This window comes from Flavobacterium sp. 2755, from assembly GCF_031455715.1.
Lineage (GTDB): Bacteria > Bacteroidota > Bacteroidia > Flavobacteriales > Flavobacteriaceae > Flavobacterium.
Genome location: NZ_JAVDTG010000004.1, coordinates 288,358 through 346,028 on the forward strand (window position 1 = coordinate 288,358; position 57,671 = coordinate 346,028).

54 protein-coding genes (2 of these 54 only partly in view) are annotated in these 57,671 nt (G+C 34.2%); 23 read left to right on the plus strand and 31 right to left on the minus strand.

Translation table 11 applies throughout. The features are described from left to right. The 3 genes in view from J2Y38_RS11505 to J2Y38_RS11515 are tightly spaced (at most 43 nt apart) and all read left to right on the plus strand, a layout consistent with a single transcriptional unit that may run on beyond the window. Nucleotides 1-589 carry the 3' portion of an acyltransferase gene (locus J2Y38_RS11505; protein ID WP_309842520.1) on the plus strand. The gene continues 506 nt to the left of window position 1, outside the view, so only the last 589 of its 1,095 coding nucleotides appear in the window; the start codon falls outside the window, past its left edge; it ends in the stop codon at nt 587-589. A 40-nt stretch (nt 590-629) separates the two neighbouring features. Next, nucleotides 630-1,280 (plus strand): hypothetical protein, encoded by a 651-nt coding sequence (locus J2Y38_RS11510; RefSeq protein WP_309842522.1) that lies wholly within the window; start codon nt 630-632, stop codon nt 1,278-1,280. Between the two features lie 43 nt (nt 1,281-1,323). Continuing rightward, a complete protein-coding gene (locus tag J2Y38_RS11515) occupies nt 1,324-2,160 on the plus strand; it encodes a hypothetical protein (RefSeq protein WP_309842524.1) in 837 nt (278 codons plus the stop codon). Between the two features lie 8 nt (nt 2,161-2,168). On the opposite strand, the gene J2Y38_RS11520 is transcribed toward J2Y38_RS11515, so the two are convergent. Genes J2Y38_RS11520 through J2Y38_RS11540 form a run of 5 tightly spaced genes read right to left on the minus strand, consistent with a single transcriptional unit; the run spans nt 2,169 to nt 5,592 of the window. Beyond that, the gene (locus J2Y38_RS11520; RefSeq protein ID WP_309842527.1) at nt 2,169-2,684 is read right to left on the minus strand and encodes a hypothetical protein; all 516 of its coding nucleotides are present in this window, start codon (nt 2,682-2,684) and stop codon (nt 2,169-2,171) included. After that, nucleotides 2,677-3,123 (minus strand): hypothetical protein, encoded by a 447-nt coding sequence (locus J2Y38_RS11525; protein ID WP_309842530.1) that lies wholly within the window; start codon nt 3,121-3,123, stop codon nt 2,677-2,679. The genes J2Y38_RS11520 and J2Y38_RS11525 overlap by 8 nt, the downstream gene beginning before the upstream one ends. A 21-nt stretch (nt 3,124-3,144) precedes the next feature. Then, a complete protein-coding gene (locus J2Y38_RS11530) occupies nt 3,145-3,975 on the minus strand; it encodes a Sir2 family NAD-dependent protein deacetylase (protein ID WP_309842533.1) in 831 nt (276 codons plus the stop codon). Between the two features lie 19 nt (nt 3,976-3,994). Next, entirely contained in the window at nt 3,995-4,627 is a 633-nt protein-coding gene (locus J2Y38_RS11535) for a hypothetical protein (protein WP_309842535.1), read from the minus strand. Then, complete coding sequence (locus J2Y38_RS11540; RefSeq protein ID WP_309842537.1) at nt 4,624-5,592, minus strand: hypothetical protein; 969 nt, start codon at nt 5,590-5,592, stop codon at nt 4,624-4,626. Before J2Y38_RS11540 ends, J2Y38_RS11535 begins: the two co-directional genes overlap by 4 nt. A gap of 119 nt (nt 5,593-5,711) precedes the next feature. Between J2Y38_RS11540 and J2Y38_RS11545 the strand changes: the two genes are divergently transcribed. Further along, nucleotides 5,712-6,740, plus strand: coding sequence for a hypothetical protein (locus J2Y38_RS11545; RefSeq protein WP_309842540.1), 1,029 nt, complete (start codon nt 5,712-5,714; stop codon nt 6,738-6,740). Nucleotides 6,741-6,849: 109 nt separating this feature from the next. Here J2Y38_RS11545 and J2Y38_RS11550 read toward each other — a convergent pair whose 3' ends face one another. The 5 genes from J2Y38_RS11550 to J2Y38_RS11570 form a co-directional block, all read right to left on the minus strand. Then, the gene (locus J2Y38_RS11550; RefSeq protein WP_309842542.1) at nt 6,850-7,689 is read right to left on the minus strand and encodes a DUF4249 domain-containing protein; all 840 of its coding nucleotides are present in this window, start codon (nt 7,687-7,689) and stop codon (nt 6,850-6,852) included. Between the two features lie 5 nt (nt 7,690-7,694). Continuing rightward, nucleotides 7,695-10,307, minus strand: coding sequence for a carboxypeptidase-like regulatory domain-containing protein (locus tag J2Y38_RS11555; protein WP_309842544.1), 2,613 nt, complete (start codon nt 10,305-10,307; stop codon nt 7,695-7,697). A gap of 102 nt (nt 10,308-10,409) precedes the next feature. Next, nucleotides 10,410-11,258 (minus strand): FecR family protein, encoded by an 849-nt coding sequence (locus J2Y38_RS11560; protein ID WP_309842547.1) that lies wholly within the window; start codon nt 11,256-11,258, stop codon nt 10,410-10,412. 12 nt (nt 11,259-11,270) lie between these two features. Beyond that, nucleotides 11,271-11,480: a hypothetical protein gene (locus J2Y38_RS11565; RefSeq protein ID WP_053470363.1), complete on the minus strand. Its 210-nt coding sequence runs from the start codon at nt 11,478-11,480 to the stop codon at nt 11,271-11,273. A gap of 45 nt (nt 11,481-11,525) precedes the next feature. Continuing rightward, entirely contained in the window at nt 11,526-12,047 is a 522-nt protein-coding gene (locus J2Y38_RS11570) for a sigma-70 family RNA polymerase sigma factor (protein ID WP_309842548.1), read from the minus strand. 281 nt (nt 12,048-12,328) lie between these two features. Here J2Y38_RS11570 and J2Y38_RS11575 point away from each other — a divergent pair, with 281 nt between their 5' ends. After that, on the plus strand, nt 12,329-14,758 hold the full coding sequence (locus J2Y38_RS11575) for a histidine kinase dimerization/phosphoacceptor domain -containing protein (RefSeq protein ID WP_309842551.1): 2,430 nt from the start codon (nt 12,329-12,331) through the stop codon (nt 14,756-14,758). Nucleotides 14,759-14,990: 232 nt separating this feature from the next. Here the strand turns inward: J2Y38_RS11575 and J2Y38_RS11580 are convergent, their stop codons facing one another. The 7 genes from J2Y38_RS11580 to J2Y38_RS11610 all read right to left on the minus strand — a co-directional run bounded on the left by J2Y38_RS11580 (nt 14,991) and on the right by J2Y38_RS11610 (nt 21,823). Then, on the minus strand, nt 14,991-16,097 hold the full coding sequence (locus tag J2Y38_RS11580; protein ID WP_309842553.1) for an alkene reductase: 1,107 nt from the start codon (nt 16,095-16,097) through the stop codon (nt 14,991-14,993). A 76-nt stretch (nt 16,098-16,173) separates the two neighbouring features. Further along, a complete protein-coding gene (locus J2Y38_RS11585; RefSeq protein WP_309842555.1) occupies nt 16,174-17,547 on the minus strand; it encodes an alginate export family protein in 1,374 nt (457 codons plus the stop codon). Between the two features lie 38 nt (nt 17,548-17,585). Further along, nucleotides 17,586-18,605 (minus strand): MBL fold metallo-hydrolase, encoded by a 1,020-nt coding sequence (locus tag J2Y38_RS11590; protein ID WP_309842556.1) that lies wholly within the window; start codon nt 18,603-18,605, stop codon nt 17,586-17,588. A 51-nt stretch (nt 18,606-18,656) separates the two neighbouring features. Beyond that, nucleotides 18,657-19,661 (minus strand): alpha/beta hydrolase, encoded by a 1,005-nt coding sequence (locus tag J2Y38_RS11595; protein WP_309842558.1) that lies wholly within the window; start codon nt 19,659-19,661, stop codon nt 18,657-18,659. Nucleotides 19,662-19,941: 280 nt separating this feature from the next. Further along, entirely contained in the window at nt 19,942-20,244 is a 303-nt protein-coding gene (locus J2Y38_RS11600; protein ID WP_309842560.1) for a putative quinol monooxygenase, read from the minus strand. An 85-nt stretch (nt 20,245-20,329) separates the two neighbouring features. After that, a complete protein-coding gene (locus J2Y38_RS11605; RefSeq protein WP_309842562.1) occupies nt 20,330-21,124 on the minus strand; it encodes a type 1 glutamine amidotransferase domain-containing protein in 795 nt (264 codons plus the stop codon). 129 nt (nt 21,125-21,253) lie between these two features. Continuing rightward, on the minus strand, nt 21,254-21,823 hold the full coding sequence (locus J2Y38_RS11610) for a Crp/Fnr family transcriptional regulator (RefSeq protein WP_309842565.1): 570 nt from the start codon (nt 21,821-21,823) through the stop codon (nt 21,254-21,256). A 193-nt stretch (nt 21,824-22,016) separates the two neighbouring features. Between J2Y38_RS11610 and J2Y38_RS11615 the strand changes: the two genes are divergently transcribed. From J2Y38_RS11615 to J2Y38_RS11625, 3 genes are all read left to right on the plus strand, one after another. Then, complete coding sequence (locus J2Y38_RS11615) at nt 22,017-22,373, plus strand: hypothetical protein (protein WP_309842566.1); 357 nt, start codon at nt 22,017-22,019, stop codon at nt 22,371-22,373. Between the two features lie 170 nt (nt 22,374-22,543). Continuing rightward, nucleotides 22,544-23,095: a hypothetical protein gene (locus J2Y38_RS11620; RefSeq protein ID WP_309842567.1), complete on the plus strand. Its 552-nt coding sequence runs from the start codon at nt 22,544-22,546 to the stop codon at nt 23,093-23,095. Between the two features lie 3 nt (nt 23,096-23,098). Continuing rightward, entirely contained in the window at nt 23,099-24,007 is a 909-nt protein-coding gene (locus J2Y38_RS11625) for a phytanoyl-CoA dioxygenase family protein (protein WP_309842569.1), read from the plus strand. Between the two features lie 4 nt (nt 24,008-24,011). On the opposite strand, the gene J2Y38_RS11630 is transcribed toward J2Y38_RS11625, so the two are convergent. Beyond that, the gene (locus J2Y38_RS11630; protein ID WP_309842571.1) at nt 24,012-24,650 is read right to left on the minus strand and encodes an NAD(P)H-binding protein; all 639 of its coding nucleotides are present in this window, start codon (nt 24,648-24,650) and stop codon (nt 24,012-24,014) included. 156 nt (nt 24,651-24,806) lie between these two features. Here J2Y38_RS11630 and J2Y38_RS11635 point away from each other — a divergent pair, with 156 nt between their 5' ends. Both J2Y38_RS11635 and J2Y38_RS11640 read left to right on the plus strand, forming a co-directional pair. After that, complete coding sequence (locus J2Y38_RS11635; RefSeq protein ID WP_309842574.1) at nt 24,807-25,826, plus strand: SDR family NAD(P)-dependent oxidoreductase; 1,020 nt, start codon at nt 24,807-24,809, stop codon at nt 25,824-25,826. A gap of 83 nt (nt 25,827-25,909) precedes the next feature. After that, nucleotides 25,910-26,722: an AraC family transcriptional regulator gene (locus J2Y38_RS11640; protein WP_309842576.1), complete on the plus strand. Its 813-nt coding sequence runs from the start codon at nt 25,910-25,912 to the stop codon at nt 26,720-26,722. A gap of 1 nt (nt 26,723) precedes the next feature. Here J2Y38_RS11640 and J2Y38_RS11645 read toward each other — a convergent pair whose 3' ends face one another. Genes J2Y38_RS11645 through J2Y38_RS11650 form a run of 3 tightly spaced genes read right to left on the minus strand, consistent with a single transcriptional unit; the run spans nt 26,724 to nt 27,643 of the window. Next, the gene (locus tag J2Y38_RS11645) at nt 26,724-27,092 is read right to left on the minus strand and encodes a hypothetical protein (RefSeq protein ID WP_309842579.1); all 369 of its coding nucleotides are present in this window, start codon (nt 27,090-27,092) and stop codon (nt 26,724-26,726) included. 30 nt (nt 27,093-27,122) lie between these two features. Further along, entirely contained in the window at nt 27,123-27,329 is a 207-nt protein-coding gene (locus J2Y38_RS24580; RefSeq protein ID WP_409025143.1) for a hypothetical protein, read from the minus strand. 8 nt (nt 27,330-27,337) lie between these two features. After that, nucleotides 27,338-27,643: a DNA-binding protein gene (locus J2Y38_RS11650; RefSeq protein WP_309842581.1), complete on the minus strand. Its 306-nt coding sequence runs from the start codon at nt 27,641-27,643 to the stop codon at nt 27,338-27,340. A gap of 204 nt (nt 27,644-27,847) precedes the next feature. Here J2Y38_RS11650 and J2Y38_RS11655 point away from each other — a divergent pair, with 204 nt between their 5' ends. Further along, on the plus strand, nt 27,848-28,438 hold the full coding sequence (locus J2Y38_RS11655; protein WP_309842584.1) for a hypothetical protein: 591 nt from the start codon (nt 27,848-27,850) through the stop codon (nt 28,436-28,438). 98 nt (nt 28,439-28,536) lie between these two features. On the opposite strand, the gene J2Y38_RS11660 is transcribed toward J2Y38_RS11655, so the two are convergent. After that, on the minus strand, nt 28,537-29,307 hold the full coding sequence (locus J2Y38_RS11660) for a methyltransferase domain-containing protein (RefSeq protein WP_309842586.1): 771 nt from the start codon (nt 29,305-29,307) through the stop codon (nt 28,537-28,539). 186 nt (nt 29,308-29,493) lie between these two features. Here J2Y38_RS11660 and J2Y38_RS11665 point away from each other — a divergent pair, with 186 nt between their 5' ends. The 4 genes from J2Y38_RS11665 (at nt 29,494) to J2Y38_RS11680 (ending at nt 34,297) form a co-directional block, all read left to right on the plus strand. Then, on the plus strand, nt 29,494-30,084 hold the full coding sequence (locus tag J2Y38_RS11665) for a TetR/AcrR family transcriptional regulator (RefSeq protein ID WP_309842588.1): 591 nt from the start codon (nt 29,494-29,496) through the stop codon (nt 30,082-30,084). Between the two features lie 76 nt (nt 30,085-30,160). Further along, nucleotides 30,161-30,610: a PaaI family thioesterase gene (locus J2Y38_RS11670; RefSeq protein WP_309842589.1), complete on the plus strand. Its 450-nt coding sequence runs from the start codon at nt 30,161-30,163 to the stop codon at nt 30,608-30,610. Nucleotides 30,611-30,950: 340 nt separating this feature from the next. Beyond that, entirely contained in the window at nt 30,951-32,768 is a 1,818-nt protein-coding gene (locus J2Y38_RS11675; protein WP_309842591.1) for a T9SS type A sorting domain-containing protein, read from the plus strand. A 41-nt stretch (nt 32,769-32,809) separates the two neighbouring features. Continuing rightward, nucleotides 32,810-34,297, plus strand: coding sequence for a hypothetical protein (locus tag J2Y38_RS11680; protein WP_309842593.1), 1,488 nt, complete (start codon nt 32,810-32,812; stop codon nt 34,295-34,297). A 106-nt stretch (nt 34,298-34,403) separates the two neighbouring features. Here the strand turns inward: J2Y38_RS11680 and J2Y38_RS11685 are convergent, their stop codons facing one another. The 3 genes from J2Y38_RS11685 to J2Y38_RS11695 all read right to left on the minus strand — a co-directional run bounded on the left by J2Y38_RS11685 (nt 34,404) and on the right by J2Y38_RS11695 (nt 40,646). Then, nucleotides 34,404-35,888: a DUF1254 domain-containing protein gene (locus J2Y38_RS11685; RefSeq protein WP_309842594.1), complete on the minus strand. Its 1,485-nt coding sequence runs from the start codon at nt 35,886-35,888 to the stop codon at nt 34,404-34,406. A 17-nt stretch (nt 35,889-35,905) separates the two neighbouring features. Then, the gene (locus tag J2Y38_RS11690; RefSeq protein WP_309842597.1) at nt 35,906-38,341 is read right to left on the minus strand and encodes an arylsulfatase; all 2,436 of its coding nucleotides are present in this window, start codon (nt 38,339-38,341) and stop codon (nt 35,906-35,908) included. A 160-nt stretch (nt 38,342-38,501) separates the two neighbouring features. Further along, nucleotides 38,502-40,646 (minus strand): catalase, encoded by a 2,145-nt coding sequence (locus tag J2Y38_RS11695; RefSeq protein ID WP_309842600.1) that lies wholly within the window; start codon nt 40,644-40,646, stop codon nt 38,502-38,504. A gap of 311 nt (nt 40,647-40,957) precedes the next feature. Between J2Y38_RS11695 and J2Y38_RS11700 the strand changes: the two genes are divergently transcribed. Together J2Y38_RS11700 and ligD are read left to right on the plus strand one after the other, a co-directional pair. Then, a complete protein-coding gene (locus J2Y38_RS11700) occupies nt 40,958-41,398 on the plus strand; it encodes a hypothetical protein (RefSeq protein WP_309842603.1) in 441 nt (146 codons plus the stop codon). After that, nucleotides 41,385-43,949, plus strand: coding sequence for a DNA ligase D (ligD, locus tag J2Y38_RS11705; RefSeq protein ID WP_309842605.1), 2,565 nt, complete (start codon nt 41,385-41,387; stop codon nt 43,947-43,949). Before J2Y38_RS11700 ends, ligD begins: the two co-directional genes overlap by 14 nt. On the opposite strand, the gene J2Y38_RS11710 is transcribed toward ligD, so the two are convergent. The 4 genes from J2Y38_RS11710 to J2Y38_RS11725 form a co-directional block, all read right to left on the minus strand. Then, nucleotides 43,946-44,722: a Ku protein gene (locus J2Y38_RS11710; RefSeq protein ID WP_309842608.1), complete on the minus strand. Its 777-nt coding sequence runs from the start codon at nt 44,720-44,722 to the stop codon at nt 43,946-43,948. The genes ligD and J2Y38_RS11710 overlap by 4 nt on opposite strands. 145 nt (nt 44,723-44,867) lie before the next feature. Beyond that, nucleotides 44,868-46,097 carry a PQQ-dependent sugar dehydrogenase gene (locus J2Y38_RS11715; protein WP_309842610.1) on the minus strand — a complete coding sequence of 410 codons (1,230 nt, stop codon included), beginning with the start codon at nt 46,095-46,097 and terminating at the stop codon, nt 44,868-44,870. A gap of 335 nt (nt 46,098-46,432) precedes the next feature. Then, nucleotides 46,433-48,637: a TonB-dependent receptor plug domain-containing protein gene (locus J2Y38_RS11720; RefSeq protein ID WP_309842612.1), complete on the minus strand. Its 2,205-nt coding sequence runs from the start codon at nt 48,635-48,637 to the stop codon at nt 46,433-46,435. 270 nt (nt 48,638-48,907) lie between these two features. Further along, nucleotides 48,908-49,921 (minus strand): zinc-binding alcohol dehydrogenase family protein, encoded by a 1,014-nt coding sequence (locus J2Y38_RS11725; RefSeq protein ID WP_309842615.1) that lies wholly within the window; start codon nt 49,919-49,921, stop codon nt 48,908-48,910. Nucleotides 49,922-50,192: 271 nt separating this feature from the next. Here J2Y38_RS11725 and J2Y38_RS11730 point away from each other — a divergent pair, with 271 nt between their 5' ends. The 4 genes from J2Y38_RS11730 (at nt 50,193) to J2Y38_RS11745 (ending at nt 53,609) form a co-directional block, all read left to right on the plus strand. Beyond that, nucleotides 50,193-50,753: a GNAT family N-acetyltransferase gene (locus J2Y38_RS11730; protein ID WP_309842616.1), complete on the plus strand. Its 561-nt coding sequence runs from the start codon at nt 50,193-50,195 to the stop codon at nt 50,751-50,753. Between the two features lie 51 nt (nt 50,754-50,804). Further along, a complete protein-coding gene (locus J2Y38_RS11735) occupies nt 50,805-51,674 on the plus strand; it encodes an AraC family transcriptional regulator (protein WP_073481847.1) in 870 nt (289 codons plus the stop codon). A 79-nt stretch (nt 51,675-51,753) separates the two neighbouring features. Beyond that, nucleotides 51,754-52,803 (plus strand): alpha/beta hydrolase, encoded by a 1,050-nt coding sequence (locus J2Y38_RS11740; protein ID WP_309842619.1) that lies wholly within the window; start codon nt 51,754-51,756, stop codon nt 52,801-52,803. 371 nt (nt 52,804-53,174) lie between these two features. Further along, nucleotides 53,175-53,609, plus strand: coding sequence for a DoxX family protein (locus J2Y38_RS11745; protein WP_309842621.1), 435 nt, complete (start codon nt 53,175-53,177; stop codon nt 53,607-53,609). A 354-nt stretch (nt 53,610-53,963) separates the two neighbouring features. Here the strand turns inward: J2Y38_RS11745 and J2Y38_RS11750 are convergent, their stop codons facing one another. Further along, the gene (locus J2Y38_RS11750; RefSeq protein WP_309842622.1) at nt 53,964-54,356 is read right to left on the minus strand and encodes a hypothetical protein; all 393 of its coding nucleotides are present in this window, start codon (nt 54,354-54,356) and stop codon (nt 53,964-53,966) included. 83 nt (nt 54,357-54,439) lie between these two features. Continuing rightward, entirely contained in the window at nt 54,440-56,368 is a 1,929-nt protein-coding gene (locus J2Y38_RS11755; RefSeq protein ID WP_309842623.1) for a tetratricopeptide repeat protein, read from the minus strand. A gap of 242 nt (nt 56,369-56,610) precedes the next feature. Between J2Y38_RS11755 and J2Y38_RS11760 the strand changes: the two genes are divergently transcribed. Together J2Y38_RS11760 and J2Y38_RS11765 are read left to right on the plus strand one after the other, a co-directional pair. Then, nucleotides 56,611-57,447, plus strand: a complete 837-nt coding sequence (locus J2Y38_RS11760) for a sulfite exporter TauE/SafE family protein (RefSeq protein ID WP_073481851.1) — start codon at nt 56,611-56,613, stop codon at nt 57,445-57,447. Beyond that, on the plus strand, nt 57,434-57,671 hold the 5' portion of the coding sequence (locus tag J2Y38_RS11765; RefSeq protein WP_309842626.1) for a DUF1634 domain-containing protein. The gene runs 170 nt beyond the window's last position; the window shows 238 of its 408 coding nt (coding positions 1-238); the start codon lies at nt 57,434-57,436; its stop codon lies off the right edge, out of view. Before J2Y38_RS11760 ends, J2Y38_RS11765 begins: the two co-directional genes overlap by 14 nt.

A 57,671-nucleotide genomic window follows, 5' to 3' on the forward strand; every position in this document is an offset into this window, starting at 1 on the left:
ACTGTGTCGTATTAATCGATTTTACCTTCAAATTCTAACGATTCTGGCTGCTGCGGCGATTTGTTATGTGGCTTATAATTCAGAAAATTTACTGGGAGGCTGGAGCGGTCCGACATTTTGGGATGGCTGCGCTCGAATTTCTTATTCTTTTTTAGCGGGTTTGCTTATTTATCGCTGCAACTGGGTTATTAAAAACAAACTTGGATTTATTAGTCTGACTATATTATTGCTTATGGCTTTTGTAATGCCATCTTCAGAGTGGAACTGGCTGTCTGAACCTTTGGTAGTTTTATTTTATTTTCCTTTGTTAATTGCTTTGGGAGCCGGCGCAGAATTGACTCCAAACCTTAAAAAGATCTGCATATTTTCCGGAAAGATTTCTTATCCGTTGTACATGACGCATTATGCCGCATTGTGGATGTTTGGTAATTATTATACTTCGCATAAACCAGATACTTTACAGCTGACTATTATTACTATTTTGGGAACAATTTTGTTGATTGCATTTGCGTATTTGGTAATGGTATTTTATGATATTCCGCTTCGAAAATATTTGAGTGAAAAATGGAATGGTAAAGCTGTTAAATAAGTTATTTTAAATATTAAAATTCAATTCAAATAATCAAAATATGTATAAAAATACTCTAGTTGTTTTCTTATCCATTTTACTATTTTATGCCTGCAATAAAGTTGAAAAAAAGCCAATCAAAAAAACTGCAATTGTAAGCGATACTTTATCCCAAAAAGATACTTCAACCGTTGCACACCCGCCGGCAGAAGTATATTTCGATCCTGTTAATACAGTAATCAAAGAAGAATTTAAAGACTCTTTGTCTGCAAAATTCTCAGATTTGTCAACTGAGGATAAATTTATTATTACCGTTCCAAAGGGAAATATTAATGAAACAACATCAGTATTTCAAATTTTTAACAGCGTTGGTGAATTGATCTATGAAAAGTCTTTTAAAACAAGATATATGGCAAATGGTTATCATTTGATACATATTAAAAATGATGAAGAAATGGAAAAGTACATCTTAACCGAAGCTAAAGAAATGGTTGATCCAAATTCTTTTACTGATATATCTGATAAAAATGAAATAGAAAAGGATGGTGTTCTCGGTCAGTCAAAGGACGACTTTATGAACTATGATGCCTTTATAGAATGTCAAAATGATAAAAGGCCTTTGTTCTCCATCTCACTTGCAGAAGAAGATATGACTTATATTGGTTATTCTAAAAAGCTGAAAAAAGTAGTTGATATAATAGGCTGTTGTTAGTCATCTTTATAAAAACATTTCGAAATCTATTTAAAAATATCCAATGCAAAAAACAACTTTTATTCTCTTTATCATTTCATTTTACCTGTTTCTCTCATGTCAGGAAAAAAAGAAAGAACACAAGAATATTCCATTAAAAGAAATAGCAGAAGATAACTCAAAATTAGAATCAGAAATTAAAGAAGATAGTATCTATCCCGTTTATGATCTGGCAGATAATACAGTAGCTATTGTTATGACCATGTTTGAATCTGACACCATATCCAAATACGAGAAAATTTACAGCCAAATAAATGAAACCGATTCATTAGAGGCTGGTTTTTATAATCCTAAAGCTGTAAAAAATAAGAAATTTGAATATTATGATACTTTAGGGATTGTCAAGCTCGTTAAAAGTAAAAACTTAGAAAAGGAGATTAAAAAAATCATCGAACCAAAATATTATGTTTACGGAACTAAAGGTTTTGCAGAAATGAAAGTTGATGAAGTCATCTGCAGAATTGATGATTGCAGAGAATCTTTTATTGGCTTGACCATCAAAAATTTTGATACTGCTAAAAACGGAAAACCACTTTTATGTTCTAAAAAACCATTAAATCTAAATTACGGAAAAGGCTATTTTCCCATTCAAAGAAAAATTCAAAAAATGGACGACAGCATCGTTTATAGATATAGCGATGTAGACAGCACCAAAGTAAAAGTGTTTGCTAATATTGGTCCTGCCTATTTTGTTTATAATGATGATTTTTTATGGGGAAAAACTTCCGCTAAATCGAAAACTAAATTTCCCGAAAGAAGAATTCTTATCCAGCAAAAAAATGATAAATTTAAAACAATTTATGTTGAAGGATTAGATTTGCATGGTTATCGCTGTGATTAAACCTAAAGCTACGGCAGCGATACATATTGTTTGTATTCTATTTTATTATCGCTGTTTTTATAAAAAACATAAGTGTCTTCGCCGCCTTGATAAAACAAGTTTATTTTTAATGTATCCTGCTCAACCCATGTGTAGGTAACCTCCGCATCAGGAGCTTTCCATTCCTTATTTTTCTGTGGTAATTTTTTCAATAAATTCTTTTGTTCGTAATCTGGTGACTCCTTATAAAATATTTCATAAGCGCCGTCAAATGTAGTTTCATTGCATACACAGGTTTTATTTAAAGGATCATCATATCTCGACATACCGTTGTCGTTTTCTTTGCATTTAAAAAGAAGTTCTGTAAGTTTTTCAGTCTCCTCAACCTGAATAATACTGTCAGTATCTTTATTCTTTTTTAAAAGATCTTCTAAATTGCTGCTATTCTCTTTTTTTATATTTAAAGATTTATTCTCCTCATTTTGATGTTTGCAGCTTATTAATGTAAGTACAGTTATTAGCAGAAATAGTGTTTTTTTAATCATTTTTATTTTCAGTTTTATCTTCTAAAGTTACTTTTCCAAAATTTATTTTCTCCATCTCGTACATAAAAGGCATATGAGAACCTGCTACCCATTCTCCATTTCGAAAAATAAAAGATAAATGTCTTCTAATAGAGCTTTCAGGAGTGAAAATTTGAAGATTATCTTTTTCATTAGGCTCATAATCGAAATCGAAACAATTTTTACTGTTAAGATCAACAAGCATTCTTTCATTTGTCAAATCTTCCGTTAAAGCTTTCTCTGGCATATACCCCATTCCATCCATTGTAGTTTTACTCCAGCCCAAACATTTTTCTAACGTCCAGGTAAAATCGACACGTCTTTTTTGTCTGTTTTTTCGGGAATTCTTGTGGTGAATAATAGTATCCATTCCATTGGGAACGCAGGTACAAAGTTTGATTTCTTTTCCGCTTTGGCACATAGATTTTGATATTAAAAATCGTTATTCCTCTGATATATTTTGCAATATTTCTCGTATTGTTTTTAATGTTTCTGTTGAAGTTTCACGAATGATAATTTTATTTTTCTTGTCTTTAATAAGTTCTGTAAATAAATTGTCTTCGGTATTAATATCAACGATTGTTCCGCCATATTTCAATGTGGTTTCTGCAATTGCCATTGGCAGATTTGTTGCTCCAGAAGTGCCAACAATAAATAGAATTCCTGAGTTTTTAGCGATTTTTAAAGAGCTGAATTTTTTATTTGTTTTTTCATCATAATATTCATCAAACCATAAAATGTTTGGTCGCATCCAGCTGCCGCATTCTTTGCATTTCAATAATTCGATATCTTTTTCTGTCAGGTCTTCATCTATATCTTTACCTTCAATTTCAGCAGGTAAATTTTCTATCTCTTTACATCCGTTAGAACATTTGATTTCTCTGGTTTTTCCGTGTATTTCATAGATTCTTTCCGTACCGGCACGTCGGTGTAAATTGTCTATATTTTGAGTTATTAAATGAAATCTGTCTTGCAAAAGGTTTTCAATTGCTGTTATTTCATGGTGACTTTGATTTGTCTGGGCATTTTCAAACATCTTTTTTCTAAACAGGGAATACTGCCAGACTTCTTCGGGATTTTCCTTGAAATATTTAAACGTACCAAATTCTTCCGGTTTATGAAATTTTGTTCCTTTTATCCATATTCCGTCTACTCCTCTGTAAGTTGGTATACCGCTTTCTGCGGAAATTCCTGCCCCAGTTAAAAATGTAAATAGATTTCTGTTCTTTTTATGATAAACCTGCCTTATAATTTCGGTAAGCTGTTCTTTCATTTTTTAATTCTCTAAGTAATTATTTTACCTTTTTAAATGTTTTATCCTCCAAACCTAAATCTGACTTGAGTATTAATTTCTTAGGATTTTTAATTTCAAAAATTAACTCTCTGAAAATATCAATTTCTGTTATCTCCCATTTTTTATTACCTTTTTCCAAAGCTTCTTTGGTTGATTTAATTGTCGGCGGAACAGGATTTTCTAAAATATCCGAAGCTGCTGCCCGAATATTTACTTGCAATGAATTCTCTCCAGCAGGTTCAATTTGTACATTTGCAACAAAAAAACCAGGTTCATAGCCTTCCCTCGCTTGATCAAATAAATCTGTATTACCGTAAAATAATCCGACTAGTGTTTTCTCTGCAACTTCTCCTTTTTCATTTTTCTCTTCCCAAGCATATCCTTCAAAATCAGCTATGCTTTTGATATCTGCTGTTTTCAAAACTAAAAGAAGGTTTTCCTCTGGATTATCCGGATCTTTAAATTCATACTCTCCAACGAAATCACTTAATTGATCATTACTGGCAGATTGAACTTTATCTTCAACTCCTTTTGGAGTTATTTCTTTTGTTTCTTTTATTTCTTTCTTTGCCTCTTTACAGGCACATAATGAAAGAATCAGAAAGCAAATCATTATTCTAACTTTTATCATTCTTTATCCATTTTTATCCATTCATTAATAGTTCCCTCGCCGCCAATTCCTTTTATAAAAAAATCATCATCTTCTCTTTTTATTAAATAAGTAGGATCTAATTTTAAACAGCGATCGTCTTCTCTATCATAATACAATTCTAAAATAGTACCATTCTGTATTCCTTTATATTCGCCTTCACAAACAAAATCCCCCATAAAAGATTCATACTTTAAATCAATTTTATTTTTTGTAATCGTAAAATAATAAGTAGTATGACCAGTTCCTTCCGAAGTATATTCTCCGTCGGCTTCAGCAGTAAATTTACCTTGAAATTCTTCTGCAATTGGTTTAATGTCTTTTAATTTATGAGGTAATAGTAATTCTGTGAAAAGCTCTATTCCTTCTTTTTGAATATCACTGGTAAAAAGCCTTTTCAAAAAAATCCATTTATTATTTTCATAAACATAAAAATAAGTATAGGCATCTTTTTTTGATTGAAGAAATCCGTCTTTACTGCGGGTTAATGCTTCTTTAGGCGAAAATTCAACAACAAAGTAATAATCGTTTAAGCTCCTTTTTATAATATCATTTGCCTGTTTTTTCATTAGTTTTGGGTCTTCTTCAGCCGGATTTTCAGGTCTAAAGTGAGCAAAAAAACCATCTGAATTATCAGTATCCCAATAATAACGGATTAACCTTGACTTTCCGACATAGTTGACATTAAACTGTCCTAAATTTTCATCATAAAAATGATAGGCAGGATAAGGTGGTGAAATACCTGGAAAGTCTAAACCATCAATTTTATATTTTTCATCCAAAAAATCGACAGGAGCTGTTGTATAATCTTTATATACCGTTTCTGTAGTTTCATCTTCACTAATTTGATGAGTTTTTACCGCTGTTTTATTGAGAGTTTCTTTTTCCTTTTTACACGAAATCACAGCAATTGAAACAAGAAACAGGCAGAGTATTTTTTTTATCACGTTTTGTTTTTCAGTAAATCTAACAAATTTTATTTATCAATGAAAAGACATTTCATAGGATATTTTTTAATTCTGAAATAATTTTTATCTTGCCAATAACCTAAAACCTGATAACTAAATTGAGCACCATTAAAACCAAACTAGCCATAATTCTTTTATCTTCTATTATGCTGCATTCTTGCAAGAAAGAAGAAAAAATTTCGAATCAAAAAGTACACGAGGAAAACACATTACCAAAGATTAAAGAAGATAACGACGAAACAGTAAGAACGGTAACTTTATTTTCTTTTAACAATGAGGATAATACTGAAGTAATTAAAATATCTGGCAGCGATGCTGGCGACGAGGATGATTTTTATCTTGGCGGTGCAAAAAATATAATAATAGCTTCAAAGTATAAAAAAAATCTTGAGTTGCTTAAAAGTGACACTTTGGTAATAAGTGACTATAATCATATCGTAATCGACCCAAAACATACTTTAAGAAAAAAAAATCAAGGTGTAGATTATTTTCTATTTTCGATAAAAGAATCTCCTTTAGGCAACGGTGATCCTGGAATATACCTAAGTTTTATTATGCTAAATATAAATAATCTAAAGTTTTATACTTTAAAATATGATGGTGAATATAGTTTGAGATCCGGTGAATTTGTTGATGGTGAATTTACAAAAGATAAAACTCTGGAAGCTAATACTGCAATCTACAACGAATTATATCAATTTGGTGCTAAAAGTAAATGGATTTATAAACCAACTGAGGAAGAAAAAGACATCAATTATTATAAGAATTTTGAACAAAAATGGGATGAAGACAATTATCCTGAAGGAAAAGAAAGTTCTTACCCAACTATTGTAAAAAGTACTTATTATAGCGAAAATTTATTTGAATTTAATGGAGAATACGATAAAGATCGAGTAATTGAAAATGACGATTTTAAGATTGTTTCTTATTTTCGAAACAACATTATAGGTTATGATAAAAACAAAAAATTATATTTTCCAATTACTGTAGAATCTTGTCATGTAGGATGTGATAAGGAAATAAAATTTATATCTGAAAATGAGATTGAAATTTCACACGAAACGGATTCAGAACGACCTGATATTATTAATTTAAGTAAAATTGAATTCACAAACGAAGAGCTTTAATAGTATTTCAAATACTGCTTATTGATTGAAATAGTACCATAAAAAAACATCTGACACTAAATTACTTTAATGCCAGATGTTCGCGTACAAATCAACCTAATTAAAATCTTTATTTTACCAAATAGGAAACTTTATCGGCTTCGCAAAGCCTGAAATAACCAAAGGCATAATTATTAGCATCGGTAGTGTTTACAATGTTTCCGCGGATATTTCCGGGAGGAATTGAAAACGGACTTCCGCCATATATTTCTAAAAGTAAGTTCATATAGTTATAAAAGTTTTTTGAAATACCGCGATGTGTAATATCAACTGTATTTCCTGCTTTCATATCTTCATGATTGAACCTATTACTTACTTCATTTCCGTTAAAGAAATCATCATCTGTAAGATCATATTCCGGATAAATCAGGAATTCACTTTTATAATCTGAAAGGTAATAGTTCACCTGATCAGCAGGATCTTTATAATAAAAAGTCAGTTCTATAACATCCTCTCCTCCAAAATCAGGAACAATTGCCTGCTCTACTCTTTCAATAGGTGTTACAGAAGTCAGCTTTTCTGTAGCGGTAAGACTCTGGCCTTCTGCTTGCACATAAAGCGTATAATCTGCATTTAGAACAGGAACAAAATTAGTACAGACATAAATACCCGGTTCTGTTTCATTAAAAGTAAAAACAGTTCCGGTACTGTTTTCAACTCTTACCTGCGCTCCCGAAACTTTTGGCGTTGTGTTATTATAATACGGGGCTGTTTTACTGATTTTTATAGTTTGTTCGTTACCAGTTGTTCCTTTAAACCATAGAATTTCAGCATCGACTACTATTCTTGTCTGTCCAGTTTCTAAATCAAGATTGACTACATCTTCACAAGATGATAAAAACAGCACACAAAATAAGCTGAATAAAACTAGTACTTTACTTTTAAAATTATATTTATTAATCCTTTGCATACTCATTAAAATTTAAAATTATAAGAAATTCCAGGTACTACTCCAAAAATTGAAAGTCTTCTGGTTTCATTCGCTCCCGTGTCTTCATTTGTTGCAAACGTCATAGAAGCTGCATTTTTTCTGTTGTAAACATTATAAAGGCTGAATACCCAATAGCTCTGCCATCCTTTCTTTTTATCCGGTTTTGGCGTGTATGTTGCTGCTAAATCTAAATGGTGAAAAAGCGGCAGTCTGTTTTCATTTCGAAGTGAAAAGTTTGGAATGTTGATTCCGCCAAATTCATAATAACTATTTGCATACGTTACCGGCTGGCCCGATTGTAAGGTGAAATTAGCATTAAATGACCATTTAGGGTTATACTCATAACTTCCTACAATGTTCAAATTATGCAGTTTATCATATCCTGATAAATACCAGTCACCATTTGCAATTCCCGGTTCATCAGGAGTTCTTCCCGGTGTTTTTTGTTCTGCTCTTGATAAAGTGTATGAAACCCATCCTGTAAAATTTCCGGTATTTTTTCTAAAAGATAATTCCATACCATACGATCTGGCTTTACCATTTAAGATAACCTGTTCGATATTGTTATTGGCCAATATATCGGCACCATCAATGTAATCAATACGGTTTTGTATCTTTTTATAAAATAATTCTCCTTCAAAAGAATAATCGCCGTCTTTAAAATTCCTGAAATATCCGGCCGCATATTGATCCAGCAACTGCGGTTTTGTAAACGGTCCGCTTGGCGTCCAGACACTTGTAGGCAATGGCGATTGTGTATTAGATAAAATATGAATGTACTGCGCCATTCTGTTGTAACTTGCTTTTACAGAAGCATCATCACTAAAAGCATACGATAATGCCACACGAGGTTCAAGATTATCAAAACTGCTTATTTTATCTCCTTTTCCATAAGATATACTTCCGGTTGGAGTACCTTCTTCATAAATATGATATAACGGATTAAATACTACTGCTTTTCCATCTTGATACGTGTTAATCGTTTCATTACCTAAACGATAAAACAAACTATAACGAAGTCCGTAACGAAGGTTTAATTTTGGCGTGATTTGATTCTCAAAATCAATATAAGCTGATGTTTCTAACGAATATTTCTTATCCAGCTGTTTGTAATTAAAATCCGAATCTAAACTTGTAGGCTGTACTGTTCCGGGGTTGAAATTATAATACTGACCGTCGATTCCGTAGTTTAATTTAAACTTATCTGTTACAATATGGTTCCAGCCATACTTCAATCCGTATGTTCGAATATTATTGTTCCAGTCAAAACTTTCCTGCTGTAAACCAAGGTTAAATTTATAATCACTGTAAAAAACAGCTAAATTAGTATTCAGGTTATTTGAAAATTTATGTTTCCAGCTTAAAATTCCCATTGTGTTTCCGTAAGTACTAGAAAAACGGTCATTTATGTCAAAAACATCATTTCCAAGATATCCAGAAAAAGCAAGTGAATTATTAGCGCCCAATCTATAATTGAACTTAGCATTAATATCATAAAACATAGCCGAATTATTATTATCAGCCAGTTTTAAAAATAAATGTGCATAAGAGGCACGACCTGCAATAAGAAACGAACCAACATCCTTTTTTATTGGCCCTTGCACTAAAAGACGGCTTGAGATTAAACCAATTCCTCCGTTAACTTTGTAATTTTCAAAATCTCCGGTTTGCTGTGTTACATCCAAAACAGAAGATACGCGTCCGCCAAATTTAGACGGAATTCCACCTTTATATAAATCTAATCCGTTTACAACATCAGCATTAAAAATAGAGAAAAATCCAAACATGTGGGAGTCACCATAAACAGGCGCTCCATCCAGCAGAATTAAATTTTGATCTGCTGCACCTCCACGAACGTTAAAACCAGAAGAAGCTTCTCCTGCGTTTGTTACTCCCGGCAATGTTAATAGTGATTTTAAAGGATCAGGCTCACCCATTGCAACAGGAATTCGCTTGATTTCTGCCATCGAAAGTTTGCTCACACTCATTTGAGTATTTCTCACATCAACAGCTTTACTATTGGTTACAATTACCTGCTCTAGCTGCTGACTGTCAGATTCCATGTTGAATTTTATTCTTTCATCGCCATCAACTGCAATCTGTCTTTCTTTGTTTTTTAAACCCACATAACTTACGACCAGATTGTAAATACCTCTGTCCACATCTATGCTAAAGTTTCCATTAATATCTGTTGTAACACCGGTAGAAAGTTCTATGATGAAAACATTCGCTCCTATTACGGGTTCCTTGTTTTCATCAAGAACCTGTCCTGTCAGTTTATTTTTTTTTTTAGCCGTTTTTACAGCTTTTTGTTTTACAAAAATATTACTGCCTACAATCGAAAATTGAATCGATGTGTTTTTATTTAATTCATTAATAAGCTGTTTGATATCGATATTAGTATACACGCTTTTTTGCGTAAAATATCTTTGGCTGGTATTAATTTGATCTGTAAAGGCAAATTTAAAATCAGATTGATTTTCAATTTGTTTAAAGAATTCCTTTAATGTTACCGTTTGATCTACAGTTACCGTGACGTTTTGAGAAAAAACTCCCCAACTGAATAAAAAAAAGCACGCTGAAATTATATGCTTCATGAAATTTTGTATTTTTGAATATTATTAAATGGAATAGTTTTATACTATCCTGACTATAGGAAGGATGTTTTTAGTTTCGCGGCTAGTGCATCCTTTTCTTTTCTATTGAAAAGTAACTTGTTTTAATTTTTCATTTACTTCATAGTTTAGGTTATACATTTCTGATATTAATTGGATAATCGTATTTAAATCTTCTTTTTTATTGATGCGTATCGTGATTCGCTGGTTCTCGTATTCCTGCGGCATAATTACTTTATAACCGTAATTTGTTTCGATATAAGTGCTTACATCTGTTAGCTTTTGATTATCAAAATCTATAAATCGGTTGAATTCTGTAACCGATGTAGTTTGGTTTCCGTATGTAAATTTTTCGCCCGGTTTTAAAATCCATTTTTCATTGCGGTCTTTTACATTCATTTGAACACTTCCTTCATAAAGTTCAACCGTTACTCCTTTTTGAGTATATCCTTTTACTGTAAAAGAAGTTCCTAAAACTGTAGTGGTTGTTTCGTTGCAAAATACCTGAAACGGATGTTTTTTATCTTTTGTTACTTTAAAATAAACTTCTCCGGAAACTTCAAGTTTTCTATTTGATGCAAAATTACTGGCATACGAAATTTTAGAATTCGGGCTCAATTCTACTCTTGAACTATCTGGTAAAACAGCCGTTTTTATTATCGAAGTTGTATTTTCAATTACATTTTCGGTAAGTTGAATATTATTCCTTACAGGATCACTTCCGTTAAAATAAAGTCCGGTTCCTATAAGAACAAAAATCAAAACAGCCGCCGCTGCCGCAAAATAACGCCAAGAGTTATTTTTTTTCTTTTTTGGAGAAAATGCCTTTGCCTGGAATTGTTCCCAAGACATCTCTTTTTCATTATCAGAATGTGAAACAGGGATTTCGTCCCATATTTTTTTCAATTCCTCTTCTATTTTCTTTTCGTCCATGTCTTTAGTGCGTTAAAGTTTTTGACAATAAAATCCTTGTTTATTAAAAACACCATACACCATTTCTTTAATCTCTCTGTTCGTTTCGATTTTTAGAATATGATTACTATCATCTACCACAAAATCCATCGAACAATCAGAAATGATAAACCTAAGAAGCACTACAATAAAGCTTGCATCTTCCTTGGTTTTAACATCAGTTTTATAAGATTCAATATGCATTTTTGTTTCTGTTTATTAGTATAACAAACGAGAACAAAAAAGTTCCTAATCGTTTTCGATTTTTTTTCGAATAAATTTACTGGCGAGGTAAATATGATTGGCAATTGTTTTTTCAGAAAGGTCTGTCATTGCCGCAATCTCCTTATAGCTAAGGTTTTCCAGTTTGTGTAAAGTAAATATTTTTTGCTGCTGCTCCGGAAGTAAATTTATAAAAGCATACAGTTTTTCTTTTCTTTCTTCAAAAATCACATCATCATAATCTTCATTTTCGATTTCAAAATTTGAAGTATCGAGCTGAATTATTTTATTTTCCCTGTTAACGTGATTGATGATAATGTTTTTGCAGATAACAAAGAGCTGTTTATCGAATAAAACATCTTCGTTAAGTAATTCTCTTTTATTATAAAGTCTTAAAAAAGTTTCCTGAACAAAATCCTGCGGAGTAAGAACTGTAAAATTAAATCGTCTGGCAATACCAATAAGTTTATCGTAGTAATTTAGGTAAGCTTCTTTAAAAGAAGCTTCATTACCATTTTTTAAACTTAATATAAACTTTTTATTGTCCATAACGTAAATATGATCCTTAGTCTTAACTCAATGTTCAAAATAATATTGTACACCAATTTTTTCAGCAAAGACTGTATTCCTTATTTTATTACTGCAAAGAACAGAAATTTATTCTAAAATTATTTAACAGAAAAAATATAGTTTTAAACAAGAGGTTATGAAAATCAATATTAACTGTTAAATTATGATAGCAGATACAAGCCGGAGAACTCTAAAGACTTGATTTATATCCCTATATTTGTTCATTAACGATCAATTAAGTCGTTATTTATTAAATACTTATGAAACAAATTTATGCTTTTATTCTGCTTTTTATTTCGTTTCATAGTATTTCTCAAACAACATCTTCTACTGCAGATTATGATTTAAAGAAAAAACGATTACTGATCCAGTTTGGTTCAATGTTTTTATATGCTAAAAATCAGGGAAAAATTGATGAAGACAGTTCGGTTGTATTAACCTGTAAAGCTTACAAATTACCTGTTTATTTAAGTTATAATGAAGGTTATGACAGTAATGCAAGTTTAATAGGCAATGAACTTATCGAAAAAGGAAATATCAGCGCCTATAAAAAGCTTTTATCCAAATCAAAAAATGATACTCAAATTAAAATGCTTTTGCAGCTGGGCTCTTTCTATCTTTTTAAAACCGGAACAAAAGCAAATGACCTTCAAAATGCTTTTACTTCTATAAATGAAGCTTTAACAGAAAGTAATAAGCTGAAAGATAAAAAACTACAGCAGCAGAGTTTATTATTGCTTGGAAAATATTATGCACAGGCATCTCGTTTTGCAGAAAGTAAAAATTGTTTCATCAAAGTTATAAAGGAATGCCGAAAGCAAAATGATTTAAAATCACTTGCAGATGCTTTAGCAAGCGAGGCGCTATGTCTTTCAAATTCAGATCCTGAAAAAGAAATCATTTTAAATGAAGCTATAAAACTTTATACGCAGTTAAATCTGCCAGAAAAGAAAATAGAAAACCATATGAGGCTGATAACCGTTCATTACGGGAAAGGAAATGTAAAACTTGCCTTAAAAGAATTTTATCAAAGTTTATACGATCAGAGAAAAATAGGTTTTAAGCATACTCATTTTACCGAAGCTACTATTTCATATATAGAACTCTTTCTTTACAATACAAAAAGTGCCTTGCATTATGCTTTAAAAAGTATAAAAACAATGGAAACTATTCAGGATTATAACTTTGCAGACATTTTTTACCTGCGTTTTGGAAACGTGTATTTGACACTTGGACATTATGAAGAAGCCCTCGATATTTACAAAAAAAGTGTCGAAATGGGACATCAAAATATGAACAGCGGAGGCTTTTACAGAAGTTACGTTAGTCTGGTTTTGGCCATGTCATCTAAAGGAAAAAATCAGGAAGCCATTAATTATTTGAATTCCATGACGGCAGATTATCCGCCTGTTGATCTTTTTGATAAAATGATTGTGAATAGTACGAAAGCAAATTGTTATGCGCAGATAAATAATTTTGTTTTAGCAGAAAAATACTTTAAGGAAATGGACCGTTATGCCAGTCAATTGTCTGGTCCCGAAACATTAATGGATGTTTTAAATGCTTATTCTTCAATGGCTTCTTTTTATGCCCGCAGACATCAAACTGAAAAAGCAAAGTTATATACAGATAAAATTTTAGCATTGTCAAAGAAATATAAAAGAAATTATAATTCTGAAAATCTCGAAATCTCGCTGTCTATAATCGATTCTGCGCAAGGAAATTATCAATCTGCTTTAAACCATTATAAAAATTATAAAAAGATAAATGATTCTGTCGTTAATTTTTCAAAAAACAAACAAATAGAAGAACTTATAATTCAGTATCAAACCAAAAATAAAGAACACGAAATAAAGCTTTTAGGTAAACAATCCATATTACAAAAAAGTGAGCTGAAAAAATCAAAACTCTTAAATACATTATCTATTTGGAGTCTTATTTTGCTTTTAATTATTATTGGTTTACTATTTAACAGATACCGACTGAAACAGCGAAATAATGTTAAACTTGAATTGAAAGAAAAAGAAATAAACCAAAAAAATAAAAACCTGCGGCATTTGCTTGATGAAAAAGAATGGCTTTTAAAAGAAATACATCATCGGGTAAAAAACAATCTGCAAACCGTTATTAGCCTGCTCAATTCACAATCGGCTTATTTAGATAATGAAATGGCATTGTCGGCAATAAAAAACAGCCAGCACAGAATTCATTCAATGTCTTTAATCCATCAAAAATTATATAATTCTGAAAATATTTCGACAATTAATATGCCGAAATACATTAAAGAATTAGCTGAATATTTAAAGGAATCTTTCAATTTGGGACAAAGAATTCGGTTTGAAATAAAAGCAGAACCATTAGAGTTAGATGTGGCACAGGCCGTTCCGCTTGGGCTTATTTTAAATGAAGCTATTACAAATTCGATAAAATATGCGTTTCCAAATTATGCTGTGGGAATGATTTATGTTTCGGTAGAAAAAACAACCGGAAATTATTATCTGCTGACTATCGCTGATAACGGAATTGGTTTTGATGCTGCAATTTCTTCAAAAAGAAAAAACTCATTTGGAATGAGTTTGATAAAAGGTTTAAGTGATGATCTGGATGCTAAACTTTTAATTGAAAATCAAAATGGAACTACTATAAAAATTGAATTTTTGTCTGAATTTTTAATTGATAAAAAGTTATAGCTTTTTAAATTTAAATCCAGAAATGTCAGACTGAGCGAAGTCGAAGTTCTTTTACGTAAACCCAGCCTTCGACTTCGCTCAGGATGACAATTATTTTCATAATTTACTTTCAGGCTGAGCGAAGTCGAAGCCCCGCCCTGCTAAAACCTAAAACCCGACAGGTTTTATCCCGAGGCTTCGGGACTGTTGGGTTTATTTGAAATTAATAATTTATTGATTTAGTGATAAATATTTACCTCATAAAAGGATAATCTGTATAACCTCTTGCTGTGCCGCCGCCAAATAAAGTATGAGTGTCTGAAATTTCATTTAATCTGAAGTTTTCTTTTACTTTAGCAGGATAATCGGGATTGGTTAAAAATTTTCTGCCAAAACCCACTAAATCCACCAAATTTTCCTGAAGCAATTTCTCCGCTTCATCTGGAGTTTTATTTCCAGTCGCAATAATGGTCTTTTTAAATGTGTCTCTGAGCTCTCTTCTAAAATCAAGCGGAATTTGAGGTGCATCATCCCAGTCGGCCTCGCAAAGGTGAATATAAGCAACGTCGAGTTTGTTTAATTCAGCCGCCGCAATCATTATGGTTTGCAGAATTTCAGGATCGTTCATATCCTTAAAACTGATAAAGGGAGATAATCGTATTCCTGTTTTTTCTTTACCGATGACATTTGCTACTTCTTTTGAAATTTCAATCAGTAACCGAATTCTGTTTTCTTTTGTTCCGCCATATTCATCAGTTCTTTTATTGCTGTTGCTTCGCAAAAACTGATCGATCAAATAACCATTTGCACCGTGAATTTCAACTCCGTCAAAACCGGCTTCAATTGCATTTTTAGCTCCTTGTACAAATTCTTGAATTACAGTATCGATATCGGTTTTAGTCATTTCTCTGGGCTCTTCTACCGGAACAAAAGTTGCATCTCCGTTCACAGCGCCATCAAATACATAAACACTGGTGTTTTGAGCTATTAATGCCGAAGGCGCAATAGGCTGTAATCCGTTAACTTTTGAACTGCTGACTCTTCCCACATGCCATAACTGAAGAAATATTTTACTTCCGTTTTGATGTACCGCATCTGTTATTAATTTCCAGCCTTCAATTTGCTGTTTGCTGTAAATACCGGGCGTGTTCGCATAGCCTTTTCCCTGCAATGAAACCTGAGTGGCTTCTGTAATTATGATACCTGCCGTACTTCGCTGAGCATAATATTCGGCCATTAAAGCATTTGGAATGTCGCCTGGCTGTGAAGCTCTTGAACGCGTCATGGGAGCCATTAAAAAACGATTTTCTAATTGATTTCCGCTTAATTCGTACGGTTCAAATAATTTATGATAATTCATAGCTTTTCATGATTTATAAACCGAATTGAAATTGGCATTTTCAATCCGGTTCATTTTAATTACAATTTTTTAAAATCTAAAAATTAAGCTGCATCGTAATTCCGGCGAAAAAAATATCTTTTCCCGTTCCCGAAGCTTTTATATAATCTCCCGCATTAAACCATGTGGATTCAAAACGAAAATAAAGATACGAATTTGGCTGCCAGATTACCTCAGTTTCAAGCTGGTTTCCAATTTTCTTGCTTGATGTTGTATCTCCCGGATAGATCAAAAAAGTATTTGGTCCATAAATTCCGTCATTGCTGCTGTATCTCCAAAACATATCATAATCGATAACCCAGTCAATATTTTTACTCAGTTGTAAACTTATTCCGGGATGAAAATCCAGAAGATTTGACGGGCCAATTATAGAGGCTAAACCAAAATATCCTCCACGTGGAAACAACGGATTAAAAGTCTGCAATTGATTATCTCCCATTTGTTTATCACCGCTTATGGCTTCGGCTTTAAAGCTCAGTTCAGGACGAAATTTTATTTCATTAAAACGATATCCCAAATTGATCGAAGCTGTCCACGCGCTGATATCTTTTGAAGCAAAATCACCAAACTGATACAAAGCCTCTCCGTCGTAACGCCAGTTTTCGGTTTTTCCCCATATTCGGGTTCCTACAGAATGCCGTTCTTCTTTTCCTGCCCCGTCATTAAATGTGGCTTTTGTTCTTTCATATCCAAAATAATAAACATCGATATTTTTGATAAGCGGAACTTTATTAATTACAAAATAACTGCCCCAAAACTGTCTTTCGGGAGTAGAATTATCATCAAAAATTCCGTCATGCGCCACAACAAAATGACTGTAGAAAAAATCAGCCGAAACATTGTTTTTTGAAGTTATCACTTTTACGGCATCAAAAGACTGGCGGTTATTTGGTCCGTCTCTCATAGCAACCAAACGCTGTGATCCGTACGTGAGTTCCTGCCTTCCTGTCCTTAAAATAAGCTTATGATTTTTTTCATTTATGAAATTAAAATCGGCGAAAGCCTGATGCACTTCCAACGGATTTTGATCAACCGGACTCGGATCAATTCTGCTGTCGGCTAAACTGCTTTGTGTCTGTACAAAAGCCCTGAAAAATTTTCCAGTATGAAAATCTGCATGGAACAAATAGCGTGATAAAACATAACCGTCACTGTCTTGCGGGCCGTCGCCCCAATTTTCATTTTCGGCATAAAAATATTGGTATCGTATACTTCCGCCAAAACTAATATAAGATTCTTTAGATGCCGAAAGCGGTAAAAACTTCATTGTTTTATACCAATTATCAGTTGTGGTATCGTTTTTTAGGAAACTATAATTTTCATCATACCGAAGCGATTTAAAATCAGGATACTGCTGTCCAAAACAGGACAATGAAATGAACAAAATCAGTATTAAAATTGTATTTTTCATTGTCCTTATTTTAAAACATTTACAAGTTGTAAACAGCATTATTTTGGGCTGTTTTGTTTGATATCCTTATACGCATTCGGAATATTGAAATTAAAATGAAGCCAGTTAAAAAGTTCATAACCTTTGTCAAACTCTTTCATTTTAACAGCGGTTTTGGTTTCTTCTAAAGTCAGCCCTTTTTTTACCGCATTTTCAACGTTTGTTTTTAATGCTTCAACATAATCAATCGTATATTTTATTCCGGCTTTATTGGTAATTCGGCCGTGTCCGGGAACTACAATATCTTTATCGCCAATCATATTATAAATCTTGTTCAGGTTATTTACAGGTTCCAGAAAATAACCGTCAAACAACCACGGAATTGTCGGACTTTCGGCAATAAACGGATTTCCTGCCCAAAGCACATTTCCCGTCGGTGATTTTAAATACACAAAAAGATCTGCCGGAGACTGCGCCGTTCCCACGTTTATAATTTCCACAACGTTTCCTTTTCCCATATCAATCTTTAGGTTTTGATTGATAGCGATTGTAATATCTGCCGGACGATAAACGCTTTCTTCAATTCCTCTGCCTTTACCAAAAAGCATAATCATAAACTGTTTGATATTCTCGTAATTTTTAGAAAGGTTTTCTTTGCAGAATTCGTTCTGAATGATAATAGTTTCCTTCGGAAGTAAATAATTCCCAAAACAATGATCACCATGATCGCTCGTGTTTACAGCATAAACAATAGGTTTATCGGTTACAGATCTGATTAGTTTATACAATTGATCGTACAATCTTTTACTCAGCAAAGTTTCAATTACCAATACTCCTTTTTCGCCCACAATAAAACCTGCAGATGTTGCTTGTGCAATACCTTTTGTCGTTTCGGCTTCAACCGTTTCCGGCGCGACTGAATAGACATTTTCTGCAATTTTATGAAGTTTTAAAGTTACCGTATTTGCATCCCAAATAGGAACATGATCCGGCATAGGAAATTGTGCGTAAGCCGCTGCATTACTTAGAATAAGCAATACGATGATTGTAAATCTTAAAATGATTTTTTTAGTTTTCATTAGATATGGTTTATAGAAAATAGCTTAGATTCTTCAATTATTAAGTTGAAGTTATTTTGCAGTAAAAAAGGCTAAAAGATCTTTTTGAACCTGCGCTGTATTTTCCTGAACCAGCCAATGTCCTGAACCTGCAATTTTAGATTCGGTTACGTTTTCTGCAACCAGTTTAGAATGGTCTTTAAGGAACGCTGCTGCAAAATATTCGCCGCCCATTGCCAGTAAAGGCATTTTTAGTTTTGTTTTGGCAAAAACCAAATTGTCTTTTCCGTCCTGAGGAAAATTCCCAAACCATTTAAAACTTGATTTTGCACCATCTTTTACAGCATATGCCCTAACAAATTCTGCTGTTTCTTCTGGCGTAAAAGGATCTTTTACGTGTCCAACCATTGGCCAGAAATTAGTCAAAAACTCTTTTTCTTTTCCTTTAACAATATCTCCCGAAGCTGGCCATGCAAAAAATCCAAACCACCATGCAGAAGCTGAAACCTGTGACCAAACTGGCTCAATTCCCGGAAGCAAAGCGTCCATTAATGCCAGTTTTTTAACTTCAGAACCGTATTGTGCCGCATAAGCATACGCTACCATAAGTCCAATATCGTGACCTGCCAGATTGATATTATTATAACCTAGTTTTTTTACTAACTCATGAATATCAGTTGCCATTGTTTTTTTGTCGTAACCGCCTTCTGGTTTATCAGACTCGCCTACTCCTCTTAAATCTGGTGCGATTACCGTAAAATGTTTCGAAAGTTCTGGTAAAAGACGGTTCCACATATACCAGTTTTGTCCAAAACCGTGAACAAGTACAAGCGGTTCCCCTTTTCCGCCTATAACGTAGTGAATGTTGACACCATTTACTAAAGCAGTTTGGTGTTTAAAATTAGCCGGTGGATTGGCGGGTTTTACCGTAGCGGTATCTTCTGCAACTGTAGTTTCTTCGGCTGCTTTTGCCGGTTCTTCTTTTTTATTACAAGAGGTTAGAGAAAATAAACTGATGATTAAAAGGCCTATAAATACTTTTAAAGACCCAAAATTTTGGTTAAAAATTGGTTTCATAATTTTTTTAAAATTAATTGTTGGTAATTTTTTTAGATTTTCGATTATTCGAATACCAACAAGGAAACCAAAATGATGCCTTTATATGAAACACTTTATTATAAAGACTTTACCTGTTTTTCTAAATATCGTTATTAACTATATATCGCTATCATATGTAAAAGTGGCGATATAACACTAATTTAGATTTTTGAATTTAGATTTCAGATTTAGCTTTGCTTTAAATTAACAAGCATAAAAAAACCGCATTCTAGCGGTTTTAATTTTTAAAATATTCTGTTTATTGTATTGGCGAAGTCAAAATAATATTTCTTTCGTCTAAAAGCGGGACAATCTGCCCAAGAACTAAATCCTGAAAATGGGCTGTATTTCGGTGTTCTGTTACAGCTTCTTCGCTGGTATATCCTTCAAACAATACAATTGTGTTTACATCTGTAATGCTTTGGTGAATGTTGTAAAACAAGTTTCCGCTTTCCTGAATACTTTTTTCCTGAACTGTTTTTAATAGCTGTAAAACGTTTTCTATTTGACCTTCTTTAACTTTCCATGTTGCGAAAACATGAATTGGATTTTGATTTTTCATTTTGTTTTCTTTTGATGAGATAATTGATTTTTAAAATCATATTGACCTCTTTCTAATTTTGGAAGAGGTCAATAGAATCAGCTTATTATTTTTTAGGAGCTTCTAAAATAACAATCATTTTTTCGGCTACTCCTTTTGCAGATGCAGGGTTTTGACCTGTAACCAAATTTCCATCAGCAATACTGTGCGCTGACCAAACTGCGGCAGCGTGAAATTTTGCGCCTTGTTTTGTCAATGCCGATTCTAATAAAAATGGTACATCGGCAATAGCGTACCCTTTTTCTTCTTCATCTGTAAATGAGGTAATGTTTTTACCGTTTACCAAATACGATCCGTCGCTTAGTTTTACGTTTAATAAAGATACAGGACCGTGACAGACAGCGCCAACAACTCCATTGCGTTCGTAAGTTTCTTTGATCACTTTTTTAAGAAGCGCGTTTTCAGGCATATCAACCATTGGTGCTAATCCGCCGGGAACAAAAACGGCATCGTAAGTACTTACATCAACATTAGATAACTTTACTGCTTTTTGCATGGTTTCCCATCCTTTTCCAGTTAAAAAAGCAAGGTTGTCTGGGTCGCCTGCTAAATTAAGAGCGTCTAAATACGGAGTATCTCCGGTTAAGCTTGCAAAATCAATTTGATAATTAGCTCTGTCAAATTCAGCATAAGGATGTGCTACTTCAGGAAGAAAACTTCCTGTTCTTCTGTTGTTTGGACCAATTGTATTTGCATTTGATACAATAATTAAAATTCTCTTTTTCATTTTCGTTTCATTTTTGTGGTTTGTTTTTTCTTCCGATACTTTGTTTTCTTTTTTAGGTTGTGCACTAGCTGCAAAAAAGGAAAGTGCCATTGTCAAAATCATAATTTTTTTCATCTGTATTATTTTTTAATTGGTTATGAATTATTTACAAGACAAATTTATATCGGTATGCCTCCTGAATGCGAGGAGACAAGTCACAAAAAAAGTGTGACGAAAATCACACTTTGAGAGGTTTTAATGATGCTATTTATTGCTGGAGTAAAGCCTGCTAAGGGTTTCACGGCTTACACCTAAATATTCTGCAATATATTTTTTGGGAATCTTCTGCATTAAATTAGGATAGAGATTGGCAAATTCTTTATATCGCTGCTCCGGTTTATTAGAAAGTAAGGAGATTATTCGCTGCTGAAGCGCAATATATCCTTTGGTTAATTTAACCCTAAAAAAGTGTTCCATTTTATGCAGTGCAATCGAGAGTTTTTCTCTTCCTTCGAGCGTTAAACACAAAACTTCTCCCGCTTCCATACATACAACATACATATTAGCGGGCTTTTGGTTGAAATAGGAAATATAATCAGACATCCACCAGTTTTCTGTCGCAAACTGTACAATATGTTCTTTTCCGTCATCATCAAGATAAAAAACCCTGAAAATACCGCTTACAATAATGTATTCGTACTTTGCTTCGTCGCCCTGACTAATCAAATATTGATTTTTTAAAACCTTTCGTATAGTGAAAAATGGTTTGATCGATTCAAATTCTTCATCCGTTACGGGAATAATTTCTTCAATATGTTTTCGCAGTTTTTCCATAATTCAGTTTTACCAAATCAAAGATAAAAGATTTATTGCTTTTGATTATTGCTTATTCATAAACCTTCAATGATAATTAAGTAATTGTTTGCCGAAATAGTATAAGAAAACATGCCATCTATCTGAGTACTTTTGAAATAGCGTGAAATTTAAATCAAGATTTCGCTGCTGACTTAATTTAAAAAACATTCATATGACGGCAGATAATAATAGATATTACGATCAGGACGATAGTAATTTCACAAACGACAATCAAAGTTATGTAGATCAATATCAACAAGAACACATTGGAGATGAAAATGATTTTGAACAGGCTTATTCTTTAAACGAAGACCAGAATTATCTGGATAATGAATTTTCGAATGCGCTTGAAAGAGATGACGATGAAGATTTAGAAAAGGATTTTGACGAAAGTGAATTAGAAGAAGATGATTTGGATGAAGAAGAAGATTTAGATGAAGATGATCTGGACGACGATTTGGTAGAAGATTATGATGAAAATGATCGTGAGCCACAAACTTTTGCCGACGATGCGTATAAAATTGATTAATCTGAATCTCAAAAAAATTTAAAAGTGCTTTATCAAAAGATTAAGCACTTTTTTTTTAACCTGCAACGAACACAAAAACAGGTATTTATACCTAAGAAAAAGAAAAAATAATTAATTAAATTTGAGATAATAATTACGTATAAGCAGTTTTAACTAAATATCGGCACCATATGAAAACAAGCCCAAATCAATCTGTAAAACACTTAAATAGTAATGATTTCGCTTATTCTGCAAAAATCTCAACTCCCAACGGAGAAAAAGATATCCAGTCCTTTCAAATAGGAGATTCAATTTTAGCTTTTTCTGCGAAATTAGAATCAGGTACCGTTAAACTGACAGCTTCTCAGGCAAAAGTTTCGTTTAGCAATGGTATCGAATGTGGAAAACAAACCCGCATGATTTATCTGGATTTAATGGACTCTCAAGGTTCATCAAAAAATATTACCTGCAGCGCAGACCAGCTTTTTTTACTCAGCAACGGAAAATACGCTCCGGCTTCGCAATTGCAGCCGGGACAAGAACTTGTCAATAAAGAAGGTAATCCCATTCATATAGAATCGGTTAAAGCAGGTTCATTTCGCGGCGGTATTCATAGTATTTCAACAAATGCAGCAGTTGGTGACATTCCTAATGGTCATTTATTTGTAGCAAATGATATTATAATGGGAGATTTTTCACTTCAATTGTATTTTGATTATCTTCCTGACGATTTGAAACAATAAAATATGCCCTGGAATATTCTCGAAAATTTATGGAACCGCACTATAAATACTTCCACTGTTATAACGGATGCACAATGGGATCTTGAAATTAAAACCTTGTTCCAATTAGGTATCAGCATGGAAGATACGGTTCAGTTTCTATATTTTGAAAAACCTGATTTTGAAACTTTTAAAATCTGGATTAACCATCAACAGAAAAACGAAAATACTGTCGCTGATACTATAAACAATGTACTTTCAGAACAAGATCTTGAGTTCTGGAATAAAAATGGTTATGTAATTGTAAAAAATGCCGTTTCGCAAAAAGACTGCGATGATACCGTTAACGCCATTTGGGATTATTTAGAAATGGATCCCGATAAAAGTGAAACCTGGTACAAAAGACATAAAGATCAAAAAGGTTTAATGCTTAATTTTTCTGATCATGAAACCTTAAATAAAAACCGTTTTTCTCCAAGAATAAAAAAGGCTTACGAACAGCTTTATAATTCAACCAAAATTTACAAAACGATTGACAAAGTCAGTTTTAACCCGCCTGAAACTAACGATTTTACTTTTTTAGGAAGTCCGCTGCATTGGGATATTAGTTTAAAACAGCCCATTACTTTTGGGTTTCAGGGACTACTCTATCTTACGGATTGCGGAATTGATGACGGTGCTTTTCATTGTGTTCCGGGATTTCATAACAAAATAAATAACTGGCTCGATAATCTTGAACCAAATGAAAATCCAAGAAATAAAGCCATCGAAACCTTGAAACCAAAGCCTATAACGGGCAATGCAGGCGATTTTATAATTTGGAAGAATACTTTACCGCATTGCGCATCACCAAACAAAGGCTTAAGCCCTAGAATGGTGCAATATCTTACCTATCTTCCAGATGATTATGATGCATCCGGAGAATGGATTTAAGGCATTAAAATTCAAAAATTTCTTTAAGTTCGATTATTTTCTTTCCTGTCGGAAGAATTTTTGGAGCCTTAACTAATTTCTGCGCCAAAAGCTGTGTTTCAATTGGTTTCAATTTGGTAAGAATCCCGATGGAATTCAGAAAATTGAAAAGTTTAACCGAAATTTTTTCGCCTAATCGGTCTGTATCTTCACGTACCAAAGGTCCAGGTCTAAAAATAATGTATTGCCCAAAATTAATATCTGCGATATAATCTTCCAGCTTTCCTTTCATTTTAGAATAAAAAACACTGCTTGTGGCAGAAGCTCCGTAAGAAGAAACGAGTACAAAAGATTTTACATCATTTTGTTTCGCTGCAACGGCAAATGCAGCCGGAATATCAAAATCTATCTTCCATTGTTTTTCTTTTGATCCCGCAGCTTTTAAAGTTGTTCCGAGGCAGGAAAACAAAACATCTCCGTTTATTTGATCTTTAAAAGATTCAATATCATCAAAATTGACAATATGTTCTGTTAATTTAGAATGTTCTTTTCCCGAAGGTTTTCTAACAAAAGTTACGACAGAAGTATAATCGTTATCCTTCAGCAGCTCGTCTACCAAATATTTTCCGGTTGAGCCCGTAGCCCCAATTACCAATGCTTTCATAAATTCAATTTTAATTGACTGGTTATAGCAGTTAAAGATACTTAAAACCAATGAATTTGAAATGACGTTTTAAACAAAGTAAATTGGCGTTTTAAACAAAATCGAAAGTTTTGCTTCTCTATAATTTTGCTTCATAACAATTAAACATTTATAAAAATGAAAACAAATAATTATCAGGGAGCATTACAAAACCCTTTACAATCAGGATTTAATGCAAAATCGACTGCGGCAGATGTAATTAAAGGAATTGACCTAACAGGAAAAATCGCCATTATAACGGGCGGACACACGGGAATTGGTTTAGAAACTACTAAAACACTTGTAAACGCCGGAGCAACTGTAATTGTTGCAGCAAGAGATATTGCAAAAGCGCAAAAAAATCTGGAAGGAATTACTAATGTAGAATTAGAAGCTTTAGATTTCATGAATCCGGATTCTATAGATTCATTTGCGGCAAAGTTCATTTCTTCGGGAAGACCGCTTCATCTTCTTATTAATAATGCAGGAATTATGTGGGTTCCGTTACGCAGAGACGAACGCGGATACGAATCGCAATTGGTAACCAATTATTTGGGACAGTTTCAGCTTACGGCAAAATTATTTCCTGCGTTAAAAAAAGCAAACGGAGCGAGAGTAATAAATGTATCTTCGTTCGGGCATCAAATGGCACCGTTTAATTTTGACGATCCTAATTTTCTTCATCGTGAATACCATACTTTACAAGGTTACGGACAATCAAAAACTGCCTGCAATTTGTTTGCTTTAGAATTAGACAATCGTGCGAAAGAGTTTAATGTAAGGGCGTATTCACTGCATCCGGGAAGTGTTTTGGGAACTGAGTTAGGAAGAGATGAACCTATTGAATTGTTTAAACAACTAGGAACGCATGATCAAGACGGAAATTTAAAACCAGAAGTTGCCGCTTTATTAAAAACCGTTCCTCAGGGCGCTGCAACTACGGTTTGGTGTGCTGTAAGCCCTTTATTGAACAATATTGGCGGGGTTTATTGTGAAGATGCTGATGTTGCCCGTTTAGATCTTGGAGAAGTCGAACACAAATTTGATGATCCTTCAACTGTATTTGGCGTTCAGCCTTATTCTGTAGATGAGGATAATGCGAAAAGGCTTTGGGATTTAAGCGAACGTTTGTTAGGAATGTCATTTGACGTTATTTAATCAAGATTTAGAAAATAATATACCGTCAGGATTTTTATCTTTGATAATCGAAGAAAAAGCCTGGCGGTTAAAACAGTTGTAAAATGGAACATATATCAAAATATTTAACTCCCGAGATCAAACTTTCTTGTTATGAAGATAAGTTCTTCAAATCTGATTTGGTTTTTGATGATCATATGCTGATTTGGTTTATTTCCGGAGAAACCAAAATCATACAAACCGATGCCGTTTTTACTTTTAAATCCGGAGATATTTTCCTTATTCCCAGAAATTTACTGGCAACTATTATCAATTATCCCAAAAATGGCCAGCCGCACAAAACAGTTGTCATGCATCTTTCGGTAAAACGTTTAAAAGAGTTTTATAAAAACATTGATTTAAGTACCAAAACTGGTTCAGATCAAAAAATCATTTCTTACAGCAATCATCCGTTATTAGAAAGCTGTCTGGCATCTTTAATGCCTTATTTTGATATTGAAGGCGATTTCCCCGAAGATATTGCTTCTTTAAAAATAACCGAAGCCATCACTATTTTAAGAACAATCGACAAACGAATAGATGCTGTTTTAGCAAGTTTTGATGAACCGGGCAAAATTGATTTGATCGATTTTATGCAGCGCAATTTTATGTTTAATATGCCAATGGAAAAATTGGGGTATTTAACAGGCCGCAGTTTATCTACTTTTAATCGGGATTTTAAGAAATATTTTAATACAACGCCTCAAAAGTGGCTGACTAAAAAAAGACTCGAATTAGCGCATTATCATATGGCAGAAAACAAAAAAAAACCAACCGAAATTTATTACGAAGTTGGTTTTGAGAATCTTTCCCATTTTTCTTTTGCATTCAAAAAGCAATTTGGCTATTCGCCAACAGCATTAACCAGTATTGAATAAACTATTTTCTAGGTTTTATTCTAACTGAATCTTTATCAATATTTTGCTTTTTTGAAGAGCTGGTATAAGTTGAACCGTCCTGAGCATCTTCGCCCGGGCCAATTCCGGTTCCGGTTCCGCCGTTAGCTGTGCCTTCTTTTCCTAAATCTTTATTGGTTGTTGTACTTGCAGCGCCTGTAATTGGTTTGCCGGTACTTTTGTTCGTTCCCGTTTCATTTTTACCTGTACTATCTACAGGCTTTTTTGTGCTGTCTGGAATGGTTGTGGTTTCAATTTCGTCACTGTAACCATCCTGATTGTTTTTACATGAAAATAAAACTGCGGCGAGAACAAGAATTACTGCGATATTTGATCTGAATAATGATTTCATAACTGTAATTTTTAAATTTATAGGCTTAACTTATTTTAAACATGGAAGCTGTAATACATTAGCATTCAATGGCTGTTCTATTTTTCTTTCGAGTTTTTCGTTGTTCACGGTTATATAAATTTCCATAGAACCCGTTCCAACCTTCAAGGCAAGAATATGTCCGCCGTACGCATCAAATTTATCATCTGTGGCAACTCCGTGAATGTGCAGAGACGGTTTTCCTTCATTCCAGGCAATCGAGCCCGTTAACTTCCCATTTCGACCTTATTGAATGTTTTGGGATGGAATTTCTTTTGATTAAAATCGTAGAATCCAAAAATAACTTCCTGTGCAAAACCAATTCCGGTAAAATTTGCCGAAGGAATCTGTTGTTCTCTGGCTAAGTTTTCAATCAAGTTGAGTACATTATCCCCTTCACGCAACACCATCAAATAACCATAAGTTGTTTTGGTATAACGGCATTTTTCACTGTCAATTTTTTGCTGTCCGTGCAAGTTAACTGCCAAACACAAAAATGTTCCAAATACTATTTTTCTAAATGATAAATGCATCTCCTGAATATTAAATAATTACAATTTTTAAAATTACCCAGATATGTAAACAAATCTTTACACTATTTCGATACGATTATTACAAAACTTCTACTTCTGGCTATTTAATTGCTTTTTTGGGCAATAAATGGCTCAATCGATTGTTATAAATAGATATTTAGAAGTTAAAAATGACTTCAAATACATTTCAAAATAAATTTAAGTATGAAAAAAATATTGTTTTTAATGATAATTGGAGCTTCCCTGCACGTTACTGCGCAGCAAGAAGTTAAAGGAAAATATCAGCCTATACAATCTAAAACTCCGGAAACTAAAGAAGTTATTCCGCCAACAGAAACGCCGCCGCCAAATGAGCCTACCCTTGCAAAAGATCCGATTGTTTTAAAAATAAACCCTGAGGAACTTTTTAAGGATAACACGCTTTATAAAAGAGAGGCCAATGTTGAGGGAATTTTTTACAGACGAAATGAATATTTAGGAGGTTTTGTAACCAAATCAACAACCTCAACCATTCGTTACCGTGATGCCGCTTTTGTAGACGGAGATAAAATTAGAGTATATCTTAATGATAAAGTGATCGAACCGGAAGTTAGTTTGGTTGGAGAATTTAAAGGATTTAAAATAAACCTGGTAAAAGGAATGAATAAAATTGATTTTGAAGCCTTAAACGAAGGTTCAGCATCACCAAACACTGCCGAATTTCAGGTTTATGATGACAACGGAAAAGTAATTGAAGCCAGCCAATGGAATGTTGGTACGGGCTACAAAGCTGTAATTATTTTATATAAAGACTAAATTTGACTATTAATTCAAAAAAGCCTGTAGAGAAATCTACAGGCTTTTTACTTTTGACTATTCACTAATAACTGTTCACTAACTAACTGATCACTAACCTACTCACCTTTCCTCCCATACATCAAAATCCTCTTAAAAGAATAAATGGCCGGAAGTTTAGGAAAATTTACCGCAATTCTTTCCTTATATGTTTTAATAAAAAGTTCTTTCTGTTCACCTTCAAGCCTTTCGATATAAGGAATTAATGCCGAACCCGAAATAAAATTATAAAGCGTATCGTGATCGTCTGCGATAATTGGATAAACTTTCTGTAGTATCTCAATATCCGTAAGACCGCCGTCAAAAAGTATTTGGGCGTATTCATCAAGACCTAAAACAGGAGAATCTCTTTTATAACCGTTTAAATACGATTTAAACGGTTCTTCATCCACAAGTTCAGAAAGTATTTTATTTAGTTTATTTTCTGGCTGAACCGGCATTTGTACGGCAAACTGTCCGTTTTTATGGAGTAGTTTTAATAAATTAGAAAATAAACTTTCATGATCGTTTGACCATTGCAGCGCGGCATTACTAAAAATCAAATCCCATTTTTCTCCAGAATTAATGGTTTCTTCGGTAGTTGCTTTTTTAAAATGCAGGTTATTAGTTTCTAAGGATTTTGATTCCTCCAACATTTCTGCAGAAGAATCTACACCAATAAAATGGGCATCTTTAAATTTATCTGCCAAAATAGAAGTTTGTTCTCCCGTACCGCATCCTAAATCAATAGCTTTCATTCCGTTTTTGGGTTGTATAAATTCAATTAAATCATAAAACGGTTTGTATCGAATATCTTTAAACTTATTATAAACATCTGGATTCCAAGGCATATTTTACTATTTTTAATTGAAAATAATTGTTTTGCAAACTCTCGTTTTGCAAGAAATACTAAGATACTAAATTTCAATTTTTAGAGATTAAAACCCAATCACAATAATCTCATAAAAAATAATTAAGCAAAAAAAATTTAAAATTATACCGATTGGTATATATTTGTATAACTAAATCATTTCAAGATGAGTAAAGCAGAAAAAACCAAGCAATTTATAATAGAAAAAACCGCTCCGATCTTTAATACAAAGGGATACAGCGGTACCTCTATAAATGATATGACCACAGCAACGGGTCTTACCAAAGGAAGTATTTATGGTAATTTTGAAAATAAAGATGAAGTTGCGGTTGCTTCTTTTAAGTTTAATGTCAAAAAACTTCATGATGTTTTAAGTCGGGAAATCGAAAAACAAAGAACTTTTAAAGACAAATTGTTGGTTTATCCGCGTGTTTACGCTAAATATCCAAGTTTAGATGTAACACTTGGCGGCTGCCCGATTTTGAATACAGCCATAGAATCTGATGATACGCATCCGGTTCTTAAAAAATATGCCGAGAGAACGCTGCTTTATTGGAAAGAAAAATTAATGTACCTCATCGATCAGGGAATTAAGGCAGGTGAATTTAAGGCAAAATCGATAAATGCAGAAAACACGGCTTTAACCATAATTGCATTGATTGAAGGCGGCATGATGATAAGCAAATTAACGGGAAGTGACACCGATTTATCTGCCATAATGCTATCGCTTTATAAAATTATAGACGACTTAGAATAAAGCAATACTCAACGATTGCTTTTTTTAGCTATAAAAATATACCGATTGGTATAATTACTAATTTAAATTTACAATAATGACAACAAAAACAAGATTACAAGTATTACAAGATCACATTGGCGGGGAATTTGTGCTTTCGCCTTCTCCATTTATGCTTTGGATGAAACCCATCGTTGTTGTGGCTGAGCCTGGAACGGTGACTTTTAAATACCATATTAGGGAAGAAATGACCAACCCAATTAAATCTTTACACGGCGGAGTAACGGCGGCAATTGTTGATGATTGTATTGGTGCAACGTTATTTTCGCTTGACGAGGAACATTTTTACACCACAATAAACCTCACTATTGATTACTTCGCTCCTGCTCATTCCGGAGACAATATTCTGGCGAAAACTTCTATAATAAAAAAAGGAAAACAATTTGTGAATGCACAATGCGAGATTTGGAATGAAACTGAAACAAGGCTAATTGCTAGAGGATATTCTAATCTTTTTAAAACTAATGTAGTCAAAAAAGTTCTTTAATAGCGATTCACTTTTATAAAAAACGGAACGTAAAATGGAAATTATATAAAATATGTAGGAAATTATATAAAAAACTGAATACTATACCGCCTAAATTTGAGTATAGTAAATTTCTTAAATATTTGATTTATTGTATTATTAAGTAAGTATTTTTCTAGTTAGTAAACTAAACTATGCAGCTTTTATTTACAATTTAGCTTAGTCTACCATACTTTACTCTCTGTTTTTATAAAAGTGAATTCTTAATCATGCAGGTAAGGAAACAGCAACTATTTGCTGCAGGCAGAAATATATAATTAAGGGTTTCAATAGCATCTAATTTTTAACTAAACTAAAAATTATGAAAAAGTTTGCCTTATTAATTTATATCATTTCTATTCAAAGTTTTGGACAGATTTATGTTGGCGCAAGTACTCCCGTTTATGTAAAAAACCAAGTTCTTTACGTGGGGCAGACTATAAACTTAGCCGCAAATTCAAATTTATATCTGCGTAATTTATCTCAATTGGTTCAGGGCACAACGGGAACTTCAACTAATGTAGGAACCGGAATTATTTCTGTTTATCAGGAAGGAAGCGCCGATAATTTTGATTACAATTACTGGTGTTCTCCTGTAGGCGTTAACGTGGCTGCAACCGGAAACCGAAATTTTGGTATTACGTTGCTAAACAGGCCAACTACTTCGACTGCTTCTACTGCTGCAACCATTCTTCCGTTAGCCAATTATGACGGAATTGCAAATCCGCTTTCTATTGCTTCCCGATGGATTTATAAATTGACCAATGCCAATAGTTATTCGCAATGGGTTCAGGTAGGAACTACAACTACGCTGGCACCCGGAGAAGGCTTTACAATGAAAGGAACCAGCGGAACTGACGCTGTAGATCCCGAAGGAACAGGAGCAAATAATCCCGGCGGAACTGGCGCACAGCGTTATGATTTTAGAGGAAAACCAAATGATGGAAATATTACCGTTACGGTTGGTGCAGGAAATGCTTCGACCTTAACCGGAAATCCGTATCCGTCTGCATTGCATTTAAATGCTTTTTTATTAGATCCGTTAAATAATGCCTGCACGGGAATTGCTTATTTCTGGGAACAGGATAAAACTACAAATTCACATCTAATTAAGGCTTACAGAGGCGGATATGCCACTTATTCACCCGGAAGTTTAGGTTCAAACGGTATTTATGTTCCTGCCACTTTTAACAGTTATAATGGCGATGGTTCGTTAAATACGGTTGGTACTTCCTCCGGACTTATGCGTCAGCGTAAATACTCGCCTATTGGGCAGGGTTTTGTAATTAAAGGCGCTGCAAACGGAACGGTGACATTTAGAAATTCGTATCGAATATTTTATAAAGAAGGCGCAGGTTTGTCACAATTTGAAAAACCCGCACGAGATAAAACCACGGCAAAAACGGAAGAAACGGATAAAACTGAAAAAACTGAAACAGAAGAAGCTTCAAATGATATTCCGCACATCAGAATAAATGCCATTATCAACAACGAATTTACCCGACAACTGGCACTGGCTTTTTTACCAGAAGCTACAGACCGTGTTGACAGAGGACTTGACGCTGTTAGCATGGACAATTTTCCCAGTGATACTTTCTTTTTGATGGAAGGAAAAAATTATATTATTACAGGTACTAATTTTGACGTTAACAAACAAATTCCTTTAACCGTAAAGGCTGAGGCAAGCACAACTCTTAAATTTTATATTCCTGAGGTTATCAACTTCGATCCTACGCAAAATATATTTATATACGATGCTGCTGATGGATCTTATCATAATATTAAAACGGGGAATTATGAAGCTACAATTCCGGCGGGCGTATTCCCAGATCGTTTCAAAGTTACTTTCACAGACAAATCACTAGGCACAAATGAAAATACTAAAAGTAATTTTTTCATTATGCAGGACAATTCAAGCCGATTATTAAAAGCTTCAAATCCGGATTTTATTCGATTTAAATCATTTTATCTCTATGATATTGCTGGTAAAACAGTACGATCTAAAGAGAATCTTGGCGCTGAAGAAAACTATAGTTTCTCTACTTCCGGCTTAAGTTCCGGAGTTTATATTGCGACTTTCATAACTGCTGATAATGAAAAAATTGCCCAAAAAGTAATCATTTCTAATGCAGGAAATTAATAATGTTTTTATTGCTTTTCCAACTCTCTAAAACCTAAATTATGAAAAATACAGCCTCAAAAAACCACCAAACATTATTACTGCTAGCTTTTATCTTTTTATCCTTTATAACAAATGCCCAAGTAGGAATTGGAACTACTACTCCTAATGCCAGTTCGATATTAGATATTACCTCGACTACTCAGGGTTTGCTGACTCCCAGAATGACAACTGCCCAAAGAGCTGCCATAACAACTCCTGCTGACGGTTTAATTGTTTATGACACTGATTTAAAAGCTTTTTACTATTATTCTTCGGGGTCAACATCATGGTTAGTGGTGAGCAGCGGTATAAATCCCAGATTAAATTTTAAACGTATTCGATCTACAGATAATTTAGCAACTGTTCTCGCAGCAGAATTAACTGCCGGCGGAGGAACAAAGTATCAATTAAACACAAATACATTATATGAAATAAATGGTACTGTAACCTTCAATTTTCCTATAGACATCAATAATGCATACGTTCAGGGTTTAGATTCTAATGAAGATATTATTCTTAGAACAACAGGAAATATTTTTGAAGGCGCAACAGGCGGAAATATAAAAAATGTTACCCTTAGAGCGGCAAGCGGAAGTGTTTTTAACCTGAGCGGAGCGGCAACTCAAAATTTAGTTTTTAGAGATTGTATCGTTGCCAACTCAACCAGTGTGGGAACAATATCTGGTTTTGGGCTTGTATTTTTGAGTATTGTCAATTTTACGGGAAATACGAACGGAATAACCTATAACAATATTAATCAACTCTTACTAAGCAATATGGGTTGGTTTGGTAATAATTTAGGGACTTACGAAAAACTAACCGGAACTTTTACATTAGTAGAAAAACAAGGTGGTTTTAGTCAGGTTGATGGTACTGCGATAGGTTTTGATGTTTCAACATCCGGACTTACTATTACAGGAGATGCCGTATTAGAATCTGTTGTTTTTACGGGTTCAAATACAACAGGATATGTAAAAGGCTATACAACAGGATCTTTTACAGGATATAATTTTAATAACAGCTGGAGTGTAAGGGCTGCCGGAATTCCCACAGAAACAGATGCTAACGCAGTAGGTGATTTATCTATGGATTATGCCGTTGGAACTGGTCTTTCTGTGAGTTTCAATAATTCAAATCCCAGTGATATTGTTAAAGTCGGTTCTGGTACACCTTCGACAACCTATTCAAATTTGTTCAGATTTTCAACAGACGCAGTAAACAGATTGAAATATGTGGGTAAAAAGAAGAGGATCTTTCAAATAGCAGGTTCAATTTCATTTCAGGTTCCTTTTGCGGGAACATACATTATCTATATAGCAAAAAATGGTACTGTTATAAGCCAATATAAAATTTACGGGAGAGGTCAAGCGACAAATGATATTGTAGTATTGCCTTTAAACGCAACTACAGAATTAATAAATAATGATTTTATAGAAGTTTTTGCACAGCGTTATACTGGAACTATAGGAAGTATTGTAGTACCCAATATGACAATTACAATTAAATAATATTGTTAGTGAAAAGTAATTAGTGATTAGTTGCTAATAGATATAAAAAAGCTCAATTTAAAAATTGAGCTTTTTTATTTTGCTATAACTTTTTACTTTTCACTAATTACTCCACAACCTCAAAGTCCCCCGGTTTCCAGCTTCCGTTAAAAGCCGCAGCTTCCGGGCCATAAATTCTAAAATAAGCAAACCAGCCTCTGTTAGGAAGTGTTTTGATCCATTGTCCTTCTTTTCCTGCCGGAGCTTTAGGGCCAAAATACAAATCGATACTCTTACCTCCTATTTTATCTTTCAATTCAAATAAAGAACGAAGAGCCGCTTTATTCTGATCTGTTGCAACCTGACTTCTTGTAAGAGCATCATAAATAGTTACCGACCAAAATAGCTTCGCAGGAACAGGCGTAGGAATTGTAAGCTTGTATGTTTTTCCGCCATCGACGTATTTTCCTGTGCCGTCTTTAAGTCCAAGCCAGTATAACGACCCAGCACCTTCTTTTCTTCGAAACATTGAAGGAGAGGCTCCAATAGCCTGATAAAACCATGTTTCACGACCATCAAGATCAACATAGTTTTGGGTATTGAAGTCCCCGTCTTCAAATCTTAAGCCAACCCATTCCCATTTTCTGTCTTTCCATACTACTTTATCAGGGCGGCGGTCGGCAAACGATTGTACCCTCATTTGCGCATTTGCTATTTTCGCCGCTTTTTCGAGTATTCCTTTCAAACGCGCATCGGGTTTAAAAGGTTTTCCTTTTATAATACCCAATACGGCAAGTTCTCCGTAATAATTTCGATACCCATCATAAGCAGGTTCACGCTGAATTACATCATTTAGCGCTTCCCAGTATTTAATATTATTTTCCCATGCAACAGGTGTTGTATTCTGAGGTTTATCTGTAAGTTCAAGCCAAGTTGGTTCTTTCCAGTCGGCTCCTTTGTTTAACGGATATACTTTTACCGTTTTAATGCGTTCCATAGCCGCTTTTACATCACCGCCTACAGGAAGCGAACGTATTCCCACGGTAAGATTGTTTGAGGAAGATTTCCAGACATAATAACCAGAACCCGGAACTGAACCTTTATAAGCAGGCGGCAGTAATAAATGTTTTCCGCCATTTCCTGCATCGGGACCCGGAATTCCCATATCGGCAACCCATCGCTGGTTTACGTCCATAGCAACTACAATAAGCGGTCCTTTAGGAACATCAATTATCATTGGTCCTTTAGATAAATCTATTGGAATTGGTCCATACGGAGTATCCGAATTTAAGGTAAAACCTATTTGTCCCGGTTTAGTGTCTAATGTTCCAAATGAACTGTTTGGGATGATTTTAATCGTGTCGTTTCCTTTTACCAAACCTTCACCTGAAACTGTTGGATAGAAAAATTTATAAGCTTGTATTGCCCTGTTCAAATCCGCATCATCGTAGGCTTTTTGTATTGTTTTTTCGGTTGGATACCCCCCAACAAACTCATAACCGTCTGAACTGGAAGCCGACGAATTACTACCTGTATCTACAGCATCAGATTCTTTTTTACAGCTGCTTAAAACAAGAAGAAGTATACCCAGATATAGAAATCGTTTTTTCATAAAAATAGTTTTATTAGTTATTTCGCTTTCGCAGATTTTCCTGCTTTTGACCCTTTGTCTTCACTCAGGGTATACGTTACTTTTTCAATTTTTCCGGTAAATTCAAAAGGAAGTTTATAATTAAAATCGACCGGAGAACCGGCATCCATACCTACATCTAAACCTTCATTAAGTGATATCTGAATGGGTATTGTTCTTTCCAGATGTTCTTCTCCTACTTTTTTTCCATTTACAGATAATACAACTGTTGCGCCTTTTCCTCTTTCTTCTCCTTTACCCTCATATTTAAAATCAACAACAACTTTTACTTTTCCTTTTGGCAGTACTTCGTTTCCAGTAACTGTTGGACGTTCCAAAGCAAGATTATTGTAAACAAAACTTGGCTTTCCGTTTTGTACATAAAGTCCATATCCGCCCACTAAACCTCCGTGTGTTACAATCATCCCTTCTGCCCCATTATCAGGAACATCAATATCGGCTGTAATTGACCATGATTTATTAAGGATTCTTGGAGCAGCTTCATTTGGTAAACCCACTTGTCCGGTATAATAGGTAAAAGTATTGGTGTCTCCGGCCAGCGTTGGTCTTCCCATTAATTCTCCGTTAAGTCGTTCAACGGCACGCCAGTCCAGCGGAAGTACATTGTATTTAGCCGCTTCTACCCACCATAAATCCTGCATTTCTCTTAATTTCTGCGGATTTTTTGCTGCTAAATCATTGGCCTGACTAAAATCCTCATCAACTTTATAAAGCTCCCATTTTTGTTTATCCGGGTCAAATGCGCCGCGATTTGGATTCCATGGTGCAAATGATAATGCCGAAGCCATCCAGCCATTATGATAAATACCTCTGTTTACAGCCAGTTCAAAATATTGGGTTGTATGTTTTTCTTTTGCTTTAGCGTCATTAAAAGTATAAGCAAAACTGATTCCTTCAATAGGCTTTTGAGTAATCCCGTTTACAACCTGAGGCGGTGTAATGCCTATAACATCATAAAGCGTAGGCACAACATCAATGGTATGTATAAACTGGCTTCTTAAACCTCCTTTGTCTTTAATTTTGGCAGGCCATGAAATAATCATAGGGTTTCGTGTTCCTCCAAAATGACTTGCCACCTGTTTTGTCCACTGAAATGGTGTATCCATTGCCCACGCCCATTCTGATGTAAAATGATTAAAATGTTTTGGTCCGCCTAATTCATCTATAACTTTAAGATTGTCCTGCCATTTTTCTGGAATTCCGTTAAAAAACAAGTTTTCGTTTACAGAACCTTCAATTCCGCCTTCGGCACTGGCGCCGTTATCTCCGGCTATGTAAACAATAATTGTATTATCTGCATCGGGCAGTTGTTTTACAGCATCGACTACCCTTCCCATTTCATAATCGCAATGAGATCCGTATGCAGCAAACACTTCCATCATTCTCGAATAGAGACGTTTTTGATCGGCATTTAGAGAACTCCACGCTGGCAGGCTTTCAGGTCTTGCAGTAAGTTTTGCATCAGCAGGAATAACACCTAATTTTTTCTGTCTCTCAAAAGTCTGTTCTCTATAAGCATCCCAGCCCATATCAAATTTACCCTTGAACTTATCGATCCAGTCCTGCGGAGCATGATGCGGAGAGTGCGCCGCACCCGGCGCAACGTATAAAAAATAAGGTTTATCTGGAGCAATCGATTTTACTTTACGTACCCAGGCAATAGCATGGTCGGCAAGATCGACTGTCATGTGATAATTAGAATCTTTTGAAACCGGAACAAGATTTCGGTTTTCAAACAAAACCGGATTCCAATGGTTCATATCTCCCGAATTAAATCCGTAAAAATATTCAAAGCCCAAACCGTTTGCCCAGCGGTCAAACGGCCCTGCTTCACTGGTTTCCCAAGCGGGTGTATTGTGATTTTTACCAATCCATGCCGTCATATAACCATTTTGGCGTAAAACTTCGGCAATGGTTGCAGCATTTTTTGGGAGTATACAAACTGCGCCGTCATAACCTGTAGCCGCTTCTGTAATTCCTGAAAAAGATACTGAATGATGATTACGTCCCGTTATTAAGGCTGCACGCGTAGGACTGCAAAGTGCTGTAGTATGAAATTTATTGTAACGAATTCCTTCTGCTGCCAATTTATCCATTGTTGGCGAAGGCACGCCGCCGCCAAAAGTACTAAACTGTCCAAATCCCGAATCATCCAATAAAATCAGCACCACGTTTGGTGCGCCTTTTGGAGCTTTTACAGGCTGAGGAAATTGCGGTGGATCTGAGTCCAGATACGTTCTGCCTACATATCCCAGAAAGTGAAAATCAGGTTGTGGTAAAACTTTTGGAGTTCCCGGTTTTTCATTTTCCTGGCTAAAAGTAAACTGCATGCCAAGAATTACAAATAGTAGAAGTACTGCCTTATTTTTTATGAAAATTAAAGCAGCATTTAAAATGACGTTTTTTGTTTTCATGATTTGTGATTTTTAAGGGACAACTAAGTTACAATTTACTACGAGCCAAAATCTTACAAACAGGTTTCAAATTATAATTTGAAACATCTTTACTTTTATTCCACAAAAAAACCATTCAAATTAATGAATGGTTTCAGCATATTTTATGTAAATGAATTTGTTAGAGCATCTTTTCTCTTTCCCAAAAACGATGTCTTCCTAAAGCTTTTATAAAAGAAGTGTTTAAGGCTTTGTCAGCAATACTATTGCTAATTAAAACTCCTGCATCTTTCTCTTTTATATCGCTGTTCGTTTTTATTATTTGAATTCCTTCGGCTTCAGCGGCAATAAACTTACAGTGATTATAGGAATCATTTATAAATTCTTTTACTTCTTTGATTCTTGAAAGTTCTTTAATTCCTTTTCCTCCCGGAATAAAGACACCGTCAAAAAGTACTGAAGCGGCAATTTTATACGTTTGATCAACCGGAATTTCTGTTCCGTCTTCGGATACAATTGTTCCTAAATGCGGCGCAATAATCACTGCTTTTGCACCTGCATTTTGAAGCGCTGTTTTCATTGTTTTTACCGATGAGGCATTTACGCCTTCAGCACATAAAAAAGCAATCTGGCGAGTTGCAATAGTATTTGAGATCGTTGGATTTTTCAGCATACTTAAAGCATCAGAATTTTTAATGTTTTGTTTCACTTTTGTTGGTTCGTGATTGCCTTTATCATCGGCACCAACTCCATGATTGATGGGTTTTTCGATATTTTTTGGAACCGGAATTCCTAAAGATTTGGCCACTTTTGCTGCCAGATTACCATCAACTTGATTGAGCAGTCCAAGCATTCTTTCTCTAATAGCAACCGTTTCAACTTTTCCAAGTTCAAAAGACAATGCTCCTGCAATATGATCTTGTTCTACAGGTGTCTGGCTGTTATAAAAAAGTACTGCCTGACTAAAATGATCTGAAAAACTTTCGCTTCGTTCTCTTATTTTATGCGCATCTATTCGCTCATTAAAACTGGCAAATCCTCCTTCATCAATTTTTGCCTGAAAAGGGCATCCTCTTCCCAGAGAATTAGGATGATAACTTACTTTTCCCACCGCAATTTCCTGACGCATATGTCCGTCACGCTGATTGTTGTGCATAGGCGCAATTGTTCTGTTAATTGGGATTTCATGAAAATTAGGACTTCCTAACCTTGATAATTGTGTATCCGTATAAGAAAATAAACGGCCTTGCAATAGCGGATCATTTGTAAAATCAATTCCCGGTACTATATGCCCCGGATGAAACGCAACCTGTTCTGTTTCTGCAAAAAAATTGTCGGGGTTTTTATCCAGTACCATTCTTCCAATAATGGTTACAGGAACCAATTCTTCCGGAACTAATTTTGTTGGATCAAGAAGGTCAAAATCAAATTTGTGTTCGTCGCTTTCCGGAATAATCTGAACACCTAATTCCCATTCCGGAAAATTTCCACCATCAATCGCTTCCCATAAATCTTGTTTGTGAAAATCAGAATTTTTACCTGATATTTTTTGCGCTTCGTCCCAGGCAACAGCGTGAGTTCCTAATTTTGGTTTCCAGTGAAATTTTACAAAATGAGATTCGTTTTGTGCATTAACAAATCTAAAAGTGTGAACTCCAAAACCTTCCATCATTCTTAAACTTCTCGGAATTGCCCTGTCGCTCATTACCCACATAATCATATGCATGGATTCTGGCATTAAGGAAATAAAATCCCAAAAAGTATCGTGTGCAGATGCCGCCTGTGGAATTTCGTTATGCGGTTCCCCTTTAACGGCGTGAATTAAATCAGGAAATTTCATGGCATCCTGAATAAAAAATACCGGAACATTGTTTCCAACTAAATCAAAAATACCTTCCTGAGTATAAAATTTTACGGCAAATCCACGAACATCCCGCGCTAAATCTGTAGATCCTCTTGAACCTGCAACTGTTGAAAACCTGACAAAAACGGGAGTTTTGACACTTGTATTGTTTAAAAAACCGGCTTTGGTATATTTCTCCATGGTTTTATAAAGTTCAAAATAACCATGAGCACCAGAACCTCTTGCGTGAACGATTCTTTCCGGAATTCGTTCGTGATCGAAATGGGTTATTTTTTCTCTAAGAATAAAATCTTCCAGAAGAGATGGGCCTCTTTCTCCGGATTTTAAAGAATTATTGTTATCATTAATCTTAACTCCCTGATTAGTGGTCAAAAACTGATTTTCTCCATTCGATTTATTCAAATCTAAATCTCTTTGTTTTCCATCAGCATTATCTTGATTTGTTTTTTTAGAATTTTTCATCTTTTTTCTTGATTTAAAATTATTGGTGACTTATAAATATCTATTTCAATAAAGGATTTTTTAGCAGAAATAGGTAAACAAAGTTAGAAGGCTTTTCATGTTAAATATTATACGATTCAGGCTCAGGGTTATAACATTCGTATTTAAACAAAATGATTATCAACAGATTAATACTTATAATTATATAATTACAAATCCTAATCGTATAACCTGAAAAAGGCTTTCAAAAAGTAACTTTGAAATAAGCGTCAACAAACAATAACATCGAAATGATTCTATATCTCCTTATGCAATTGCTGTTAGTTTCAATTATGGCAACATCAGCCATGACGTGGTTTAGTTATGCGATGTCAAATAAGTTTAGAGAATTGTATAAAGAGCCGGTGCTTTTAACTTATGCTATTGATAAAATGAAAATAGATCTCTCCCCACAGTCAAAAAAAACCTGGGGCTGGTTATTGCACTATATAATCGGTTTTTTGTTTGTTGTTGGATATCATATTATTTGGGTAAAGGATATACTTCCAATTTCACCGTTAAGCGCTCTTATATTAGGAGTTATCAGCGGTGTAGTTGGCATAGTCAGCTGGATAATTATTTTTAAGATGACCCACTATCACCCCCCAATTGATTTTAAGGGTTATTACATTCAGCTGTTCTTTGCCCATATAATTTTTGCCATTGTCGCCACGGCGCTCTACTCTGTTACGTTAACACTTTTAATATTAGCAAACGCTTATGTCACTGTCTAAATACAACGAAAAAAGAGATTTTAAGCAAACCCGCGAACCAAAAGGTAAAATCGAAAAATCGGCAAGTGAATTGATCTTTGTTGTTCAAAAACATGCTGCATCGCATTTGCATTATGATTTTAGATTAGAAATGGATGGCGTTTTAAAAAGCTGGGCTGTCCCAAAAGGTCCATCATTAGATCCCGAAGTGAAACGTCTGGCCATGATGGTGGAAGATCATCCGTACAGTTATAAAGATTTTGAAGGAACAATTCCCGAAGGAAATTATGGTGCCGGAAATGTTATTGTTTGGGATAATGGAACGTATACTTCTGATGAAAAAATAACATCAACCGAAAAACAATTACTGGCAGATTTGAAAAAAGGACGCTTAAGTTTTATCTTAAAAGGAAAAAAACTCAAAGGCGAATTTTCATTAGTAAAACTTCATGGAAAACAGGAAAATGCGTGGCTGTTAATCAAAAAGAAAGATAAATATGCTACAGATGCTGATGTATTAGAAAAAAACAAATCAGTTATTTCTAAAAGAAGTTTAGAAGAGCTGGAGAAAAAATCGGAGAAAATAAAAACCGAACCAAAAGAAAAAGAAGAAAAGCAAACGGTAAAAAAAAAGACTAAAGTAAAAGCAAAATTTGTAAAACCAATGCTTGCCACGACAGTCGAAAAACCTTTTGACGATGAAGAATGGGTTTTTGAAAATAAATACGATGGTTATCGCGCCATTGCTGTTATTAATTCTGATGAAGTGGATTTATTCAGCAGAAATCAAATTTCATTCAATGTTAGTTTTAAACCTGTTGCAGACGAATTAAATAAGATCGATCATACTGTAATTCTGGATGGCGAAATTGTGGTTGAAAATGAATCCGGAAAAGCCGATTTTCAACTTCTTCAAAATTATCTTAAAACTGGAATTGGAAACCTAAAATATTATGTTTTTGATCTGCTCAATTTAGATGGAAATTCAGTAACAGAACTTTCTCTGCTTGACAGAAAAGAGCTTTTGAAAATCTTATTCAATAAATACGATTTTTCGAATATTTTTTATTCGGAACATACTATTGGGAACGGAATTAAACAATTTGAAAATGCTGGAAAAAACAACAGCGAAGGCATTATTGCAAAAAAAGCAGACAGCACTTATACTGTTGCCGGCAGAAGTAATAACTGGCTTAAAATTAAAATTTCGAATGAAGAAGAAGCCATAATCATTGGAATTACTGAACCTAAAAACTCCCGTAAATATTTTGGTGCCATTTTGCTTGGACAATATAATGGAAAAGAACTGCAATATATTGGAAAATGCGGAACAGGTTTTTCAGAAGAGGTTCTAAAAGAGCTTTATACAAAACTAAAATCTTTATTTCTGGACAAATCTCCGTTAAACGAAAAAGTACCACTAAGGGATAAAATTCAATGGGTTAAACCAAAAGTTGTATGTCAGGTTAAATATTCAGAATGGACGCAGGATAAAAACCTCAGACATCCTGTTTATCTGGGATTAAGAATAGATAAAAAAGCCAATGAAGTTGTTTTTAATGGCAATAGCAATGACAATCTCAAAAGCAATAACAAAACTAACCTCAAGCAAAATAAAATGGAAGATTTAAAAGAACACAAAACCGAAAATGATTACGACTTAAAAGTTGGAAAAACCACACTGCATTTAACGAATCAAAACAAAATCTATTTCCCTGACGACGGAATTACAAAAGGCGAAATTGTTCAATATTACAATGAAGTTTCATCACTTATGCTGCCGTATTTAAAAGATCGTCCGGAATCTATGAACCGCTTTCCTAACGGAATTAATGCGCCGAGTTTTTATCAAAAAGATATTGATCTGGATAAAACTCCGAAATGGCTCAAAACAAAAAAAATATTCTCAGAATCAAACGAAGAAAACATAGATTATCTTATCTGCAATGATAAAGAAACATTGCTTTATATGGCAAATTTGGGTTGTATAGAAATAAATCCCTGGAATTCGACTATAAAAAATATTCATAATCCTGACTGGCTTGTAATGGATTTAGATCCGGCAAAAGAAGATGATTTTAAGACTGTTGTTGAAACTGCTTTGGTTGTAAAACAAGTTATGGATGAGTTAGAAACAGAATGTTTGTGCAAAACTTCGGGAGCTACGGGGCTTCATATTTACATTCCGCTTGGTGCACAGTACGATTATGATTCGATTAAAATTCTGGGTGAATTAATTGCCAAAGAAGTACAAACAAGGCTTCCGGATATTACTACAATTGAGCGAAGCATCAAGAAAAGAAACAACAAACTGTATATTGATTATCTGCAAAACCGACGCGGACAAACTTTAGCTGCGCCTTATTCTGTTCGTCCAAAGCCGGGCGCAACAGTTTCGACACCTTTAGAATGGAGTGAAGTGAATACTAAATTACATCCGTCGCAATTTACCATTAAAAATGTATTGCAGCGTTTTGAGAAAAAAGGAGATTTGTGGGAACCTGTTTTATCAAAAGGAGCCAATATCAAAAAGATAATCAAGAAATTAGAAGAGAAACAAGAAGAAGTCTAAGATGACTTTTTCTTGGTTTCCAAACTCGCTTTCAGCATCGACATTAAATCGTCGCTTTGTTTGCTGTGCACCACTTTAAGTTTTGGTGTTTTAGCCACTTTTCCTTTGGCTTTCTTTTTAATGATATCCAAAAGTTTGGCTGTATATTCATCTTTAAAACCCGTAATATCAAATTTCTCAGTAAGCTGATCGATCAATTTTTCGGCCATATCCATTTCTTTGGTGGCTTTTTTAGAAACCGGTGGCAGTTTTAATTCGTCTGTAGCCCTGATTTCCTGTTCAAACCGGATTCGGTTTAAAACAATAACATTTTTGTATGGTTTTAAAATAGCGAGGCTTTCTTTGTTTCGTAAAACAAAACGCGTTACGCCTACTTTACCCGAAGCCTCAAGCGCATCACGAAGCAATCCGTAAGCGTTCATTGCGCCTTTATCCGGTTCCAGATAATATGGCTGTTCGTAGTAAATACTTTGAATTTCTTTTTCGAGAACAAAACTTTCAATATCGATAGTTTTGGTTTTAATGGCATCTGCAGCTTCAAAATCTGAATCTTCTAAAATGACATATTTGTCTTCAATTTTATAGCCTTTTACAATATTGGCAAAATCAACTTCTTTACCCGTATCTTCATTAACACGCTTGAATTTAATATTGGCGTGGTCTTTTTTATCCAGCATATCCATATCCAGACTACTCTCCTGCACCGCCGAAAACATTTTTATTGGAATATTAATCAATCCAAAACTCACTGAACCTGTCCATATCGATCTCATAACTATTTCATTTAATTACCTTTAAAATTAAACCAGAATTGCTGATTTCATTTTATAACATTCATCAAAAACTTTTATAAAATAACGACCAAAAAAAAACGGTGCATAAAGCACCGTCTTATAATTCACAATTAATAATTAACCATTATTTTTTGTCTATTTTATAAAGTCTTCCCTGATCTGTTACCGCATACAAAGCGCCATCAGCACCTTGTGTAATATCTCTAAAACGCTGGCCTTCGCCTGCTAATAATCTTTCTTCACCAACCACTTTATTATCTCTAATGACAAGTCGGGCAATATGCGTAGCACTTAATGAACCTATGAAAAGATTATTTTCCCATTCCGGCACACGATTTCCTGAGTAGAAAGTCATGCCGCTAGGAGAAATCACAGGATCCCAGTAATAAACCGGCTGTTCCATTCCTTCTTTTTGCTGAATGGCATCGCCAATAGGCTGTCCGCTGTATTCAATTCCGTATGTGATTGTTGGCCATCCATAATTTGTTCCGGCTTTCAAACGGTTGATTTCGTCACCGCCTCTTGGTCCGTGTTCACTTTCCCAGATTTCTTTTGTAACCGGATGCATAGCAAGACCTTGTGGATTTCTGTGTCCGTATGTAAATATTTCAGGTAAAGCATTTGCACCGCCAAAAGTTGGATTTCCTGCTGCGGGCTGTCCGTCTTTAGTAATTCTGACTACTTTTCCAAGACTTGCCGTTAAGGATTGTGCCAAAGGTCTGGTTTGCAATACAGAACGTTCTCCCGTACTTACGACAAGATTTCCGGTTTGATCAAACAGAATTCTTCCCCCATAATGCAAATCACTAGGATTAGCAGGACTTGAACGATAAATTACCGTTGCGTTTTCTATAGTTTTTTCATCGTTTGAAAGTTTTCCTTTTGCAACAGCAGAAATATTTCCTCCTGTTACGGCTTCAGAAAATACCCAGTAAATCATTTTATTGGTTGCATAATCAGGATCAAGGCATAAACCTAATAAACCTCCCTGATTCGCAGGATTTACGGCAGGTAAACCTGTAATTGGTGCGCTCACTACTCCGGCAGTTGTCACTATACGCAATGTTCCTGTTGTTTTTTGAGTAACCAAAAGTCGGCCGTCAGGAAGTACTTTCACGCCCCACGGACTTGTAAGTGCCGATGTAATGATTTCAGATTTAAATTCTGTATTCGTAGTCATACCGCTAATTCTGGTTTGTCCGGAAAAAGCAGGTTTATATTGGGTATTTGCAGGATTTGTTTCTACAGGTTTTGTTACGGTTCCGCCTCCATTTTCAGGATCATCATCGTTGTTGTTACAGCTAAAGGCAAATAATGCACTCGAAAGAATCAAAATGTACTTTAAATTTTTCATCGTAGATATTTATTAAATTAATTTGGGTTATAGCCACAAATATCAAAAATTAAAGACAAAAAATTTTATATAATTTAAGGTAAGACTTACAGAATTCTTATTGTAAAAACTTTGTATTTGGCTCTATCACTATCATTCCATAGGAATGTTTCGTTGGTAGAAAAAAATAATTGTCCGGGTTTACGTTCCATAGGAACGTTTGATACGTTCGATTATTAAAAATGATGCCATAATCAAACGTTCCTACGGAACGTAAATAATAATAACATAATATTTTCTACCGACGAGATGTTCCTACGGAACATAGAATATTATACAAATATTTTTGGCATAACCTACCAGCTATATTTCAATATCAATCTGGCATTAAATGGTGTTCCTGCCGTAAAGTGAATTTCTTCTACAGGATCTGTTTCATTTGCCAGACGAGATTCTGTCAAGAATTGTGTTTCCTTCCATTTTGTATTAAAAATATTGTCGATGTTTACGCCAATCGATACTTTTTTAATTTGATAATTTACAGAGAAATCCGTGATGCAATATCCTTTTGCCACAACCGAATTATCTTCATTCGCCGGACGATCTCCCAAAAATCTAGTTCTTAAACTTCCTGAAAATCCTTTTAAATCCTTTACCGAAAAACCATTCATTAAAGTATGAACCGGAGCAAGCGGTAAATAATCATTTCCTTTTGGTTCGTCAATCGATCTTGCGTGTGTATACGTATAATCGGTGTTCCAGAATAACCAGTTCGTTAATTGATATCTAAAACCAAAATCAAAACCTTTACGTTCTGTTTTTCCGCTTGGTTCAACAACCGCTTCGTCGCCCACATACACAAATTCCTGCGCTAAATACAAATACCAAATGGCTGAATTTACAATCATTCTTGGAAACGGTTTCCAGTTAATTCCTAAATCGGCACCGTAGGTTTCAGGCAGGATTTTTTCTCCTTTTTGCGCTACAACTACGCGTGTATCATTACTGTGAAATCCTTTTCCTAATTTTAAAAAGTATTGAAGTTTATCATTTTGAGTATAAAGGAAATTCAGTTTTGGGCTTACAATCGCTTTTGTCTGCGTTTGATTGGTGTAAGTTGAAGCCAGTTGATCTTCATATCCAAACTTAAAATAATCCAATCGCAAACCTCCATTTATTAACCATTTTCCAGATGTAAAATCTAAACTACTATAAGAAAACAAATTTGTTTGGTTTACGTTTCCTAAACTCAAATATTCTAAAACTGTTTTTCTATTTAAAGTATGCGATAACTCTACATCTTTATTATTGTCATTTCGTAATCCTGCTCCTAATTTAAAAAGCCATTTCTCGCTGAACTTCTCATTATATTCTGACTGAAAACCAACAATGGTTCTGTTTTCTTTTTGTTTGATTTGATCGCCGTTTACAGGATCATTCAGGAAAAAAGTAAAATTCGAATACAATTCAAAATCATATTTACTCAAATAAGCTGTGTTTTTAATATGCGTGTTTTCGTCAATTTTGGCGTCATATTGCAAGTTGAAATTCGTTCTTCCGGTATTTCCGCCTTCGTTTGGATCAATCGCTCCATAATGCGAAATGGTTCCGTCGTTTACCGCACGATCCGGAATTTGTCCGCTTGCATCCCATTGGCTTTTAAAATGCGAAACAGCAATTGCCAGTTTATCTCCGTTATTCATTTTTGCAGCATATTTTCCAAACAAATTAATTCGGTTAAAGTTTTGCGGCGCATCAAAATAACCATCGGTCATCATGTATTCTCCCGCAAAATATGCCGATTGATTTTCTTTATTCAGTAAATTGAACAAAGCCACGGTGCGAAAAGTATCAAATTGTCCGCCTTCAAAAGAAAGTGAACTGTTTTGCAACGCATTTTTAGTATTAAAACCAACATACCCTGCGGTTGTAAAATCGCCTTTATCTACAAAATAAGATCCTTTATCAAAATCGATATTGTCTACCGTTTCCGGAATTACAAAATGAAGATCAGCGTAGCCTTGTCCGTGAGCGTGCGAAACCATATTCACCGGCATTCCGTCAACCGAAACATTAATATCCGTTCCGTGATCGCAGTCAAAACCTCTTAAAAAAATCTGTTCTGCTTTTCCTCCGCCCGCGTGCTGGCCAATAAAAAGTCCCGGAACTTTTCGCAATAAATCCTGAGAATTAGATACGGGCTGAATTTCTAAATCTATTTTTGAAATGGTATTAAGATATTTCAAATTGTTGGTGATCGTAACTTCTTCCAGTAAAAAAGGTTTTTCTTCTAATTGAATAGATAGATTTTCATTTGATAAAAGCTTTATTTTCTGCGTAATAAATCCTTGTTTTGAAATTTGAAGACTGTCATCAATTTTAGTTTCTTCTAAAGTAAATTTTCCGTTTATATCCGTGTGGGCATGTGTTTTAGAAATTAAATTCCGAATCAAAACATCAGATAATGGTTTTCCGTTTGCACCATTTACAGTTCCCGAAACTGCTTGTGATTTTGCCGAAAAAGAAAGGATAAAAAGAGAGAAAATAAATAAGAATCGCATGTAGTAAGTTTTGGTATTGGATCGCAAAAATACTATTCTAAGTTTTGGAATGCAATTAATTTTAAACACATAGGAACATAGCTTTTCTTTGTGTGTAAAGGCGTTTTACTTGTTTTTAATACACATAGCTATGTGTGAAAAAACGAGTTTTTTTTTAATATCCTCTTTTCAAGAATTAAAAAAATCTATGTTTCTATGTGTTTAAATAAAACTTCTGCAAACAAAAAATCCCATTATAAAATGGGATTTCTTTGCTTTTAAAAAATGCAATTAATATTTAATAGCAATTTTACCAATCGTTTTTCCAGATTCTAAAAGTTGATGTGCTTTTTTAAGATTCTCCGCAGAAAGCCCTTTATAAGTTTCCTTTAAAGTTGTTTTTAAAACGCCTTCGTCTAGTAAATCGGCGATTTTATTTAAAATATGATGCTGTTCAATCATATCTTCGGTTTGAAACATCGAACGTGTGTACATCAATTCCCATGAAAAGGAAACACTTTTACCTTTCAGTTTATTTAAAACGACAGGTTCTGCACTTCCGGTAATAGAAGCAATATGCCCTTGAGGTTTAATCAGTTCCGCCATAATATCCCAATACGCATTCGTATCAACAAAATCTAAAATAAAATCTACATGCTGAAAACCAGCTTCTCTAACCGAAGCAACTAAATCTTTATGATCAACCACAAAATCAGCTCCTTGTTGTTTACACCATTTTACTGTTTCCGGACGCGAAGCCGTTGCAATAACAGTTAATCCTGCAATTTTCTTTGCTAACTGAATAGCGATTGAGCCAACGCCGCCGGCACCTCCGATAATTAAAATAGATTTTCCTTTGTCTTTCTCAGGATTGATTCTGATTCTGTCAAAAAGAATTTCCCAGGCTGTTAAACCGGTTAACGGAATCACGGCAGCTTCTGCATTGGTTAATGATGTTGGTTTATTGCCTACAATTCTTTCATCAACAATTTGAAATTCGGCATTGCTTCCTTGTTTGGTTAAATCTCCTGCGTAATAAACCGGATCTCCAACTTCAAACAAAGTTACTTTTTCTCCAACTGCCTGCACAATTCCTACGGCATCCCAGCCAATAATTTTTGGGTTTTCCAGAACGGTATCTTTTGCAGCACTCTGGCGAATTTTAAAATCTACCGGATTTACGGAAATGGCATCAATTTTTACTAATAAATCGTGCGCTCCGTGTATTGGTTTTGCAGTTTCAAATTCTATAAAACTGTCTTTTTCTTCTATGGGTAATGATGATTTGAATCCTATTGCTTTCATCGTTTTTTAAATTTTGGTTTAAAATATACTAACAAAGATACGTGCTGTTTGAATCTTATAACTTGTATATTTTTATTTTATATTGGTACAAATTCAGCAATTTGAAAAGGTGCTGAGATGCTAAGTTACTAAGGTGCTGAGTTTTTTATTTCACGCAGATTTTGCAAATTTAGGCAGATTAAAAAAGATCTGCGTTTATCTGCTTAAATCTCTTTTAAATCTGCGTGAAAACATTTTTAAAAAGTAAATTTGCTATAAAATCTCTTCAAAAATGAATATCCGTAAAGCCAATATACCCGATTCAAAACAAATTGCTCCTATATTATTACTGGCAATGGAAGATCTCATTTACAAGTTTATTGCTAAAAAAGATTACGCTGCTGCGAAAGACTTTCTGCAGTATTTTGTGGAAAGAGAAAACAATCAATATTCCTATCAAAATTGTTTTGTGGCTGAAGCCGATAACGAAATTATTGGTGCCGTAAACATTTATAACGGCGCTGATTTAGAAGCTTTACGAATGCCAATTGTAGAATATGTAAGAGCAAATTTTAATCCTGAATTTGATCCCGAATTCGAAACCCGCGCAGGAGAATTTTATATTGATACATTGGGCGTAAATCCTAATCAACAGGGAAAAGGAATTGGTTCTAAATTACTTTTGTTTCTGATTGATGAATATGTTCATAAGAATAATGAGACTTTAGGATTATTGGTTGATGAAGATAATCCGCTGGCGAAAAATCTTTACTTGAAAATTGGATTTAAAGTTGTGGGCGAAAAAACTTTGGTTGGGAAAAAGCTTGATCATCTTCAAATAAGTCCGAATTAAATTTCGGCTCTGCCAAAGAAAATTAGTATTTTTAAACCAAAACCGCTTATAATGAACCACCAAATATTTGAATCTAATTATAAAAAACTGGGATTTTTAATTCTGAATCCCGAAACTGTTGAGGAAATTAATGGTGATGATTACAAAGCTTATATTAAGGTATTGTATTTACCCGAAGGTTATGAAATAACAATTGACTTTAAACAATACAAAACGTCAAGTCCTTCTTTGTTTTTTATAAACAGCAATCAATATTTACAGATTAATAAGGAAGGAAAAAAGCAGGGTTATTTTATGTATTATAACCGTGACTTTTATTGCGTGCAGATTCATGATGCCGAGGTTGCCTGCGACGGTTTGTTATTCAATAATATTTTTGAAATGCCAATGACAACTTTACCTGATAAAGAGGTTTTATTTGTTGAAGGCATTTACAATCAGATTCAGCAGGAATTTGACGCTCCCGATTCTTCTCAGGAAGAAATGATCCGCACGTATTTAAAGCAGCTTATTATTAAAGCAACCCGAATCTGGAAAATACAGCAATTGGGAGTTTTAAACGATGAACCTTCTAAGGAAATGGATTTCTTTAGGGATTTTAGCCGTTTGGTCGAAATTCATTTCAGAACCAAACATACCGTTGCCGATTATGCTGATATTTTAGGTCTTGCGCCCAAAACACTTTCGAATAAATTCAATCGTTTAGAGCTTTCTCAGCCTAACGATATTATTAAAGACCGCATTATTTTGGAAGCTAAAAGGCTTTTGGGTTATTCTTCCTTAAGCGTAAAAGAGATTGCTTACCAGCTCGGATATGAAGATCCGGCTTATTTTAACCGACTTTTTACCAATAAAGTTGGCGATACTCCATCCAATTTCAAGAAAAAATACCTTCAAGGGAAAAATGTACAATTAGAATAGACTTTTGTCTATTTTTACAGCCTTATTACCGCCATATCTTTGTCCTATCAAATTATAAATAATTAAAAAGACAAATGATATGAAAACTATTAAAGTATTACAACAGGGTTTATTTATTGCAGCATTGTTAATCGTAAATACAATTGCTTCTGCACAAGAAAGACAATTTAAAGGGCAAAATGACCCTGAAATTTTTACAGAAGTCAGAGGCTTTTTAAACGCATTAAATTCTGGTGACGGAAAACCTTTGGAACAATTATCTGTTACAGATGCACGTAACGTTTTAGTTGGGGCACAAAAATCAGTTGAAGTTGATTATTCTGGTATCGAAGAATCTGAAAGAGTAATTTCTCAAAACGGTTTAAAAGTAAAAATTCATATTACAAAACCTAAAGGTGCTAAAGCAAATGCTCCGGTATTTATCTTTATTCACGGCGGCGGATGGGTTTTAGGAGATTATCCAACTCACAGAAGATTAGTTCGAGATTTGGTTGTGGAAAGTGGTGCTGTTGCTGTTTTCCCAGATTATACTCCTTCTCCTGAAGCTCAATATCCTGTGGCGATTAATGAAATTTACGCCGCGACTCAATGGGTAGCCGAAAACGGAAAAGAAATTGGTGCAAATGGTAAAAACCTGGCTGTTGTAGGGAATAGTGTTGGTGGAAATATGACGGCTGCGATTACTTTAATGGCAAAAGATAAAAAAGGTCCTCATATTAAATTACAAGTTTTATTATGGCCTGTAACGGATGCTAATTTTGAAACTGAATCTTATAATTTATATGCTAACGGACGTTTCCTGACTAAAAATATGATGAAATGGTTTTGGGATAATTACTTGCCAGATGCTTCAAAAAGAACAGAAAAATATGCTTCTCCTTTACAAGCAAGTTTAGCAGAATTGAAAGACTTACCTCCTGCTTTAGTTCAGACTGCTGAAAATGATGTTTTAAGAGATGAAGGTGAAGCGTATGCGAGAAAATTAAACGAAGCCGGGGTTCCTGTAACTTTAACAAGATACAACGGATTGATTCACGATTACGGACTTTTAAATCCAATTGCAAATGTTCCGGCGATTCAAACTGCAATTCAACAAGCTGCGGTTGTCATTAAAACTACATTAAAATAAGAATCCAGATATTTGAAAACAAAAAGGGATAGAATTAATTTTCTATCCCTTTTTCACTTTACTAATACTTAAAATAGAAGTCTATTTTAAAAAGAAGTTGCTGATGATTACGTTCCAAGTTAATTTACAGAACTTCTAAAAATAAAAACAAAAAATCCTGAGGCAAATGTAGAATTTCATTCAGCAGTAAAAATCATTAGAAATGATGATTTCTCATTAAAAAGCCTTGAAAAAAAGCAATATCAATTGTGAATTCTTCTTTTTAAACAATTTGAAGCTTAGAATATCGTTATAAAAATGATTTGCCAGCTTTTTTTAGTTGGAAAAGCATTCGTTTAATCCCCCAATTTGACAAACAAATAATACACAGAATGAAAAACATAACAATATTAGAAGCAGGTTTAGTTTTAAGGATAGTTTTAGGAATTACAATGTTATCAGCAGTTGCTGACCGATTTGGACTTTGGGGTGCGCCAGGTTCTAATGGTGTTGCGTGGGGAAACTGGGAAAATTTTGTTCTTTATACGCAGACACTTAATTCTTTTGCGAGTAAATCGACTGCCGAAGTTTTGGGAGCAATTGCAACGGGTTTCGAAATCCTGTTTTCTATCTTATTAATCTTTGGATTTAAAACCAGAATCGCCGCTTTGGGAACTTCTTTTTTAATGTTGGTTTTTGCAATTGCAATGGCGATTTCTGTTTCGGTAAAAGCGCCTTTTGATTATTCTGTTTTGACAAGTGCGGCGGCGGCTTTATTGCTTTCTACAATTGGTAAAACTGCTTTTGCGGCTGATAATAAAATATAATATTCATTTTTTTTTTAAACACATAGAAACATAGATTTTTTTATTCTTGGAAAGAGAAGATTAAAAAAAACTCGTTTTTTCACACATAACTCTCAAAGTTTGTCATTCCGAGGAACGAGGAATCTTCATAAGTAGCTCCGCATAGAGAATCGCCAATCTTTGTAGAGTTTCTTACGAAGATTCCTCGTTCCTCGGAATGACAAGATTGTGCAAATTATGTTTGTTTAAACAAGTGAAACGCCTTTACACACAAAGAAAAACTATGTTTCTATATGTTTAAAAACATAAAAAACGAAAACGAGATAGAATACTCTACCTCGTTTTGCCCCACAAAATATTTAAAAACACCAATACCTACAAAAGTGTTTCTACATAGTTTGCAATTTGAGAATCGGTTTGAGAATTAAAAGAAGACTGCACCAATTGGACGGTTAAAAACAAGGTGTCATCTTTTAATTCCATTTTAACGTCATCATTATTTTCAGAATTTGTTAAGTGTATGGTGCTCAGTTTTTCCTGCAGCGCTTCTTTCCCCATATCATCAGAACAGATTTTTTTTACGAAAGATTCTACGTCGTCAAAAACAATATCCAGTCTTGATAAAGGATATTGGTCATAAGCTGTAAAAGTATTCCAGTCAATATCTACTTTAATATCATAACCCGCTCTTTCTTTTAATTTTGCTTCAAAAGCCGGAAGTTTTTCTACTTTAATCGATTCTGCTAAACGTTTTTCTGCTAATCCCATATTTAATTTAATTGATTAATTATTGGGGCAAATTTATCTTCCGCATTTTTATCTGGCATCACTATTTATAGTGATTTTGATTTCTAATTTATGACTGATTTATCCGAATCAATTTTGCCTTTATTCGTTATAATTTCGGTTAACATCTCCGATTCATATCCCATCATTTTAGCTCTTCTGGCTTCTTTTAAAGCTTTTTCGGGCTGTTTTAATTTATAATACATTTCCCCAAGATTACACACAAAAATGGGTTCTTTCGGATTTATTTCGATTGCTTTTTCAAAGTACGGCAGCGATTCTTCATAGCGAAGTTCTCTATCTAAAATACATCCGTAATTGTTGTAGATAAGGGCATTTACGGGCGGTTCGTGCTGTGTTTTTGCAAAATAATATTGTCTTTTCTTAAAGCAGGCTTCAAAACCTTTGGTATACCATAATATTCTGGTTTCAAGAAAATAAGCCGAAGCATATTGGTGATCTATAAGCAATAAAGCATTGCATGTTTTTTGTGCTTCCTCATAATTTTTGGCAAAAACAAAATCCCAGCCTTCTTTTAAAAGTGCTCTTTTGGTTTCGTCTTCTTTTTTCTCCAGCTGTTCGTCGTCTATTTCTTTTTTTCGGTATTCGTCTATTTCAATTTCCCAGCCTGTAAAAACTAACTTTTTATTATTTCCAATTACTGTAAAAATTAAATCTTTTGCCGCAGCATCTTTAAAATCAAGAGAAAACAAAACCTGGTTTTCTGAACCCGCTGCCAGAACTTCTTCAATTTTGTGGTTCAATTTCTGAGTATCAATATGTACTCTCATCCAGGTTCGTAAATAAGAACCTCTATGCACAAAAATGACTTTTCTGGGCAAATGTCTTAAAGCCGGTTCTGCAATAGCTTCTTTTTCTATTTTATAATATTTAAAATAATTGTCGTTTATTTCGAGATAATTGCGTTGGTCTAAACCTTCAAATTCTAAATTCCAAACTACTAGTTTATCTTTTAATTCGAAACGTTCCTGAATGTCATTGGAGTTTTTTATTCTTTCAATTAATTGAGAAAAATGTTCTTCGTTATTATAATAATTATGACAACGTCTATTTGCTATAATTTTTTCTTGTTTTTGTTCTTCAGTTATTTCAGCTTCATTATTGGCTTCAAAGTCCAGTAAAACCACATCATCGTTATATAATTTAAAGCTTCCGTTTTGGTATATATGAAGATAGATTCGCTTCGATTTTTTACCTCGAATGTTTTTGGGTTCATCTAACGGATATTTCTCTTCTTCAAGCTCTAATTTATCCATAGGAAACGGAACATCTATTTTATAATACCGATCTTCAACTATAGAAAACCATGACATTTGAAAACGGTCTGCATCAAACGGAATATGAATTAAGCTTGAAAAAGCAGATTGGTTTAAATGATAATATTTTGATTGTGTTTCCATTTCTGAAAGTTCTTCTTCAGAATAAAAACAAATATTATTTTCCAGTTTTACATCTGAAATTATCTTTTTTGAAGAATTAACAAATGCAATCGAATCGATATACATTAAAAGTTCGCGATCATGATAAACGCTAAAAGTGGCTTTAAAATAAGTACTGGCCAGATTGACTTGTGCGTAATGATTTGAGCCAAAATAATGTATATAATAAACCAAAGGAGCGCCAAGCAAAACCAACAGCCAAATGGAAAAATACAATCCGTTAAAAGTTCCTTTTTTTTGATAAGTTACCAAAGCATAAATGCCATAATCTACAAAAAGCAAAAATGCTGTTACCATTACAAATCCGAACAAAAATTCCAGAGAGATACTGGTTCGGGATCTTCCATAATAATGAAAATAAAAATAACCGCACCACGCAATGGCAGCATTAAAAAACACAGCGAAACCAAGTCCGATAAAATACAATAGAAAATAACTTATAAGCGCGGCAACAAACAATAACCCGACAGGAAAGAAAATTTCGCCGCTAAAATAAACGGGATCAACTCTTTTATAAGAACGGTAATTTTTCATGACTTTTATTCTTCAATTTTAAAACCGCAAATGTAGAAGTTCGTTATAGTGGAGAAGTCATTATAAATGATGATTTTTTTTATTGTGAGATGTTAATTGTGAGATGTAAGATGTGAATGGTAAATGATAGCTGCATCTCACATTTCACGATTGACATTTCACATCTAAAACATTTTTAAGGTATATTTAAGTTCACGAACAAATATGTATTCGTAAATTAGCATCAAACAAAATTTATCTTAATGACAGTACTTACTTTTACCCTGATAATGCTGCTTGGTGCTTTTTTAGCAGGCTTTATTGGTTCATTATCAGGCTTGGGCGGTGGTATAATTATTATTCCGCTTCTAACAATTATTCTTGGTGTTGATATTCATTATGCAATTGGAGCCGCTTTGGTTTCAGTAATTGCGACTTCTTCGGGTTCGGCGGCGGCTTATGTTAAGGAAGGAATTACCAATATGCGCCTCGGCATTTTTCTTGAAATAGCTACAACAATCGGGGCCGTTTGCGGTGCTTTACTTTCTACCATTGCTCCAACTTCATTTATCGCTGTTTTATTCGGACTTACCTTGATTTTTTCGGCTATAAATTCGCTTCGCAAAAAAGAAGAACATATTGTTTTAGAATCAAGTCCGCTGGCTAAAAGCTTAAAACTTCAGGGAACTTATCCAACGCACGACGGACAAGTGGTAAGCTACGGAACTAAAAATGTTATTGGCGGTTTCAGTATGATGGGAATTGCCGGAATGATGTCTGGTTTACTGGGGATTGGTTCTGGTGCTTTTAAAGTTATTGCTATGGATAATATTATGCGAATTCCGTTTAAAGTTTCTACCACAACCAGTAATTTTATGATGGGTGTTACGGCAATGGCGAGTTCTGTAATTTACATTCAAAAAGGATATATCGAACCGGGAATTTGTATGCCGGTTGTTATTGGCGTTTTGTTTGGCGCAATGGCAGGAGCAAAAATTTTGGTTAGAACGAATCCTAAAAAACTTAGAATATTTTTTGCCTGTTTAATTTTTGTGTTAGCAGTTAATATGATTTATAATGGACTTAATGGAAAAATCTAAAGTTATGACGCACGAAAAATTTGGAGAAAAAGATTTTCAAACCATTATTGGAAACTTATTACGCTATGGCGTTTGGATTTCATTATCAGTAGCTTTTATTGGCGGAATCGTTTATTTATTGCACCACGGAAATGACATTGAAGATTATTCTGTTTTTAAGGAAAATGACCGAAATATATTTGAAGTAATTTCGTCGGTTGTTAATGGTGTAATTTCGGGAAGTG

Bases quoted from the DNA above. Each gene is read 5' to 3' on its own strand.
- J2Y38_RS11680 (WP_309842593.1), top strand. From the start codon at position 32,810: ATGAAAAATACAGCCTCAAAAAACCACCAAACATTATTACTGCTAGCT.
- J2Y38_RS11555 (WP_309842544.1), bottom strand. From the start codon at position 10,307: ATGAAGCATATAATTTCAGCGTGCTTTTTTTTATTCAGTTGGGGAGTT.
- J2Y38_RS11730 (WP_309842616.1), top strand. From the start codon at position 50,193: ATGAATATCCGTAAAGCCAATATACCCGATTCAAAACAAATTGCTCCT.
- J2Y38_RS11605 (WP_309842562.1), bottom strand. From the start codon at position 21,124: ATGAAAAAAATTATGATTTTGACAATGGCACTTTCCTTTTTTGCAGCT.
- J2Y38_RS11570 (WP_309842548.1), bottom strand. From the start codon at position 12,047: ATGGACAATAAAAAGTTTATATTAAGTTTAAAAAATGGTAATGAAGCT.
- J2Y38_RS11585 (WP_309842555.1), bottom strand. From the start codon at position 17,547: ATGAAAAATACAATTTTAATACTGATTTTGTTCATTTCATTGTCCTGT.
- J2Y38_RS11750 (WP_309842622.1), bottom strand. From the start codon at position 54,356: ATGGGATTAGCAGAAAAACGTTTAGCAGAATCGATTAAAGTAGAAAAA.
- J2Y38_RS11615 (WP_309842566.1), top strand. From the start codon at position 22,017: ATGACGGCAGATAATAATAGATATTACGATCAGGACGATAGTAATTTC.
- J2Y38_RS11665 (WP_309842588.1), top strand. From the start codon at position 29,494: ATGAGTAAAGCAGAAAAAACCAAGCAATTTATAATAGAAAAAACCGCT.
- J2Y38_RS11755 (WP_309842623.1), bottom strand. From the start codon at position 56,368: ATGAAAAATTACCGTTCTTATAAAAGAGTTGATCCCGTTTATTTTAGC.
- J2Y38_RS11630 (WP_309842571.1), bottom strand. From the start codon at position 24,650: ATGAAAGCATTGGTAATTGGGGCTACGGGCTCAACCGGAAAATATTTG.
- J2Y38_RS11645 (WP_309842579.1), bottom strand. From the start codon at position 27,092: ATGAAATCATTATTCAGATCAAATATCGCAGTAATTCTTGTTCTCGCC.
- J2Y38_RS11515 (WP_309842524.1), top strand. From the start codon at position 1,324: ATGCAAAAAACAACTTTTATTCTCTTTATCATTTCATTTTACCTGTTT.
- J2Y38_RS11535 (WP_309842535.1), bottom strand. From the start codon at position 4,627: ATGATAAAAGTTAGAATAATGATTTGCTTTCTGATTCTTTCATTATGT.
- J2Y38_RS11520 (WP_309842527.1), bottom strand. From the start codon at position 2,684: ATGATTAAAAAAACACTATTTCTGCTAATAACTGTACTTACATTAATA.
- J2Y38_RS11635 (WP_309842574.1), top strand. From the start codon at position 24,807: ATGAAAACAAATAATTATCAGGGAGCATTACAAAACCCTTTACAATCA.
- J2Y38_RS11620 (WP_309842567.1), top strand. From the start codon at position 22,544: ATGAAAACAAGCCCAAATCAATCTGTAAAACACTTAAATAGTAATGAT.
- J2Y38_RS11625 (WP_309842569.1), top strand. From the start codon at position 23,099: ATGCCCTGGAATATTCTCGAAAATTTATGGAACCGCACTATAAATACT.
- J2Y38_RS11695 (WP_309842600.1), bottom strand. From the start codon at position 40,646: ATGAAAAATTCTAAAAAAACAAATCAAGATAATGCTGATGGAAAACAA.
- J2Y38_RS11640 (WP_309842576.1), top strand. From the start codon at position 25,910: ATGGAACATATATCAAAATATTTAACTCCCGAGATCAAACTTTCTTGT.
- J2Y38_RS11575 (WP_309842551.1), top strand. From the start codon at position 12,329: ATGAAACAAATTTATGCTTTTATTCTGCTTTTTATTTCGTTTCATAGT.
- J2Y38_RS11670 (WP_309842589.1), top strand. From the start codon at position 30,161: ATGACAACAAAAACAAGATTACAAGTATTACAAGATCACATTGGCGGG.
- J2Y38_RS11745 (WP_309842621.1), top strand. From the start codon at position 53,175: ATGAAAAACATAACAATATTAGAAGCAGGTTTAGTTTTAAGGATAGTT.
- J2Y38_RS11600 (WP_309842560.1), bottom strand. From the start codon at position 20,244: ATGAAAAATCAAAATCCAATTCATGTTTTCGCAACATGGAAAGTTAAA.
- J2Y38_RS11610 (WP_309842565.1), bottom strand. From the start codon at position 21,823: ATGGAAAAACTGCGAAAACATATTGAAGAAATTATTCCCGTAACGGAT.
- J2Y38_RS11550 (WP_309842542.1), bottom strand. From the start codon at position 7,689: ATGCAAAGGATTAATAAATATAATTTTAAAAGTAAAGTACTAGTTTTA.
- J2Y38_RS11760 (WP_073481851.1), top strand. From the start codon at position 56,611: ATGACAGTACTTACTTTTACCCTGATAATGCTGCTTGGTGCTTTTTTA.
- J2Y38_RS11735 (WP_073481847.1), top strand. From the start codon at position 50,805: ATGAACCACCAAATATTTGAATCTAATTATAAAAAACTGGGATTTTTA.
- J2Y38_RS11595 (WP_309842558.1), bottom strand. From the start codon at position 19,661: ATGAAACCAATTTTTAACCAAAATTTTGGGTCTTTAAAAGTATTTATA.
- J2Y38_RS11690 (WP_309842597.1), bottom strand. From the start codon at position 38,341: ATGAAAACAAAAAACGTCATTTTAAATGCTGCTTTAATTTTCATAAAA.
- J2Y38_RS11740 (WP_309842619.1), top strand. From the start codon at position 51,754: ATGAAAACTATTAAAGTATTACAACAGGGTTTATTTATTGCAGCATTG.
- J2Y38_RS11650 (WP_309842581.1), bottom strand. From the start codon at position 27,643: ATGCATTTATCATTTAGAAAAATAGTATTTGGAACATTTTTGTGTTTG.
- J2Y38_RS11655 (WP_309842584.1), top strand. From the start codon at position 27,848: ATGAAAAAAATATTGTTTTTAATGATAATTGGAGCTTCCCTGCACGTT.
- J2Y38_RS11710 (WP_309842608.1), bottom strand. From the start codon at position 44,722: ATGAGATCGATATGGACAGGTTCAGTGAGTTTTGGATTGATTAATATT.
- ligD (WP_309842605.1), top strand. From the start codon at position 41,385: ATGTCACTGTCTAAATACAACGAAAAAAGAGATTTTAAGCAAACCCGC.
- J2Y38_RS11560 (WP_309842547.1), bottom strand. From the start codon at position 11,258: ATGGACGAAAAGAAAATAGAAGAGGAATTGAAAAAAATATGGGACGAA.
- J2Y38_RS11530 (WP_309842533.1), bottom strand. From the start codon at position 3,975: ATGAAAGAACAGCTTACCGAAATTATAAGGCAGGTTTATCATAAAAAG.
- J2Y38_RS11715 (WP_309842610.1), bottom strand. From the start codon at position 46,097: ATGAAAAATTTAAAGTACATTTTGATTCTTTCGAGTGCATTATTTGCC.
- J2Y38_RS11685 (WP_309842594.1), bottom strand. From the start codon at position 35,888: ATGAAAAAACGATTTCTATATCTGGGTATACTTCTTCTTGTTTTAAGC.
- J2Y38_RS11590 (WP_309842556.1), bottom strand. From the start codon at position 18,605: ATGAAAACTAAAAAAATCATTTTAAGATTTACAATCATCGTATTGCTT.
- J2Y38_RS11700 (WP_309842603.1), top strand. From the start codon at position 40,958: ATGGCAACATCAGCCATGACGTGGTTTAGTTATGCGATGTCAAATAAG.
- J2Y38_RS11675 (WP_309842591.1), top strand. From the start codon at position 30,951: ATGAAAAAGTTTGCCTTATTAATTTATATCATTTCTATTCAAAGTTTT.
- J2Y38_RS11565 (WP_053470363.1), bottom strand. From the start codon at position 11,480: ATGCATATTGAATCTTATAAAACTGATGTTAAAACCAAGGAAGATGCA.
- J2Y38_RS11720 (WP_309842612.1), bottom strand. From the start codon at position 48,637: ATGCGATTCTTATTTATTTTCTCTCTTTTTATCCTTTCTTTTTCGGCA.
- J2Y38_RS11580 (WP_309842553.1), bottom strand. From the start codon at position 16,097: ATGAATTATCATAAATTATTTGAACCGTACGAATTAAGCGGAAATCAA.
- J2Y38_RS11510 (WP_309842522.1), top strand. From the start codon at position 630: ATGTATAAAAATACTCTAGTTGTTTTCTTATCCATTTTACTATTTTAT.
- J2Y38_RS11725 (WP_309842615.1), bottom strand. From the start codon at position 49,921: ATGAAAGCAATAGGATTCAAATCATCATTACCCATAGAAGAAAAAGAC.
- J2Y38_RS11525 (WP_309842530.1), bottom strand. From the start codon at position 3,123: ATGTGCCAAAGCGGAAAAGAAATCAAACTTTGTACCTGCGTTCCCAAT.
- J2Y38_RS11660 (WP_309842586.1), bottom strand. From the start codon at position 29,307: ATGCCTTGGAATCCAGATGTTTATAATAAGTTTAAAGATATTCGATAC.